Genomic DNA, 56,260 nt, shown 5'->3' on the forward strand with positions numbered 1-56,260 from the left:
TCTCGGGCGTGCTCGAGGAGGAACCGACCGTGGCGCCTCCCACCACCCCGGTGCCGATCGGAATCGCGGCCGGCGACGTGGAGTTCGACCGGCTCTCGTTCGGCTACGCCGCGGACGCGCTGGTGCTGCAGCCCTTCTCGCTGCACGTGCCGGCCGGACAGGTGGTCGCCATGGTCGGCGCCACCGGTGCCGGCAAGTCGACGGTGGCCAAGCTCCTCGCGCGGTTCTACGACCCCACGGACGGCCGGATCCGTCTCGACGGCATCGATCTCCGCGACCTGGCCGACGACGACCTGCGTCGCAACGTCGTCATGGTGACGCAGGAATCGTTCCTGTTCTCCGGATCGATCGCGGACAACATCCGACTCGGCCGACCGTCCGCGACCGACGACGAGGTGCGGGCGGCCGCCGACGCCGTGGGCCTCACCCCGTTCCTGGCCGCACTGCCGCGGGGCATCGACACCGACGTGCGCAAGCGCGGTGGACGTCTGTCCTCCGGACAGCGACAGCTGGTGGCCTTCGCGCGGGTGTTCCTCGCCGCCCCGTCGGTGATCGTGCTCGACGAGGCCACGTCCAGCCTCGACATCCCCGGCGAGCGACTGGTCCAGCGCGCCCTCGAGACGATCCTGCACGGCCGGACCGCACTGATCATCGCGCACCGCCTGTCGACGGTCGCGATCGCGGACCGCGTTCTCGTCATGGCCGACGGACGGATCGTCGAGGACGGCACCCCGGAGGCCCTCGTCGCCGGCGACGGCAGGTTCGCGCACCTGAACACGGCGTGGCAGGAGAGCCTGGTCTGACGCGGGACGGTGGTCTCAGGCCACCGTCTCGTCCGGCTCGGTGACGTCGTCGATCTCGGCCGGTGTCGCGTCCGCCATGAGTTCGGTGAGGACGTCGAGCACCCGCGGATCCGACAGCAGCGCGAGGTGCCCGGTGCCGACGAGCGTGTGCAACTCCGTCATCGGCCCCCGTGCGCTGCGCAGCGTCACCAGTCCGTCTCCCACGGCGTCGGCCCACCAGGCCGTGTCGTCGGCGGCCAGGGTGGCGGCGACCGCGACGTGCCGGATCCCGGGGGCGAGCGCCACGTCCGTGGCCAGTCTCAGGTCGTCCACGCCGCGGCTGCGGACATCGAGCAGGTCCGCCCACACCGCCGTCTGCCGCACCTTCCGCAGAGCACGGGAGAGGTGGTACACGCCCGTCGCGAGCGGTGCGCCCTCGTGCGGGGTGCCCAGGTAGCAGGCCGTGCGCACCAGCGGCAGCCAGGTCGCCCTGCTCGCCTCGACCGCACAGGCACGCCGCACCACGAGCCCGCCCATCGAGTGCCCGACGAGGTCGATCCGCTCGACGGGGACGGGCCAGACCGCGATCAGCTCGTCGAGGAGGCCGGCCAGTGCCGCCCCGTTGTCCTCGATCCCGGCGCCCGTGTTGTACCGCAGACAGACCGCGCTGATGCCGTGCGCGGCCAGCGCCTCGCCGTAACTGCCCCGCCCGTCGTGGCGGTAGTACCAGGCCTGCTCGGTCTCCCCCAGCCCGTGTACGAGCACGGCGACGTGACCCGTGGCCTTCGGATACGCGGTGGTCAGCATCGCGGTGTCGTTCCCGACGATGCGGCGCTCGTGATGCGGCCCGAGTTCCACCGTCAGGTCGTTGCCCTCGGCGGCGAGCCGGTCGCCCAGCAGCCCGTTGACGGCGCCGACCACGACCGATCCCGCCGCGGTGGACGTGACCGCGTGGGACACGCGGTCCTCGGGCAACAGCCGGGACACCGCGGTGACAGCCTCGGCGGCCGCCACACCGCCCCCGCGCACTGCCTCGTAGACCAGGTCGGCGATGCCCTCGTTCAGGATGCGCACGGGTGTCGCGGAACGGCCCAGCACCCCGAACACCACATCGTTGATCGCGCGGTGGGTCCCCTGGACAGGGCGGCTGAGGATGTCGATGGCCGTGGCCACGACGTCGGCAGCGCCCGCTACTTCGTTCCGATCGCGATTCGAGTGCACACGTGTACTCTAACCGTCACGCCACCTTGACGACGAGCTTGCCGAAGTTCTTGCCCTCGAGCAGCCCGAAGAACGCGTCGGGAGCGTTCTCGAGACCCTCGACCACGTCCTCCCGGTAGCGGAACGACCCGTTGTCGATCCACTCGGCGACCTCGCGCAGGAAGTCCTTGTAGAGCTCCGGGACGAACTCGCTCTGGATGAAGCCGCGGATGGTCAGGCTCTTCGTCAGCACGCGCGTGAAGAAGCCGGGCAGCCGATCCGGGCCCTCCGGTGCCTGCGTGTCGTTGTACTGCGCGATGAGACCGCACACCGGCACGCGTGCGTAGAGGTTGAGCCGCGGGAGCACCGCCTTCGCGACGGCGCCGCCCACGTTCTCGAAGTAGACGTCGATGCCGTCCGGAGTCGCGGCCTTCAACTGATCCTCGAAGTCCGGGGCGCGGTGATCGACGGCGGCATCGAAGCCGAGCTCGTCGATCAGGTACGCACACTTCTCGGGACCGCCGGCGATGCCGACGGCGCGCGCACCCTTGATCTTCGCGAACTGGCCGACGGCCGAGCCGACGGGCCCACTGGCCGCTGCGACCACGACGGTCTCCCCCGGCTTCGGCTGCCCGATCTTCGTCATGCCGGAGTACGCGGTGAAGCCCGGCATCCCCAGCACGCCCAGCGCGGTGGACACGGGCGCCTTCTCCGGATCCAGCACTCGCACGGACGACGCGTCGACCACCGCGTGCGACTGCCACCCCGTGTAGCCGAGCACCACGGCGCCGACCGACACGGCGTCGCTTCGAGACTCGATCACCTCGGAGACCGTGGCGCCCACCATCGTGTCGCCCACCTCGACGGGCTCCGCGTACGACTCGGCGTCGCTCATCCGGCCGCGCATGTACGGGTCCAGCGACAGGTACAGGGTCTTCAGCGAGACCTGACCGTCACCGACCTCGGGGAGATCGACCGTCTCGGTCCGGAAGTTCTCGGCAGTGGGTGCGCCGGTGGGACGAGAGGCCAGGACGATGCGAGTGGAGGAGGTCATGCCTCCCGACGCTACTCCAACAGGTTCTTGCGGACCTTGCCCATCCCGTTCCGCGGCAACGAGTCCACCACGCGTACCTCACGCGGCCGCTTGTGCACCGAGAGCTGTTGTGCCACAGAGTCTACGACTGCTCTCGGCTCCACCTCGTCACCCACGACGAACGCCACGATGCGCTGGCCGAGATCGTCGTCGGGCAGTCCCACGACCGCCACCTCACGCACTCCGGGAACACCGAGGATCGCCGTCTCCACCTCGCCCGCGCCGACGCGGTACCCACCGGTCTTGATCAGGTCCGTCGACTCCCGGCCGACGATCCGATGAAAGCCCGCCGGGTCGATCGCCGCGACGTCTCCCGTCCGGAACCACCCGTCGTCCGTCCAGCAGGCCGCGGTGGCCTCCGGCTTGTTCAGGTAACCGTCGAAGAACCGGCCGCGCACCTCCAACGAACCGATGGACTCCCCGTCGCGTGGGACCTCCGACCCGTCCTCACCGCGCAGCCGAGTCTCGATGCCGCGCACCGGAACTCCGACCCAACCGGGTCGTCGCTCACCGTCGGCGCGCGTACTCAGCGTGATGAGGGTCTCGCTCATGCCGTAGCGCTCGATCGGCTCGAGACCCGTGAGAGCGGCGATCTTCTCGAACACCGGCACCGGCAGCGGGGCACTGCCCGAGATCAACAACCGAGCGTGCGACAGCGCCGCGGCGGACTCCGGGTCGGCCGCCACTCGCGACCACACGGTGGGAACCCCGAAGTACATCGTTCCCCGCGCCGCGGCGTACCGCTCCGCGGAGGGCTTGACGGTGTGGATCACTCGACTGCCGAGTCGCAGCGGACCCAGGACTCCCAGCACGAGCCCGTGCACGTGATAGAGCGGGAGTCCGTGCACCAGAGTGTCGTTCGCCGTCCACCCCCACGCCTCGGCGAGCGCGTCGATGCCGGCGCCGAGCGCACCGCGGCTGAGGATCACGCCCTTCGGAGGGCCCGTGGTTCCCGAGGTGTAGAGCACGAGACCGGTCGCGTCGTCCGACGGCTCCGCGTAGCTGTGCCAGGACCGTGCGTGCATGCGGACCGGGACGACGGGCAGACCGCCGTCGTGCTCGGGCGCGACACCCAGCCACCCGCGGGCACCGGAGTCCGCGAGGATGTGGTCGAGTTCGGTCGGCCCGGAGTCCGGGGGCACCGGCACCACGGCCACTCCGGCGATGAGCGCACCGACCACGGCGACGACGGTGCGGGCGGTCGGTTCGGCGAGGACGGCCACCCGGTCGACGCCCATGATGCGCTCGGCCACCGACGTGGCGGCCCCGACCAGATCGCTTCGAGAGAGGACGACGTCACCGACGGTGACCGCGTCGTCGGCGTCGCCGCCATGGGTGATCGCGTACGAGTTCAGAGACCGGAGCAGCACACCGAGCAGTCTCTCACGACGCCCGCAGCTGCTCCGTGACCTCGATGCACGTGCAGCCCCCGGCGACCGCGGAACAGTCGACGACCAGGGTGTGCCGGACGGCGTGCAGCAGAACACAGGCGTCGTCGGTGCACTCGACCGCACCGTGCAGGTGGACGACGAGCGTGCCGTGACAGTGGTCGAGAGCGCCGAGACACTCGACGCATCCGGTCAGCGAATCCTTCATGACTCCATCTGTACCACCGGCCCCCGACACGTCCTCGGCCTCGCGGCGGCGCGTCGTCAGAAGAAGACGGTGAGAACGGTCGCGATGGACGCGGTGCCGATCATGGCGACCACGAGGACGGCGGCGACCATCTTCACACCGGACCGGGACGCGGCGGGAGCGTCCGACCACTCGTCGAACGCCTCGACATCGACGCCCTCCTGCGCGAAGTAGTGCACCTCGCCGGGCGGCTCCCACTCCTCGCCGCTGGCACGCACCCGCGACTCGAGCACGGCCAGCCGCTCGCGAACGCGGGGCGGATAGGCCCGCGACGGCGCGTTGATGGGCAGTCGGCGCGCGAGCACCAGCGGTGTCGGGCACGCGGCGACGAACGAGTCGAGCGCGTGCCGCACCAGCGGGTCGGCGTCGTCTCGATCGGTGAGGAACCAGGCCGCACCGGCACCGGCCGGGTCGTCCATCGCCAGGCACGCGTAGCCGAGGAGGTCGAGCGCGGGTTGCGAGGCGGCGTCCTGATCCAGCAGCGCTGTCAGGCGCTTGCGCGCACTCCATGGTTCCCCGCGGGCCAGATCCTCCTGCGCGCGGTCGAGCGCTCCCACGGCCGGGCTCAGACCGTGAGACGGGCGACGGCAGCGGCGATGCGCTCGTCGGTCGCCGTCAGCGCGATGCGGACGTGGGTGCCGCCGTCGGGACCGTAGAACTCCCCCGGAGCGACGAGGATGCCGCGTTCGGCGAACCAGCGCACGGTGTCCCGGCACGGTTCACCGCGCGTGGCCCACAGGTACAGGCCGGCCTCGGAGTGATCGATGGTGAATCCGGCCGCCACCACGGCGGCGGCGAGCGCGGTCCGACGATCGCGGTAGCGCTCGCGTTGCACGTTCTCGTGCTCGTCGTCGCTCAGCGCCGCGGTCATGGCCGCCTGCACCGGAAGGGGAACCATCATGCCCGCGTGCTTGCGGACCGCGAGCAGTTCCGCGACCAGGGCGGGATCGCCGGCCACGAAGCCGGCGCGGTAGCTCGCGAGGTTCGACGTCTTGGACAGCGAGTGCACGGCCAGCAGGCCGGTGGTGTCCCCGCCGCACACCTCGTCGTCGAGGATCGAGACGGCGCGTCCCTCCCAGGTGAGTCCGAGGTAGCACTCGTCCGACACGACGATCGTGCCGCGTTCGCGGGCCCACTCGACCACCTTGCGCAGGTGGGCTACACCGAGCACCCGGCCACTGGGATTGGACGGCGAGTTGACGAACATCAGGGACGCGCGTTCGGGACCGAGACGCGACACCCCGTCCGCGCGCAGTGTGCGGCATCCCGCGAGCAGGGCCCCGACCTCGTAGGTGGGGTACGCCAGTTCCGGAATGACGACCAGGTCGTCGGCTCCCAGGTTGAGCAGCGTCGGAAGCCACGCGATGACTTCCTTGGTACCGATGACGGGCAGCACCGAACCCTCGTCCAGGCCCCTGATGCCGTACCGGCGTTCCAGAGCCGCGACGGCGGCGACTCGCAGAGCGGGGGTGCCGGCCGTCGTGGGGTAGCCGGGCTCGGCGGACGCCGCCGCCAGGGCGTCACGGATGACGTCGGACACCGGGTCCACCGGCGTACCGACGGACAGGTTGACGATGCCGTGCGGATGCGACCGCGCCAGCGCGGTGACGTCGGCCAGCGTGTCCCACGGAAACTCGGGCAACAGGCTCGCCACGGATCGACGAACAGCGGGCGACCGACGCGAGACGACGGGTGCGTCCGTCACGCTCAGTTCTCACCCATGGGGGGCAGAGCCTTGATGAACGGCGGGTCGTAGTCGGTCTTGCCGACCTTGGCCGCGCCACCGGGTGAGCCCAGTTCGTCGAAGAAGTCGACGTTGGCGCTGACGTAGGCGGACCACTGCTCGGGGACGTCGTCCTCGTAGAAGATCGCCTCGACGGGGCACACCGGCTCGCAGGCACCGCAGTCCACGCACTCGTCGGGCTGGATGTAGAGCATGCGTCCACCCTCGTAGATGCAGTCGACAGGGCATTCCTCGATGCATGCCTTGTCGAGGACATCGACGCACGGTTCAGCAATCGTGTACGGCACTGAGGTTCTCCTTAGCCTTTCCGAACTCTGAGCGTGTCGCGGCCCCGCGGGGACGCGTTCGACGCGGACGTGCTGTTCTGCTCGACCCACCGGCGCCCCAGCTTCGCAGCTCGGGACAGTGCGCCGCGCTCGCCGAAGTACCCGGCGACCGCACCGACCACGGGCAGGTTACCGAGCCATCTGTAAACGGTACGGCTGCGGGGCCGCTTGTCCAATTCGTCGGTGACGGCCTTGAGGATCTTGGTGACCGACCACAAGGTCGACAGCAACGCGAACGGGGACCGGGACAAGCGACCGGACGGCTCGGTGACACGGCTGTCGTCCGTGACGCCGTCGACGTCGGGTTCGGGCGCGTGGATGCTGGCACCCTTCGGCAGCTCGCGGTTGCACAGCACCGATGCCAGCAGGCGGACCTGCTCGTCCTGCTCGGTGATGCCGTACTCGCGGGCGACGGCCACCAGGACGATGGCCTGGTTCGCGAACCCGAGGACGTCGCCGAGCGGGAGTCGGCGAGCGAGTACACCGAAGATGCCGGGGAACGCCACCGCCACGGTGCCGATCCCGCCGACGCGGCCGACCCACCACGAGACACGCTGGTCGACGGTCATCGACTCCCACGCCTTGGTTCCCGGTGTGTCGGCGGCGTCGAACACCGACGCGACGGCGTTCAGCGCCGCGTCGACCTTCGTGCCGTTCGCGTCCGCCTGCTCGCGGAACGTGCGCTTCTTGAGGCCGAGCGGGTCGCGGTCCGCGAGCAGTTCGAGGACCGGCACGATCACTCGCACTGCGGCCTTGAGAACTCCGGCGACGCGCTCGTCGCCCAATCGATCAGCGCTCATGCTGCTTCCGTCCGGTCTGCGTAGGCGGTGGTGCGCTCGACTGCGCGTCGTCCGATTCCCTCGGCGATCGCGTGTAGTTCCTCGACGGTCTTCTCCGATCCGTGCTGCGATCCCGCCATCCGCGAGATCGTCTCCTCCATCAGCGTGCCACCCAGGTCGTTGGCGCCGCCGTTCAGCATCACCCGAGTTCCCGTCACGCCGAGTTTCACCCAGCTCGTCTGGATGTTGTCGATGCGGCCGTGCAGCATGATCCGCGCCAGTGCGTGGACGGCCCGGTTGTCGCGCTGCGTCGGTCCGGGTCGTGACGCCCCCGCCAGGTACAGCGGCGAACTCTGGTGCACGAACGGCAGCGGCACGAACTCGGTGAAACCCCCGGTGCGGTCCTGGATCCGCTTGAGCACGTTCAGATGTCCCACCCAGTGCGAGGGATTGTCGACGTGGCCGTACATCATCGTCGAGCTCGACCGCAGTCCCACCTCGTGCGCCGTGGTGACGACGTCGATCCACGTCTGGGCGGGCAGCTTGCCCTTGGTGAGCACCCAGCGGACCTCGTCGTCGAGGATCTCCGCCGCCGTCCCGGGGATGGTGTCCAGCCCGGCCTCCCGCAGTTCGGTCAGCCAGTCGCGCACCGACTGGCCACCGCGCGAGGCACCGTTGACGATCTCCATGGGCGAGAAGGCGTGCACGTGCATCGACGGCACCCGCGCCTTCACCGCGCGCACCAGGTCGGCGTATCCGGTCACGGGCAGCTCCGGATCGATGCCGCCCTGCATGCAGACCTCGGTGGCGCCGAGGACGTGCGCCTCCCAGGCCCGGTCGGCGACCTCGCTGGTCGACAGCGAGAACGCGTCGGCGTCGCCCTTGCGTTGGGCGAAGGCGCAGAACCGGCACCCGGTGTAGCAGATGTTGGTGAAGTTGATGTTCCGGTTCACGACGTACGTGACGTCGTCACCGACGACGTCACGGCGCAGCTGATCGGCGAACGCGGTCACCGCGTCGAGCGCCGCACCCTCGGCGGTGGCCAGCGCCAGGTACTCCTCGTCGGTGCAGTTGCCGGGGTCCTTCTCCGCGGCGCGGAGGGCGGCGACCACGTCACGGTCGACGCTGTCCAGCGTCGCCAGGTGCGCCACCTGCTCACGGATGGACTCCCAGTCGCCGAACGCACTGCCCATGTCGCTGCGCGTCTCGGTGTTGCGACCCTCGGTGTCGATGCCGGTGTTGAGGTCGACGCGGCCGGTGGACTCCCACACCTCGTCGGGTTCCTGCCACGGCAGACCGGACGGGATCGTCTCGGGCACCGCCAGCCCGGTCGCGTCGTCGGCGAGCGCACGCACGTGCGCCGAGATCCGCGGGTCGATCCACGGTGAGCCCGCCAGGACGTACCGCGGCTGCACCGCCGTGCGTTCGGTCAGCGTGAAGCCGGCGTCCGCGGACAGCTGCGCGAGAGTGTCGAGGTTCGGCCACGGCCGCTCGGGATTGACGTGATCGGGGGTGAGCGGCGAGACACCGCCCCAGTCGTCGACGCCCGCGGCGAGCAACGCCGCGCACTCCTGCGCGGACACCAGATTCGGCGGCGCCTGGATGCGCATGGCCGGGCCGAGAAGGATGCGGGACACGGCGATAGTGGCGAGGAACTCCTCCAGGCCGGCATCGGGTGCGGACCGCATCGCGGTGTCGTCCTTGGCCAGGAAGTTCTGCACGATCACTTCCTGCACGTGACCGAATGCCTTGTGCGACTTCCGGATCGCCATGATCGACTCGGCGCGGTCACGGATCGTCTCGCCGATGCCCACGAGGATGCCGGTGGTGAACGGAACGGTGAGACGACCTGCGTCGGTGAGCACGCGCAGACGCACCTCGGGGTCCTTGTCGGGGCTGCCGTAGTGGGCCTGCCCCTTCTCCTCGAACAGTCGACGCGAGGTGGTCTCGAGCATCATGCCCATCGACGGTGCGACCGGCTTGAGGCGCGACATCTCCTCCCAGCTCATCACTCCGGGATTGAGGTGCGGGAGCAGACCCGTCTCCTCGAGCACGCGGATCGACATCGCCCGCAGGTAGTCCAGCGTCGAGTCGTAGCCGCGCGCGTCCAACCACTCCTGCGCCTCGGGCCAGCGGGCCTCGGGGCGGTCGCCGAGCGTGAACAACGCTTCCTTGCATCCCAGTTCGGCACCGCGCCGCGCGATGTCGAGCACCTCGTCGGCCTCGAGGAACATCCCGTGCCCCTCGGCGCGCAGCTTGCCGGGGACCGTCACGAACGTGCAGTAGTGGCACGTGTCCCGGCACAGCCGGGTGAGGGGAATGAACACCTTGCGCGAGTAGGTCACCGTGCCGGGGCGGTTCTCGGCGAGCAGTCCCGCGTCCCGCACCCGCGCCGCGGACGCGCACAGATCGGTCAGGTCGTCGCCGCGGGCGTGCAGCAGCGTGGTCGCCTCGTCGACACTGATCACCACACCGTCGCGGGCACGGCGCAGCGCACGCCGCAGCGCCGATGCGGTCGGTGCCGGGCTGTCGGGAGGCGTCACTCGGGTGTCGGCGCGCGCGGGAGTACTCGGATCGGGCAACATCGTCACCGTTCGATCATGCGCCCTCCGGCCGGAGGCGTGCCACAGCAGGGGTGATGCGACGTGTCCGACAACAGTCCCGGTGTGGTCCTCACCGATCCCGCGCATCGCCCCGATCCGCGGGCGAAGATTCTGTGGGCCGTGGCAGCCGCCCTGCTGTGGCTCCCGGTGGTCGTCGCCGTGATCGTGTGGGCCGTGGTGCTCGCGGTGAACGTCGAGCGCCCGTCCTGGACGCCCGTGGTGGCCGCTGCCGTCGCCGTGGTGGTCCTCGCGGGAGCGCACGTGACCATCGCGCCGCAGTGGCGCTATCGGGTGCACCGCTGGGAACTGAGCGACACCGCCGTCCACACGCGCACTGGCTGGGTGACTCAGGAACGGCGCATCGCTCCCCTGTCCCGAGTGCAGACCGTCGACACCGAGCGCGGGCCGCTCGACCGGGCACTCGGACTGGCCACCGTGACGGTGACGACCGCGTCCTCCGCGGGAGCTCTGGAGATCGCGGGGCTCGACCTCGCGACCGCCGATCGCACCGTCGCCGCCATCACCGCGGCGGCCGCACGCTCACGAGGCGACGCCACGTGACGCAGGACGCCGGCCTGCGCGTCGACGAGTTGCCGTGGCTGCGACTCGACAAGCGCATGCTCCTGATCCACCCGGTCACCGAGCTGGTCCGCCTGCTGCCGGTGCTCCTGGTCTCCCTCGTCCTCGGATCGCAGAGCGGCACGCACGTCTGGGGCCTGATCGTCGTGGTCCTCCTCGTGGGCGCGGCGATCCTGCGCTGGTTCACCACCGGGTACCGCATCGGCTCGGACGACGTCCAGCTGCGCCGCGGGCTCTTCCAGAAGAAGGTGCTCTCCATTCCGCGTGGTCGAATCCGCAGTGTGGACGTGCGAGCCGGGCCGCTGCACCGACTGCTGGGACTGTCGATCCTCACCGTGGGCACCGGTCAGCAGAAGTCGGACAAGGCCGACTCGTTCGAGCTGAACGCCCTCGCCTCGAACCTGGTCCCCGCCCTGCGTGAGGAGTTGCTGGCGGGCACCGGCCGGACGGTGGGAGTGGATCCGGTCGCAGTGACCCAACCCGCCGTGACGCCCGAACGTGAGATCGCCCACTTCCGCACCGGCTGGGTTCGATTCGCCCCCTTCACGGCCACGGGCATCGTCGTCGTCGGTGCGGGATTCGGGCTCGTGTTCCAGTCCGGGTTCGCCGGTGACATCGCCTCTTCGCCGGCCCTCGACGACACCTATCAGGCCGTTCTGCGCCTCGGCATCGTGGTCGCGGTGGTCGTCGCCGCGGCCCTGCTGCTCGTCGTGTCGAGCATCGTCTCCGTGGTGCGCTACCTGGTCGTCTACGGCAACCTCTCCGTGACCGACGACGGCACCAGGCTCCGCGTCGGCCACGGACTGCTGTCGACGCGGCACACGACGCTGGACCGCGACCGCCTCCGCGGCGCGACGCTGCGTCGACCGCTGGTCCTGCGGTGGGCGCGCGGAGCACGCCTGGATGCCGTCATGACCGGGGTGTCCGCTTCGGAGAAGCAGTCGTCGCTGCTCCTGCCGCCCGCTCCCCTGCCGGCCGCCCGCCACACGATGGACGACGTGCTGGCGGGTCTGCCGGAGAGCGCGCCGGCCACGGTGACACTGCAGAAGCACGGACCGGCGGCTTTGCGGCGCAGGCTCACCCGCGCCGTCGGGCCGGTCCTGCTGGTCGCTGTCGCACTCCTCGTGGTCCGGTCGACCGGCCGGGACGTCCCGATCGCCGCGTGGATCGGCGTCGCGCTCCTCGTAGTGGCCGCCGTCGCCCTGGCGCTCGATCGGTACGCCGCCCTGGGCCACCGTGCCCACCCGGGAGTTCTGATCACCGAGCACGGCAGCCTCGACCGGCGACGCGTCGTCCTCGACACCGACGGCGTGGTCGCCTGGGGTGTCCGGCAGACCTTCTTCCAGCGACGGGCCGGTGTCGCGACCATCGTCGCCGCCACCGCGGCCGGCACGGGCCGCTACACGGTCCTCGACGTACCCGCCGACCACGCGTGGTCGATCGTCGAGAGCGCTCAGCCCGGTGCCGGCGACGTGTGGGTCGAGCGCCCGTGACACCCGCCTCCGGTACACCCCGGAGCATCCCCGAACTCGATGTGGCGGTGTCGGAGTGCCGCGCGTGTCCGCGCCTGGTGGAGTGGCGTGAGCTGGTGGCGCGCGAGAAGCGTGCCGCGTTCCGTGACGAGACCTACTGGGGCCGACCGGTTCCGGGTTTCGGCCCCGTGGACGCTCGGCTGCTGATCGTCGGCCTGGCGCCGGCGGCTCACGGCGCGAATCGCACCGGGCGGATGTTCACGGGCGACCGCAGCGGCGACGTTCTCTACGCGGCCATGCACGCCGTCGGCCTCGCCACGCAGCCCACGGCGACCCACATCGCCGACGGCCTCGAGTTGATCGGCACGCGCATCACGTCGCCGGTGCACTGCGCTCCCCCGGCCAACAAGCCGACACCGGAGGAGCGCGACCGGTGCCGTCACTGGTTGGAGACGGAACTGCACATCCTGGCGCCGACCGTTCGGGCAGTGATGGTCCTGGGCGGATTCGGCTGGCAGGCACTGCTTCCGGTCCTCGACGGCGCGGGGTGGACGATCCCCCGACCGCGCCCGAAGTTCGGCCACGGTGCGCACGTCGTGCTGACGTCACCCGAGAAGGAGTTGCCGGACCTGCATCTGTTCGGGTGCTTCCACGTCAGCCAGCAGAACACCTTCACCGGACGGCTCACGCCGGTCATGGTGGAGCAGGTGCTCGCCGCGGCGGCCGACGCCGCCGGAATCGACAGGAGTCAGCCGCGTCCGAGTTCGGCGAACTGACCCATGCGCAACGCGAACAGTTGCACCACAGCGGGAAGCAACCCGCCTGCCACGAGGACCAGGGTGCGCCAGTCGGCCACGACGAGCACGTCTCCACCCGGTCCCCCCAGCATGGCCAGCACGAGACCCACGAAGAATCCCGCGACCGGGAGAGCGGCGCGGGAGACGTTGTGCGTCACCGAGAACGCGACCCGCACGAGGATCACGTTGACGATGCCGGCGAGGACACCACTGACGGGGAACGGAGTGCTTCCGAGATACAGCGGGAGGAACAGCACTGCGGTCACGGCGCACAGGAACCCGTCGAGCACCAGTGCGCCGACGATCGACGCCTTGATGCCGGACACCACGCCCTCCCCGGCGTGGCCCGTCATCGCGCCGATCCTGTCGGCGCCGTGAACGTCAGCGAGGAGGGAACCCGATCGACGTGAGGTAGTTGCTCACGAACGTCGCGAAGCCGCCCACGGAGTTCAGGTAGATCTCGCGCTGCAGATCGGCTGTGGGTCGCAGGGAATCCACGAACGCCACGATGGCGTACTGAAGATCGAAATTCATGGGAAGAGCTCCTTCGAGTCGAACTCACCGGGTACGTCCGACCCCGTCCGGTGATGCCGCTCACAGCATAACCCGGCACCGAGCCCGGTTCGGACCCGCACACCGTCCCCGGGCAGACACTGGGGGCCGTCACACGATCCCCGCGAACAGGTCGGTCTCGCGCCCCGACGAGTCGACCGGTCCGAGATCGCCGCGGACGAGGATGTACTGCTCGTCCTCGAGGACTGGCTGCGCGATGTCGTTCGACAGGGCGTAGACCCGACCGGACTCCGCGACGGTGACCTGAGTTCGGTGCGCGCGCAACGCGAGTCGTTTGAGATCGAGCACCGGGCGGACGTCGACGGACGTGGTGATCGTGTCGTCGGGCACGCTCGGCAGCTCGCCCTCGACAGGCATGCGCCACTGCTGGGGGACGTCGCCGAGGTCGCTCAGGCCTGCGGTCAACTGATGCAGACCGGTGACCGTCCAGTACATCTTGTCCACCGACCAGGCCGGCCCCGTCTCGGCGAACCGGGCAGGGTCCTCCGCCGCCTCGACGGCCAGTCCAGCCAGCCGGTGCACCTGCATGTGGTCCGGGTGGCCGTAGCCGCCCTCGGGGTCGTAGGCCACGAGGACCTGCGGGCGAACGTCACGGATGACCTCGACCATCGCGCCGACGGCCTCGTCCGGGTCGGCGTTGACGAAGGCACGCGGGTGGCGTGCCGCGGGGGTTCCGGCCATGCCCGAGTCGCGCCAGCGCCCGGCACCGCCGAGAAACCGCGGCGGCCGGCATCCGAGCGCCTCGAGCGCCACGGTCAGCTCGTGGATGCGGTACCCGCCCAACTGATCCGCGCGATCCGCGACCAGTCCGGCCCACGTCTCCCCGATCACCTCACCCTCCTCGCCGAGCGAGCAGGTCAGGACCGTCACGTCCACGCCCGCCCGCACGGCGCGGGCGATGGTGCCGCCGGTGGTGATGGTCTCGTCGTCGGGGTGCGCATGGACGACCAGCATCCGGGGCCGCTCCGTCACGGCGTCACCCGCATCCAGTCGTCCGCGTCCCCGAAGACACCGAGTTCGACGGGCCCCGCGAGCGTCGCGCCGCTCACGCCGGGACCCACGGCGACGACGGAACTGTCTTGCGCGATGGGAAGCACGGTGTGCAGGTTCCACAGCTGCGGCTGCGCCGCGATGACGGCCTCGGTCGGGTTCACGTCGCCTCTCAGGCTCTGGTCCATCACCGGCTCGAGCGACGGATCGCAGACTCCGGACAGGTTGCTCGCCGCCACCGGGTCGGCGTCGGAATCGGGTGCCGTCGTCGTCGACGTCGCGAGATCGGTTGCTGCACATCCGTAGCGCGACGACCAGGCGGTGGCCACATCGGTACCCACGTGGCTCCACCCGACGACGGCGTCGACCGTGCCCTCGAGCAGCGCGGTGCCGTACAACTCCTCCGGATCGGTGGGAGCGACGCTGGCGTCGACGCCCGCGTCGCGGAGTTGATCGGCGGCCGTGTTGGCCACCGCGACCGCGACCGCGTCGTTCTCGGGAGCGCCGATCACGACGGTCAGCGCGCGCGTGCTACCCGGCACCGGCGTCGTCGTCGCGGTGGGTTGGCCCGAGGTGGGAGCCAGGGCCGGCGGCAGCGGCACCGGCACGAATCCCGCGTCGGCGAGCAGCTGCAGTGCCTCGTCCCGCGGGAGAGTCTGCGGAGCCGTGGGGACGTAGCCGGGCTGGGACGGCGAGAGAACCTGCGCGCGAACGGTGTTCGCGGCCGTGCCGGTACCCGACGCGACGGTGGACAGCAGGTCCACGTCCAGCAGACCCATGACGCCGCGGCGCACGTCGGCGTCCGCGAGTTCCGGCACCCGGCCGTTCAACGTCAGTTCGAGGGTCCGCGAACGGAACCGGGTGTCCGTACGGACGTTGGGGATGGCGCCCAGTTGCGCCAGTGTCGCCGAACCGCCACGCACCTCGGCGATCTGGGCGTCACCGGAGCGCATCGAGTCGGCGAGCTGGGCGTCGCTGCCCCCGCGTCGGAGGAGGATCTGATCGGGCGTGGAGGGTGACCCCCAGTAGCGGTCGTTGCGCTCGAGCAGGATCTCGTCGCGGCCACGATCGATCGACTCGATGCGGAAGTGTCCGCCGGAGACGGACACGTTGTCGCGCAGTCCGCGCTCGAAGCCGCCCAGCGAGTCCTTGAGCAGATGGGAGGGCAGCAGATTCTCGAAGAGCTCGCGCCACGCGGGGTACGGCGTCGCCATCGTGACGGTGACGGTCTTGCCGCCGTCCGAGGACGCGATGTCGTCGATCGCCTCGTAGCCTGCGGGATCCACCACGCCGGGCGCGTCGATCATCTGTTGCCACAGGTAGCGGAAGTCCTCGGCCGCGATGGGCGCACCGTCCGACCACTGCGACTCGTTGCGCAGCCGGTAGGTGATGGTGAACGGGGCCTGCGACGTCACCTCGGCCGACAGCACCAGCGACGCGTCGGGCAGCCACTCGACTCCTGTCCCCACCGACGCGGGGCGGAAGGGGCTGGGGAACACCAGTGTGGACACCGCGGTGTTCGCGGGCGACTGGTCGGCCAGCAGGTGCGGGTTGAATCCCGTACCGACGTCGTCGATGGCCACCACGACCGGATTACCCGTGGCCGCCGGCGCTGCGGGAGGCGTCGTCGTGGCCGTCTCGGTGCTCTGGATCGGCGGCGGCGGATCGGCCGTGCACGCGGACAGCGCGAGCAGGGCAGCGGCCAGCGCCGCACCCACCCGCGCCACCGACATGATTACAGAGCAGCCTTGTCACGCGACTTGCTGCGCGAACGCTCACGCGCACGCTCGTTCGAGTCGAGGTGCACCTTGCGCACGCGGACGACCTCCGGCGTGACCTCGACGCACTCGTCGCCGGCACAGAACTCCATCGCCATCTCGAGGTCGAGCTTCTTCGGCTTGGCGAGGGTCTCCATCACGTCGGCGGAGGACTGACGCATGTTGGTCAGCTTCTTCTCGCGGGTGACGTTGATGTCGAGGTCCTCCTGGCGGGGGTTGATGCCCACGACCATGCCCTCGTAGGTGTCCGCACCGGGCTCGACGAAGAACGTGCCGCGGTCGGCCAGCTGGATCATGGCGAACGGGGTGACGCTGCCCTGACGGTCCGAGACGAGCGAGCCGGTGTGGCGCGCGCGGATCTCGCCGGCCCACGGTGCGTAACCGTGGAAGACGGCGTTGGCGATGCCGGTGCCGCGCGTGTCGGTGAGGAAGTCCGTGCGGAAGCCGATGAGACCGCGCGAGGGGACGATGAACTCCATACGAACCCAGCCTGCGCCGTGGTTCGTCATCTGGACCATCTTTCCCTTACGGGCGGCGAGCAGCTGCGTGACGCCGCCGAGGTACTCCTCGGGAGTGTCGATGGTGAGCTCCTCGAAGGGCTCGTGCAGCTTGCCGTCGACCTGGCGGGTGACCACCTGCGGCTTGCCGACGGTGAGCTCGAAGCCTTCGCGGCGCATCTGCTCGACCAGAATGGCGAGCGCGAGCTCGCCACGACCCTGGACCTCCCACGCATCGGGGCGACCGATGTCGAGGACCTTGAGCGAGACGTTGCCGATGAGCTCCTGGTCCAGACGCGACTTGACCATGCGGGCGGTCAGCTTGTGGCCGCTCACGCGTCCCACCAGGGGGCTCGTGTTGGTACCGATGGTCACCGAGATGGCCGGCTGATCGACGGTGATGCGCGGCAGGGCGACCGGGTTCTCGAGGTCGGCCAGCGTGTCACCGATCATGATGTCCGGGAAGCCGGCGACGGCGACGATGTCACCGGCGACACCCTTCTGACCGGGAACGCGCTCGACACCGATGGTGGTGAGCAACTCGGTGATCTTGGCCTTCTGGACGACGGGCTCGCCGTCGACCTCGCGCATCCAGCTCACGGTCTGACCCTTGTTGAGCTCACCGTTGTGGATGCGGACCAGGGCGAGACGGCCCAGGAAGGCGGAGGCGTCGAGGTTGGTGACGTGAGCCTGCAGCGGCGCCTCGACGTTGCCCTTCGGTGCCGGGATGTAGCTGAGCAGGATCTCGAACAGCTCGTCGAGGTTCTCCGCGTCGGGAGCGTGTCCGTTCTCCGGCTGCTTCGTCGACGCCTTGCCCTCACGGCCGGAGGCGTACAGGACGGGGAGGTCGAGGGCCAGCTCGGCAGCCTCGGAGGCCTCGTCGTCGAGGTCCGACGCCAGGTCGAGGAGCAGGTCGTGGCTCTCGGAGACGACCTCCTCGATGCGCGCGTCGGGACGGTCGGTCTTGTTGACCACGAGAATGACGGGCAGCGACGCGGCGAGCGCCTTGCGGAGCACGAAGCGCGTCTGCGGCAGCGGGCCCTCGGAGGCGTCGACGAGCAGCACGACACCGTCGACCATGGACAGTCCGCGCTCGACCTCGCCACCGAAGTCGGCGTGGCCGGGGGTGTCGATCACGTTGATGACGGTGGTGCTGCCGTCGGCGTTGCGCTTGTGCACGGCCGTGTTCTTGGCCAGGATCGTGATGCCCTTCTCCTTCTCCAGGTCACCCGAGTCCATCACGCGGTCGATGGCCTCGGCGCGTTCCTCGAAGGCACCGGACTGGCGCAGCATCGCGTCGACGAGCGTGGTCTTGCCGTGGTCGACGTGCGCGACGATGGCGACGTTGCGGAAGGTGGTGGGTACGGTCTGACTGGCGGTGGGGCTGGTCACGCGTGAAATCTCCTGGGTCGAATGCGGGGTGAAGAGCGAGCGGCTTCCTCTCCCAGAGAGCGCGCTGCGTCGCCGACGAGAAGCGCGACCGGATCAGTTTACTCGGTCGGCTCGGGTGACGGCGGTCACGCAGGCCGGGACGGTCGGCACGGGCTCCACCTCAGGGTACCCTCACCCGATGTCCTCGGCATCGAAGGTCGCTCGCGGCAAGGCCAAGAAGAAGTGCTGCCGCAGCAAGACTCGCTGTCTGACGTGTCCGGTGGTGATCATGCGGATGAAGAAACTGGAACAAGCAGGTGTCACGGGCAAGGACCTGAAGAAGGGCCTGAAGAAGGCCCGCGCGGCCTGACTACAGCAGCGCCGCGAGATCCGGCAGCCACGCGGCGTCCGCCGGCACCAGATCGACTCCGTGCAGATCCGCCGCGTCGACCCAGCGGAGGGCTTCGTGCTCGAGCGCCGTCGCCGTCCCGGAGAACCGTGTGACCGCGTAGGCGCGCAGTGTCAGCGTCGCCGAGAGTGCGACGTCGACACCGACGGGCTCGCCGACGGTCACCTCGATACCCAGTTCCTCGCGCAGTTCCCGGACCAGTGCGTCCTCGGGGGTCTCGCCGGGGTCGACCTTGCCGCCGGGCAGTTCCCAGAGTCCCGCCAGTTCCGGCGGGAAGGCGCGACGCGCGAGCAGCAGGCGCCCGTTCTCGACGAGGGCGCCCGCGACCACCAGCGCGGGCTCGGGAACTGGCACCATCGCAGTATGGCCGACTTGCTGAACGACACGGAGATCGACGACGCACTCACCCGCCTGACCGACTGGCAGCGAGACGGGGACACCCTGGTCCGCACCGTCGAGTCGGCGAGCTTCCTCGAGGCGATCGACCTCGTCCGGCGCGTCGCGGAGGAGGCAGAATCGGCGGACCATCATCCGGACATCGACATCCGATGGCGGTCGGTGACCTACCGGCTGTCGACGCACTCCGCGGGTGGACTCACCGGGAAGGACGTCCTGCTCGCGGCCGCGATCGACCGCCTGGCGAGGTGACGCGGCGGCCCACCACCGCGATCCAGACGAACAGTGCCAGGGTGCCGACGGCGTAGACCGATCCCGCCAGAGCGAGTGGCCACGGGCGCGAGATGTCCCAGATGGACGGTTGTTCGAAGCTGAGGATCCACGGCACGCCGATCAGGGTGACCACGAGCCAGTACCCCGCGAGCACGCGCGCTCCCGGCGCGCCCGACAACGGACCGTGCATCAGCCAGATCGACATGGGCACCACCCAGACCCAGTGGTGGGACCAGGAGATCGGCGAGATCATCAGGCCCACGAACGAGACGACGACGAGCGTCCCCAGGCGATCGTCGCGTGCCAGCGTCCGCCAGGCCAGGAATGCCGCGGCCAGCACCACGGCCGCCGCGACCAGCCACACCGGCCCCTGGCCGACGTCCTGCCCGGCCACGCGTGACAGCGCTCCGCGCAGGGACTGGTTCCACACCGAGCCGACGGGACCGATCCGGTCCGCGTCGCCCAGCAGGGTGGTGAAGTACGTCGTCGCGGCGGACCCCACGAGCAGGAAGCTGATCGCGACCGTCGCCGCGAAGGCGACGGCGGAGAACGCGGCGGCCGCCCACCGACGCTGCGCCAGGAAGTAGAGGCCGGTGATGGCGGGGGTGAGCTTGACGCCTGCCGCGACGCCGACCAGGGCACCCGACAGCCACCAGCGGGCGCTGCGGGCCGCGAGCATCGCCAGCAGAACCAGGAACACGTTGACCTGGCCGTAGTCCAGGGTGGTGCGCATCGACTCGGTCCACAGGCCCACCGTCGTCCAGAGCAACGCCGCCCGGTGTCCGGACCAGGGGCCCGACCCGACCATGCCCTGTGCGAGCCGGACCACCGCGTACAGCGCGGCGATCGTGGCGATCATCCAGGCAGCGCCCACCACCGGGAAGGGCAGGAAATGCAGCGGATAGAACACGAGCGCGGCGAACGGTGGGTACGTGAAGGGCAGGGGGAAGTCGGGAGTCTCCTCCGAGTAGGTGAAGTCGTAGAGGTCGCCGCTGAACAGGCGGGCCGAACCGTCGACGTACACGTGGAGATCGACCCAGTTGCTGCCGTTGGGGGTGGCGACGGTCCACACCACACGCAGGATCAGCGAGATCACGAACAGGGCCGGTGCTGCTGCCAACAACGTGCGCCCGGCCGATCGCCGTACTTCACTCACGAGTGTTCTTCCGATCGACGGGGGTCGAAGCCAGAGCGCAGCCTATCCGCACCGTGCGACGTGACTCTTCTGCACCACGGGGCCGCCGCGTTGTCACGCGACACGGCTCACAGCAGTAACGATCGCATCACTGTTCACTCTGACAACACCAGACACTCTATTAACAGACTACCGTTCGAATCGGAGCGAGCGACACGGGTCGATCGACCGGTGAGCTGCTGTACAACCGTCACTCCGTGTACATAGAGTGACCCCGCGCCCGACTGCCTCGCACGGCGGTGACGGGCAGATAGTGCATCGTGGGTCGCCTCGGAACGGTTCGAGGCGGCCGGAGGAGAAACGGGGACATCATGCGGGACATCGGGACAACGGGAACGCGCGTCGCAGCGCGACGTGTTCTGAGCGGAGTGGCCGTCGCCGCCGCCTGCGCCTTCGTCGCACCCGCTGCGGCAGGCGCAGCACCCGCCCCAGTCCTGCCGCTGCCCGCCGAGGTTCCGGTGATGCCGGGCTACGAGGCACTGGCCGCCCTGGCCCCCACCCTGCTCGACGCCGCGGAGCGCGACGCAGCGTCGCCGCAGAGCGATCTGCTGGTGCGCGCGAAGGCGCTGCTGGCCACGGCCCCGCTGTCGGACCAGGCGAAGCGCATCCTCACCAGCATCATCACGTTCCTCGACGGCAGCGGTGGTGGCGGCCCCGAGATCCCCCAGAACGGCCCGGTCATCTCGCAGTTCTTCTACCCCACCGTCGGCAAGGGCTGCATCTCGGCCACGGCCGACTCCGTCGCGAGCGCGCTCGCGGTACCCGGCCCGGCACAGTTGCCGCCTCCCGGACCCGCAGCCGGTCAGGCCGGCTTCGTCTTCACGGCACTCGGCACCGCACCGCTCGCCGACGTGCAGGCAGCGCCGCTGACGGCGAACTGGGTCAACGTCGACACGGGTCGCACCGGAGCGACCGTGCTCACGGGTGCCGCGGGGATCAACCCCGACGGCCCGGCCACGCTCTCGGCACTCGCGGACACCGGGACCGGTCGCGTCCTGGCCGCCGTCTCCGGGTCGATCAGCACCGAGGCCGGCATCACGTGCAGCTTCCTGCCGACCATCGGTGCCTTCGTCGTCTGACGATCGGGACGAGAACGGTGTTCAGGAACCGAACGCGGTCGAGATCTGGGTGTAGATCGCTCCGGCGATCGCGTACAGGTAGTCGATGAACTCCATGGTGGTGCCTCTCCGTAGGTGTGACTGCTGTGACAGGTGTGTCGTGCGAGGTCGCCGCCGCGTTACGCGGACAGGCTCCACTGCCCGTAGTCCTCGCGCAGCACGGTGTTGACGTCCACACCCACTCCGTCGATCGCTCGCTTGTCGATCTCGATCTGATGCAGGTGGGCAGCCGGGTTCACGTAGCCCTTCGGCGTCCCCCAGTTGTGCTGCCAGTACCAGGCACCGAGTCCCGCTGCCGCCGCGAGGTCGATGGTCGGCGAGTTGGCGTACACGCCCGTGTTCTCGGCCCCGACCACCGACTGCCAGCCGAGCAGGTACGGCGCGATCATCGCGGCGAACTCGACCGCGGTCGGGTTGTCGTCGATCGACGCGTAGATGGGCCGGTCCGCCGGTCCGCCTGCCTCCGTGTGCAATTCGAGGCCGCGCGTCGCGTGCTTCACGCCGGCGGCGAATCCGCCACGCCAGTCGGCCGTCGCCCCCTTGCCGAACTGGTAGCACGACACCACTTGGAGACCGGCCGCGGTGAGCTCGTCCGCCTCGGCGGCGGTCATCGGCTTGCCCGTCATCCAGGCGGCACCGGGTCGACGGTCCGAGACGTAGCGGATGGCGCCCAGATGGCCGGCGGCGGCGATGGCGGAGGCAGACGGCACTCCCCCGGCGTAGTCGACGATCGTGCCCAACGCTGCGGGTGCTGCGGGCGCGGCAGAGGCGACGCCACGAGCGGCGACACCGGTGACCCCGACCGCGACGGAACCGGCGGCGGCATAGCGGAACAATTGACGACGCGACACGTGCACTGGGGTCTACCTCTCGATTCGCCCGGCGCGCCTTCCTCGACATGACGGCCCGGGCTGGTAACTTCTCACGATTTCCGGCGCTATTGCACCACAGACCTCAGGGACCCCGCTAGTCCCGTGAGTCCCCTCGTCCCCAGCGATCAGTACCACTGCGTCCAGAACCGCGTGAGCACGCCGCCGCTCTGGGCCCACCCCGCGGGGACGCCGGACAGCTCGTACAGGGAGTACACCGCGTCGAAGAAGACGCGGTTGACCTGCGGCACGAACAGCAGGGCCACCACGATGAGAACCCCGTAGGGCCCGATCTGCGCGAACGACCGCCGCGCCCCGGGCGACAGGTAGGGCTCGATCGCGCCGAACCCGTCCAGACCGGTCATCGGGATCAGGTTGAGGACCACCGCGACCACCTGAAGGAACGCCAGGAAACTCGTGCCGAACCAGAATGCCGCGTGCTCGCTGCCCGGTGCCCACACCGCGACGATCGTCAGAAGGATCACCGCGAGAACGAGATTGGCGAACGGGCCGGCCAGGGACACCGTCGTCCGCTGCCGCCTGGTCATACCGCTGGTGTTCAGCCACACGGCGCCGCCCGGCAGACCGATCCCGCCCAGCGCGACGAAGATCAGCGGCAGCACGATCGACAGTCCGGGCACCGTGTACTTCAGGGGGTTCAGCGTGAGATAGCCGCGCGCGGCGGTGTCGTGATCACCGAAGCGCCAGGCCGTCACCGCGTGGGCGAACTCGTGGAGACACAGGGACACCACCCATCCACCGATGACGAGGACGAAGACACCGGCATACGACAGGACGTCGCCCGGCCTGGTCGAGTTCCAGGCCAGAACACCGCCGATCACGGCGACGGCGACGACCGCGAGGAAGACGGGGCTGGGTCGTACCGACGTGGACAGTGCCATGTCAGCAGCGTAGGCGGGTCACCTGAGCGCTTCCCGCACTCGATAGACGGCCTCCCGCAGGCAGTCGGTGTACGCGTCGGCGTCCATGACGTCGTCGCTCGTCACGATCGAGAGGGTCACCACGTCGCCGATGCCGTGCACTCCGTGCGTGACGCCGACCGTCGGCGAGAGGGCCGGGAACCCGGCGCTCAGCACGACGGGCCGACCGCTCAGCGTGAGGTCGGCGACGCCTCGGTTCACACTGGAGACCACCGTGTGACCCGCCACCGTCGTCGGCGCCACCGACAGGTCGGCGCGGTCGACGTCGCGCCGGACGATCACCGCGGGAACGGTCTCCGTCGCACGATCGCCGACCCCGAACGCGGGGTGTTCCAGCCGTCTTCGCCGATCTTGCAGGGAGTCGTCGATCGCCCGCGCCCGCGCGCGGAGATCCTGCACGGACGGGTGCAGATCCACCCCCGCGTTGTGAAAAGCATTGGCAGCAGAGGTGGTTCGACTCTCCCCCGGTATGGCGATCATGACCTCGGCCCCGAGGTCGTCCGGAACCGGCTCGCCCAGGGACGCGAGATGCCGACTCATCGCGTCCGACACCACGACGAGCGCGGCCACGGTGACACTGACGGTGTCGGTGCGGAGGTCCGACGCCGGGCACACCACGCACCGGATGCGGGTGGTCCCGCCTGCCGGGCGGGACAGCAGCGTCGGTGCTCGGGGAAGCGGCGGGCCGGGGATGACGCCGGCCACAGTGTCGGCCGTGCGCCGACGATCGGCCACCACCGCCTCACGTGCCCGACGCACCATGCCGATCACCCGCGCGGGAAGCTCGACGGCACCACGCGCGACCGCGAGGGGCGCCGGCACCACCACCGTGCGCACCGCCGCTGACAGCTCGTCCGACAGCAACGCGCGAGCCAGCGCCGACACCCGCCCGCCGTCCCCGAGAGCGTGCGCGATCTGCAGGACGAGCACCGTCGCCGACCCCGTCGTGCCGGGCACCCCGTCGACGCACTGGTACAGATGCACGCGCCACGGCTCGCGGCGCGGCTCGACCTGATCCCCGAAGGTCTCCGCCACCCGGTCGAGGCAGTCCTGCCACGTCCCGCCGGCGTGGACGCGGACCCGGTCGCGGGTCACCTCCGTGGGCACCCAGTAGGGGTAGTCGGCCGTCCACCGCGTCTCGCGCAGACGGACCGACAGCCCGCCCACCGCACGCGCCCGACGCACGAGTGCCGTGGCGACGGCGTCCGGGTCGTCGAGCACACCGTCGAACGCGTAGAGCAGGAACTGGTCGCTCGGCAGGCGCCGCGACAGCCAGTACATGCGGGCGTCGGTGGCCGTGAGCCGACCGGTCACGTCAACGGTCCTGCTGCTCCGCCTGCAACTTCAGCGCGGCGAGTCCCTTCTCGAAGTCCCTGCCGATGAACCTGTCCATCGGCACGATCCTGCCGACGAGACGCGCGACGAGGTTCTGCTGTCCCGTCATTCGCCACGTCACCTCGGTGCCGCTTCCTGCCGGCGACAGCAGGAAGACAGTCACGTTCGTGGCCTTGAACGGTTTCGTGAACAGCAGATCGAGCACGACACGATCGTCCGTCGAATCCACGATGGTCATCGACCCGGCACCGGCCTTGCGATTACCCGACCAGGCGTAGGACGCCCCGACCCCGGACTCCGAGCCGCTGTAGGTGCGGGACAGATCGGGGTCGCTGCCCTCCCACGGCGACCAGGACGTCCACCGGTGCAGATCGTCGAGGAAACCGTGCACGGTCGACGCCGGAGCGTCGACGAGGACGGAACGTTCGATCACGAACTCGTGGACCCTGTCGGTGGTCATGGGGTGATGGTAGGGCGCAGCAGTCAGTCGCGCCTGCACAGGCAGAAGAGGTGACCGACGGGATCCTGCAACACGCGGAAACCCGGGTGTTCGCCGTCGTCGTCCAGCACGCGGGCACCCTGCTCCACAGCGAAGGCCTGCGCCGCTTCCATGTCGTCGACCACGAGATCGAGGTGGATGCGGATGCCCTCCCGGGGCCAGTACAGCGGGACGAAGTCGGGCGCCTTCTGGAAGGCCAGACGCGAGCCGCCGGTGCCCTCGATCACGGTCCAGTCGGGATCGTCCTGCACCACCTTCCACCCCAGCAGAGCGGTGTAGAAACGCCCGAGCGCCACCGGATCGGGACAGTCGAGAACCGTGTAGTCCATGTCGATCGTGGGTCGTGTCATGTCCGAATTCTAGCCAGGCGTGCCGATGCCCGAGAGACTTCCCGCTTGTCGGTACCCGGTCAGGACAACCCATTCCGCACCCTCGCGCCACGGTGCCACCGACCAGGTGGAGAAGCGCTGCACGGCCGTGAAGCCGGCGTCCCGGACGTCTCGTTCGGCCCGGTCGGCGGTGTACTCGCGGTCCGTCGCGAACCCCAGGATCACCACCCCGCCCGGGACCACCGCGTCGTGCCAGCGCCGGAGCACCGTCGACTCGGTGCCCGGGGCGAGGAAGACCATGACGTTGCCGGCGGCCACGATCGCGTCGAACGACTGCGGCTCCAGATCCATGGTCGCCAGGTCGCCCTCCACCACCGTGATGCCGTGCTGTCGACGCGCCTCCTCGACCAGGACCGAGTCGAGATCCACGGCGGTCACCGTGTGTCCGCGCCGCGCGAGTTCCGCGCCCAGTCGTCCGGTTCCGCATCCTGCGTCGAGGACACGCGCGGCCCGGGGCAGCACGGCGTCGACGAAGCGGGCCTCCCCGTGCATGTCCGCGCCCGACGCCTCCAGTTCCCGGAAGCGCGCGACGTAGGCGTGCGAGTCCTCGGCGCTGCGCTCGGCCGACCACCGGGTAGCGGTCACCGGTCGAGGTAGAAGCGCGCGGTCTCGGTCGCCACGTCGGACACCGCGGACGCCAGCCCGGGCTCGAGATCCAGGGCATCGGCGAGTTCGCTGCCGCGCAGCCCCTGCGAGCGCAGCAGGTCCCAGGCCTTCTCCACCAGACGTACCGACGTCGCGTGATCGAGTTCCGGCCGGTTCGAGCGCAGGGCCGTCGCCGCCCAGTCCGCGTCGAACGTGCCGTTGGGCGGACCGAACACCCGCTCCCCCGTGGAGTAGGGCTTCGGGTCGGTGCCACCGGCGTGTGTCATGCCCGTGACGCTATCCCCTGCCGGTAGCGGGCGCCGCGATGCTCGTCTTGTTCCCCGCCGACCAGGCGTAGGGCAGGTCATCGCCGTTGAGCAGGTGAGCACCCACCGAGCGCAATTTGTAGAGCACCGGGTTGTGCACGGAGATGGTGCGCGCGTTGCGCCAGTGCCGATCGAGGGCGAGGGTCTCCGACACGATCGATGCTCCGCCGACCTCGAACAAGTGGGTCGTCGCGTCCAGCACGAGGTCGACGACCACGGCCTGGGCGTGCGACGTGCTCAGCTCGGCCCGGTCGAGCGATGCGTCGTCGCCCACCTCGACGGCGCTCTCGACGTCCGCGGCCGCCGACAGGACCAGGGCGCGGGAGGACCAGGCGGCAGCTTCGAGCCGCCCGATGAGCTGCTGCACCACCGGATCGTGTCGCGGCAGGTCGGCGGCGGCGTGGGTGTAGCTGCGGGTGCGGGCGCGGACCCACGCGGTGATGTCGTCGGCGGCGCGGCGCGCGATGCCGGCCAGGACCGCGAGCTGGACCAGCTGCAGGTACGACGTCGCGTACGTGCGTCCGGGTGCGCCGTACCCCGGTCCGAGCAGGCGCGACTCGTCGACGGCGACGTCGGTGAACGTGGTGGTGCCGCTGACGGTGAGCCGCTGCCCGAAGCCGTCCCAGTCGTCACGCTGCACGACGCCGGGAGCGTCCGCGTCGACGAGCACGGACACCCGCTCGCCGTCGAGGTCGGCAGCGACCAGGATGTGGTCGGAGTAGAGACTGCCCGTGCTGTAGAACTTCTCGCCGTTCAGACGCAGACCGTCAGGGCCGCGCGTGACCGTCGTGCGGTAGTGGTCCACCGCCCCGACACCCGGCTCGGTGATCGCGTTGCCGACGAGAGTGCCGTCGGCGATCGCCCGCAGCCACGCGTCGCGGTCGGGTCCGGGTTCTGCCGCCACCTGGTCCTCGACGAAGCTCCAGTGCACGCGCAGCGCCTGCGGCAGATTCGACTCGGCGGCCGCGAGATCGACCAGCAGCGAGAATAACTGCGTCACCGAGGCGCCCGAGCCACCGTGCTCGACCGGCACGCGCAGTGCGCCGAAGCCGGCCTCGCGCAGCAGCGCGATCTCGTCGTGGGCGAGCCGTCTGTCCTTCTCGCGGGCCACCGCGCCCTCGGCGATGCGGTCGAAGACGGGCTGGAAGCGGGCGCGGAGGGCCTCGTCGGTCGCCGGGCCGTCGGTCACTCGGTCGTGTGTCGTCGTCACGGGAGACGAGACTGCTCGTCGGCGCCGTCGGCCGACACCGTTGGACTCGAGGAGATTCTTGCCACGCCCGCTGCCCGAGGCAGTACGGTGACCCGAACGGGGGGAACCATGGCGCTGTCGCGCAGCATGAATCGACTGATCGCGGGGCGGATCACACCAGAGATTGCGGCGGATCCGCACGCCGCCATCCTGCCGACCCCCATCGCCGACGACTCCTTCTTCGACACGCCTGATCACGACCTGTCACCGGGTGTCCTCGTGCGCCACCGCGATGCGACGGGATGGTTCCCGCGACCACGAACCCGCCTGCGCCAGTTCATGGTCGGCTCCACCGACGCTCTCGGTCGTCCGGTGCCCGTCACCGCCACGCTGATGGAACCGAGGAGGCCGTGGCGCGGGTCGGGTCCCCGGCCCGTGGTCGTGCACAACGTCGCGATCGACTCGCTCGGCACCCGGTCGACACCGTCGTATCGCATCGTCCACGGCGTCGGCCAGGACTTCCCCACGGTGGTTCCGCTCTGGCTTCAGCGCGGGTACGCGGTGCTGATTCCGGACCATCAGGGACCGCGTATGGCCTACGCCGAGGGGACCATGGCAGGGCACGCCGTGCTCGACAGCATCCGCGGACTCGTCGCGCTCGACTCGTCCTACGCGACGAGCCCGACCGCCCTCTACGGCTACAGCGGCGGTGCCATCGCGACGGCCTGGGCCGCGCAACTGCACCCCTCCTACGCGCCCGAGCTCGTCCTGCGCGGCGCCGTGGCCGGAGGATCACCGGTCGACGTCGGCTTGCTGCGCGGGACCATGAACGGCACTCTCGGAGCCGGCCTCTTCGGGGCGGCGATCATCGGCATGGCTCGCGAACACCCAGCCCTGGTCGAGCAGTTCAGCCCCACCGGCATCGTTCTCGCGTCGATGATCAAGGACCTGTCCGTCGTCCCGCTGGCCTTGTCCGGGCTGGCGCGGTTGCGACTGGAACGGCTGTCCGTGGACCCGGGCGTGTTCGAGTCCGCCACCGCGCGCGCCGTCATCGAGGCGAACACTCCGGGGGCGGACGCGCCCGTCGTACCCGTGGCGTTCTATCACGGTGCTGCGGTGCCCAGGTTCGCCGATCGGTGGATCCCCGAGCAGGGCGTCCTGAACCTGGTCGACGCGTGGCGCGGACGCGGCGCGGACGTGGAGTACCGGCCCGTGTTCGGCGACCACTTCGTGGGCGCGCTGTCCGGTCTGCCGTTCGCGATGCGGTGGATCGACGCGAGGTTCCGGGACGGCTAGCCGTCCACCACCCACCAGGCGGCGTACGGCGGGAGCCAGACGGTGTCGTCGTCGACCGACCCGACGCCCGTCAGCACCTCCCGCGGAGCGACGATTCCCGAGCGGCCGAGGACGGACACCGCCACCGGGCGGTGTGTGTCGCTCACGTTGAACAGGGCGACGAGTGTGCCGCTCGGGTGCCGACGGCGGACACCCAGCACTCCGTCGTCCAGATCGCCCAGAACGTCGACCGGCGCCTCGGCATGCAGCATGGGCAGATCCGACCGCACGCGGGCGATGTGCGCGATGCCGTCGAACACCCGCTGCGCGTCGGAGCCCTGCTCGTGGCGTCGCGCCCTGTCGGCGTCGGTCACGCGCGGTCGGTGCACCCACCGGTTGTCGTCCTCGTGGCCGGGTTCCGCCGCCCAGTCGGGATCACCCGGCGAGCCGATCTCGTCCCCGCTCCACACCACGGGGATCCCGCCCCAGACCGCGACGAGGGCGTGGGCGAGGAACAGCCGGGCGAACGCGCCGTCCGGATCCCGTCGCTCCGCACCGAGGCCCGAGAGCGCCGCCGCCGTCCCGCTGATCCGACGGTCGCCGGTGTCCGGATTGTGTTGGAACACCAGACCTTCCGCCCACGACTGCGGGAACTCTCCGGAATACCAGTCGGCGAGGAAGTGTCGGTGGCCGGCGCCGGACAGACCCATCGCGGCCGCGTCGCCGTCGTCGATCGCCCATCCGATGTCGTCGTGGCACCGCACGTACGTCACCCACGTCCCGCCCGGCGGAGTCGGTGGCAGTGTCGACAGGGCGTGGCGCGCCAGCTCGGTGCTGCCCGAGGCCAGCATCGACCACACCTGGACCATGAGGCTGTTGTGGTAAGCGATGTCGGACACCCGACCGGTGTGCGATCCGGTTCCCAAGTAGGGCAACAGATCTCGTGGTCCGACGATCGCCTCGGCCTTGAACAACAGCGCAGGCGAGGCCATGCGCGCCGTCGCCCGCAGGATCTGCGTGATCGCGTGCACCTCGGGCTGATTCTGACAGTTGGTTCCCAGCCGCTTCCACAGGAAGGCGATGGCGTCGAGACGGACCACCTCGATGCCCAGGTTCGCGAGAGCGGCGACGATGTCGACGAACTCGACCAGCACCGCGGGATTGGCCCAGTTCAGATCCCACTGCCACTCGTTGAAGGTCGTCCAGACCCAGCCGTCGACGCCGTCGTCCCACGTGAAGTTCCCCGGTGCGAAGTCGGGGAACACCTCGGGCAGCGTGCGCTCGTAGGCGTCGGGCGTCGACCTGTCGGGATGGATGTGGAAGTAGTCGCGGTGGACTGCGTCGCCCTGACGCGCCAGTTCTGCCCACTCGTGTTCGCGAGCAACGTGATTGAGGACCAGGTCGATCACGGGACTGATCCCGCGCTCGCGCAGGGTGGCGGCGAGCGCGCGGAGATCGTCGACCGTCCCCAGGTCATTCCGCACCGTGCGGTAGTCCATGACCGCGTACCCGCCGTCGTTGTCGCCCGGACGCGGCGTGAGCAGCGGCATCAGGTGCAGGTAGGTGACACCGAGATCCGTCAGGTGGTCCAGCCGATCCGCCAGACCGGACAGAGTGCCACCGAAACGGTCGACGTAACAGGCGTACCCGAACATGGTGGGCTGCTGGAACCAGTCCGGCTCCAGCAGTCGCCGCTCGTCGAGCCGGTGCAGCTCGTCGGGCCGGTCCGCGAACGCGTATGCCGCGCGCTCGACGAGGGTGCGCGCCACCGCATCGGGCTCCGCGTACAGGGCGGTGACGGCCTCGTGGAGATCGGGCCACCAGCGCTCGACACGGAGAGTGAAGGTGTCGCGCCGGTGCGGCGGGAGCGGGGCGAGTGCCGCACCGATGATGTCGTGGATCGCGTCGGGTACGGCGGTGCGCGGCATGGTCGGGATTCTTCCACGCCCGGCAGTGGGTAGCCTCGAACTGCAGCTCACACGATCAACGAGAGGACGACCGATGGTGAACTTCGGCGAGATCAAGCGCAAGCTCGACCAGAACGAGGAGAAGGTCGAACAGGCACTGGACAAAGCGGGCGACGCGGCCAAGAAGAAGTTCGCCGGGCACGACTCCCAGATCGACGGCGCGCTGGACAAGGCCAAGGACGCCATCGGCGAGAAGAACAGCGACCGCACCGACGGTCCTCCCGCCTAGTGGTCGCGGTGGGGAACTTTCTGACAGGAGTGCTGGACGAGGCGCTCGACCGGACGGTAGTGCCCGGCTACTCCCGTATCGGGTCGGCCGTCCGTCGTCGATTCTGGGCGGCCGATCCGGCCCCGTTCCCCGCCCCCATCGACGTGATCGTCACCGGCGGCAGCTCGGGTCTCGGCGCAGCTGCCGCCCGACAACTGGCCGTCCTCGGTGCGCGGGTGCACCTGGTCGGGCGTTCGGCGCGGCGGCTCGACGCCTCCGCGACCGAGATCCGCCACACCGTGCCCGGCGCCGAGCTCGTCGCGCACGAGTGCGACATGAGCGACCTCGATGCCGTGGCTGCGCTGGTCACCACCCTGACCGCTCAGCTGACGTCGATCCACGCGGTGGTGCACTGCGCCGGCGTCATGCCGCCCGAGCGCACCGAGACGGCACAGAAGCACGAGATGGCCTTCGCGACCCACGTGCTCGGGCCCGTCGCGCTCACGGTCGGGCTACGCGAGCTGTTCGACGCGGGGTCCCGCGTGGTGTTCGTCTCCAGCGGCGGCATGTATCCGGTGCCGCTGCAGACCACCGACGTCGAGTTCGCTCACGGCGACTACTCGGGCCTCACCGCCTACGCCCGCACCAAGCGCATGCAGGTGGTGATCACCGAGCAACTGGCGGAGCGCCTCACCGGGCCCGACGATCCCGTCGTGCACAGCATGCACCCGGGGTGGGCGGCCACACCCGGTGTCACGGACTCCATTCCGATGTTCGGCTCGGTGATGAAACCCATCCTGCGCACCGCCGACGACGGAGCCGACACCATCGTGTGGCTCGCGGCCGCCGATCAGCCACTCGCGTCCACGGGGATGTTCTGGCACGACAGACGACCGCGCCCCACGCACTACCCGTCCTGGCGGCGGGACTCGCCGGAGGCACGGGACGCACTGTGGGGCGCGGTCGTGGAGGCCACGGGTATCGACCTCGGCTGACGTCTCCGTCAGAGGAGATCGGTCAGGTTCGACACGATCGAGGACCAGACCCACGGTTGATTCCAGATCCAGAGCGAAAGCATGGCGGTAGTCCTCACTGCAGGGAACATCTGTCCCCGACAGTCAAGACGCGTCGTTGCAGGCGTGCACCTCGGACGGCGGATGTCGGTGACGAGTCACTGTCACGCTCGGTGCATCACGACATTCACGACGTTTCCGTCAGGAGCGCGCACGAGGAATCGTCGGACTCCCCACTCCTCCGTGGTGAGCGGATGCACGATCTCGTGACCGCGACGGACGGCCTCCTCGTACGCCGCATCGACGTCGTCGACGTGAACCGACATCGCCGACTCCACCGGACTCGTCGCATCTCGCGTCACCAGTTGTACGTGCGCACCGGTCTCCGGTGACGTGAAGCGGGCGACCCAACCGAGATCGAACTCCTCGACCGCGAGTCCCAGGAAATCGGTGTAGAACGACTTCGCCTCGGCGATGTCCTCGACCGGCAGGTTGGTGGTGATGCGCTCGACTCGCATGGTGCGCATTCTGCCCCTCCCGGCCTGTTCGTGTCGGTGCCCGCTGCTACTTTCGCACACATGTTCGAACAGGGGTGGGCGACGCGCGATCCGGAGGCCATGGGCCTACCCGGACACCTCGCCGATGTCACGGTCGACGGCGTCCTCGGCGCACTCACCCACGCCACCGCCGGCGCCGCGTACCTCGAATGGACCCGCTACCGGGCCGCGGCGGAACTGCACACCCGACTGGTCGCACCACTGGACACCGCCGACCGCCGCCGCTTCGACGCCACCACTCACTGCGCCGCCCGCATCGCCGCAGTCCTGTCGATCACCCAGAGCGCAGGCGAGGGCATACTCACCCGTGCCGTGGCCCTGCGAGATCGTCTGCCCGATGTTGCAGCCTGCCTCCGCGACGGCCTCGTGACCCCGAAGTACATCCACACCATCATCGCCCGCACCGACCTCGTCGACGGCACCGACCATGCCCACCTGGTCGATGCCGAGATCGCGGCGGCACTACGGCGACGCGGCTCCTGGTCCGCCGGCCGGATGCGCGACATGGTCGACCGCATCGTCTATCGCCACGACCCCGACGCCGTCCGCGAGCGTCGTACTCGCGCGAAGGACGACCGCGGGTTCTGGATCGACCCCGCACCCGACGGCATGGCGTATCAGTGCGCCACCATGCCCGCCGAGAACGCCGTCCTCGTCGCCGCTGCTGTCGACGACCTCGCCGGACGCGTCTGCCCGAAAGACCCGCGCAGTGCCGGCGCCCGGCGCAGTGACGCCCTCTTCGCCCTCGCCACGCGCACCCCCTACGAATGCCAGTGCGACGACGACGACTGCAGTGCCCCCGGTTGGACCGGAGAGGACGGTCTCCTGACCACCGTCATCGTGCACGTCGTCGCCGACGCCGCCACCGTGAACGGGGACACCGCCTCCGCGCAGCAGGGCAACCCGGGTTTCCTCGCGGGCCACGGCGTCATCTCCGCCGACCACGTCGCCGACCTCGCTGCGCGCCCCGACGCCGTCCTCCGACCCGTCGCCACTTCGAACCCCGCCTCGCAACCCGCGGATCCCTACCGCCCGTCCAGTGCCCTCGACACGTTCGTGCGCATCCGCGATCAGTACTGCACCTGGCCCGGCTGCAGCAACGCCGTCTGGACCGGCGACCTCGACCACATCACCGAGTACGACCACGACGATCCCGCGGCCGGTGGACAGACGACCGACGTCAACCTCGGCGCCAAGTGCCGCTTTCACCACAATCTGAAGACGTTCGGCGACTTCGTCGACGACCAGTACCTCGACGAGGACACCGGACGCGTCGTCTCCACCATTGCCACACCCGAGGGACGCGTGATTCCGGGCCCGGCGCACAACGGGTACGACCTGCACCCCGGACTCGCCGACATCACCTTCGAGCAGCCGGCGCAGGACCCACCGGATCCCCCGCGCACATCACCGACCAGGCGAAGAACCCGCCTGGCAGACAAGCATGCCCGGCGGCGGTCCGAACGCTCCCGAAACCGACGCAGACGAGAGTTCGCCGACAACGACGACCCACCACCGTTCTGACAGGACGTCAGTCCAGGCAGAACTCGTTGCCCTCGACGTCCTGCATCACCATGCAGGACTCTTCTCCGTCGCCCGCGGGCAGGAGCCGCACTCGCGTGGCTCCGAGGTCGACGAGGCGTGCGCATTCCGCTTCCAGAGCCCCGAGGCGCTCGTCACCGACCATGCCGACGCCCACACGGACGTCGAGGTGGACGCGGTTCTTGACGGTCTTCGCCTCGGGTACGCGTTGGAAGTACAGGCGTGGACCCACCCCGTTCGGGTCCACGCATGCGAAGGCCGACCCCTGTCTCTCGGCGGGGAGCGAACGGTCGAACTCCGCCCAGTCGGCGAAGCCCGCGGGCGCCGGCGGCACCACGTATCCGAGAACCTCGCACCAGAATCGGGCGACTCGCTCGGGGTCCGCGCAATCGAAGGTGACCTGCACCTGTCTCACCTGAGCCATGGATCCACGCTAGGCGACAGTGGCGGCCGTCGGAAGGGAAATATTCGGGCGCCGTCAGCGTTCTCCGGTGCATGAAGAACATCGGGTTCCTGTCGTTCGGGCACTGGTCACCGTCGCCGCACTCGCAGACGCGCTCCGCATCGGACGTGCTGTTGCAGTCGATCGACCTCGCGGTCGCCGCCGAGGAACTCGGTGCAGACGGCGCGTACTTCCGCGTTCACCACTTCGCGAACCAGCTCGCGTCGCCGTTCCCTCTGCTCGCGGCCGTCGGTGCCAAGACCAATCGCATCGAGATCGGCACCGGCGTCATCGACATGCGCTACGAGAACCCGTTCTACATGGCCGAGGACGCCGGGTCCGCCGACCTGATCTCCGGCGGGCGGCTGCAGCTCGGTGTGAGCCGGGGATCGCCCGAGCAGGTCATCGACGGCTTCCGCTACTTCGGCTACGCCCCGGCCGAGGGCACCGACAGCGGAGACATGGCCCGTGAGCACACGCGCATCTTCCTGGACCTGTTGGAGGGCAAGGGCTTCGCGGAGCCGAACCCCTCCCCCATGTTTCCCAACCCGCCCGGCCTGTTGCGCCTCGAGCCGCACTCCGACGGGTTGCGTGAGCGCATCTGGTGGGGTGCAGGTACTCGTGCGACCGCCGAGTGGACGGCGCAGCAGGGCATGAACCTCATGAGCTCGACTCTGCTCAGCGAGGACACCGGCGTGCCGTTCCACGAACTGCAGGCCGAACAGATCGAGCGCTTCCGCAAGACGTGGTCCGACGTCGGCCACTCATTCGAACCGCGAGTGTCCGTGAGCCGCAGCATCTTCCCGATCGTCGACGACGTGGATCGTGCGTATTTCGGCCGCGAGGGCGGCAGCGGCGATCAGGTCGGCTACATCGACGGCGGCATCGCTCGTTTCGGCAAGACCTACGCCGGCTCACCAGACAAGCTCATCGCGGAGCTGGCGAAGGACGAAGCCGTCGCCGCGGCCGACACACTGCTCCTGACCGTGCCCAACCAGCTCGGCGTCGAGTACTGCGCACACCTCATCGAGTCGGTGCTGACGCACGTGGCACCTGAGCTGGGCTGGCGCTGAGCCGCAATCACACGTTGAAGCGGAACTCCACCACGTCGCCGTCGGCCATGACGTATTCCTTGCCCTCGATGCGGACCTTGCCGGCCGACTTGGCGGCGGCCATGGATCCGGCGGCGACGAGGTCGTCGTACGACACGACCTCGGCCTTGATGAAGCCCTTCTCGAAGTCGGTGTGGATGACGCCCGCTGCCTGCGGTGCGGTGTCGCCCTGGTGAATGGTCCACGCGCGGGACTCCTTCGGCCCCGCCGTGAGGTAGGTCTGCAGTCCGAGGGTGTGGAAGCCGGCGCGCGCCAGAGCGTGCAGGCCGGGCTCCGACTGGCCGATGCTCTCGAGCAGTTCCATCGCCGACTCGTCGTCGAGTTCGACGAGCTCCGACTCGATCTTGGCGTCGAGGAAGACGGCGTCGGCGGGAGCGACAGCGGCCTTCAACTCGGCAACCTTCGCGTCGTCGGTGAGCACCGACTCGTCTGCGTTGAAGACGTAGAGGAACGGCTTGGTGGTGAGCAGATTGAGCTCACGCAGTGACGACGCGTCGAACGTGTCCTTCACCGAGTACAGCGTCGTGCCGCTGTCGAGAATCGTCTGCGCTTCCTTGGCCGCGGCGACCATCGGCGCGCGATCCTTCTGCGTGCGAACTTCCTTCTCGAGACGCGGGATCGCCTTCTCGAGGGTCTGCATGTCCGCGATGATCAGCTCGGTCTCGATGACCTCGATGTCGGCGGCCGGATCGACCTTGCCGTCGACGTGCACCACGTCGTCGTCGGCGAACACGCGCACGACCTGGCAGATGGCGTCGGCCTCACGAATGTTCGCGAGGAACTTGTTGCCCAGGCCGGCGCCCTCGGACGCGCCCTTCACGATGCCGGCGATGTCGACGAACGTGACAGGCGCCGGAAGGATCTTCTCGGAACCGAAGATCTTGGCCAGCTCGTTCAGCCGCGGATCCGGCAACGGTACGACGCCCTCGTTCGGCTCGATGGTGGCGAACGGATAGTTCGCCGCCAGCACGTCGTTGTTGGTCAGCGCGTTGAAGAGGGTGGACTTGCCGACGTTGGGCAGTCCGACGATTCCGAGGGTGAGGCTCACAGGGAGGAGAGTCTACGTGCCGCCCCCGACCGCCCTGTCAGTACGTGTAGTCGGTGCCCGATCCCGCCGAGATCGCGAAGGCGATGAGCAGCACGTAGAAGAGGATGAACAGCGCGAAGAGCCCCACGAAGATGTAGAGCGAGTACTTGCCCAGCTGCTTCGTGCGTTCCGACGCGTAGTGCGCACCCTGATAGTCGCCCAGCGACCACCGCGGGAACACCGAGCTCGAGTGGTTGAACGCCGAGAACGCCAGCGGCCAGAAGAAGATCAGCGCGGCGGCGGCCCAGCCGGCGTTGGTCGGCGGCAGCGGCGGCGGGCCGTACTGCTGCTGGGGATAACTGGGGGGCTGCTGCTGCGGGAAGGCTCCGCTGGTCGGGAACGCTCCGGTGTCCGTCGGCCCCTTCGTCAGGTCGGGCTCGTACGACGAACCGGTGTACGGCTGCTGCGGGTACTCGGGGTGGTCTGACACACGAGCATCGTAGGCAGTCGTGGCGCGCGAGTGGGGTCTCGTTGTCATGTCGTGACGTTCGGCGACGGTCCCGGACCGCTCGGCGCAACGATCCGCACACGCCAGGCTCACAACCGCACGAAATGTCGGTCGGTCTGCTTACAGTGACTGCGATCACACGATGATCGCCGCCCCTCCACCGCATGCCAGGAGCCCGCAGATGACTGCCGTGTCCGACAGGGGGAACTCGCACGTCGAGTTCCTCAAGACCGACGACGACCTTCCCCCCGTGGGCGTCGTCGACCGCTCACCGATGACGGTGCCCAAACGCATCGTCTTCGTCATCATCGGTCTGCTGGGCGCCGTCGCCTGGACCGTCATCGCCGTGATCCGCGGCGAGCAGGTCAACGCGGTGTGGTTCGTCGTCGCGGCGGTCTGCACCTACATCTTCGCGTTCCGGTTCTACGCACGCCTCATCGAGAACCGCATCGTCCATCCGCGGGACGATCGGGCCACACCCGCCGAGATCCTGGAGAACGGCAAGGACTACATGCCGACGGACCGTCGGGTGCTGTTCGGCCACCACTTCGCCGCGATCGCGGGCGCCGGTCCCCTCGTCGGTCCCGTCCTCGCCGCGCAGATGGGATATCTGCCCGGCACGATGTGGATCATCATCGGCGTCGTCTTCGCCGGCGCGGTCCAGGACTTCCTGGTGCTCTGGATCTCGACCCGCCGTCGTGGCCGCAGTCTCGGTCAGATGGCCCGCGAGGAGCTCGGCGTGGTCGGCGGTATCGCCGCCCTCATCGGCGTCTTCGTCATCATGATCATCATCATCGCGGTGCTCGCACTCGTCGTCGTGAACGCACTCGCGGAGAGCCCGTGGGGCGTCTTCTCCATCGCACTGACCATCCCCATCGCCCTCTTCATGGGTGTCTACCTGCGGTACCTGCGCCCGGGCAAGGTCTCCGAGGTCTCGCTTATCGGCGTCGTCCTGCTGCTGCTCGCCATCATCTCCGGCGGCTGGGTCGCCGAGACCGAGTGGGGCGCCGACTGGTTCACGCTGTCCAAGGTCACCGTCGCGTGGTTGCTCATCGCCTACGGTCTCGCCGCGTCGATCCTCCCCGTGTGGCTGCTGCTCGCCCCGCGTGACTACCTGTCGACGTTCATGAAGATCGGCACCATCGTGCTGCTCGCCGTCGGCATCCTCATCGCTCGACCCGTCCTGCAGATGCCGGACATGACGTCGTTCGCCAGCGAGGGCAACGGCCCCGCGTTCTCCGGATCGCTCTTCCCGTTCCTCTTCATCACCATCGCCTGCGGCGCGCTCTCCGGTTTCCACGCTCTGATCTCCTCGGGCACCACGCCGAAGCTTCTCGAGAAGGAGAAGCAGATGCGGATGATCGGCTACGGCGGCATGCTCACCGAGTCCTTCGTCGCCATCATGGCTCTGGTCACCGCCTGCATCCTCGATCAGCACATCTACTTCGCGCTCAACGCACCGACCGCACTCACCGGCGGAACACCCGAGACCGCCGCGGCGTACGTCAACGGGCTCGGACTGTCAGGCGGGGACGTCAGCGCGGCCGAGCTGTCGCAGGCCGCGACGGACGTCGGTGAGGAGTCGATCATCTCGCGCACCGGCGGCGCCCCCACGCTCGCGTTCGGCATGTCCGAGGTGCTGCACCAGGTCTTCGGCGGCGAGAGCCTGAAGTCGTTCTGGTATCACTTCGCGATCATGTTCGAGGCGCTGTTCATTCTCACCACCGTCGACGCAGGCACGCGTGTCGCGCGCTTCATGCTGTCGGACTCGCTCGGCAATCTCGGTGGCGGCGCGAAGAAGTTCCGCGATCCGTCGTGGCGCGTCGGTGCCTGGATCTGCTCGGTCATCGTCGTCGCGGCCTGGGGCGCCATCCTGCTCATGGGTGTCACCGATCCGCTGGGCGGCATCAACACGCTCTTCCCGCTGTTCGGCATCGCGAACCAGTTGCTGGCCGCCATCGCGCTCACGGTCGTCCTGACCGTCGTGGTGAAGAAGGGTCTGCTGAAGTGGGCCTGGATCCCCGCGCTGCCGCTGGCCTTCGACCTCGTGGTCACCATGACGGCGTCGTACCAGAAGATCTTCTCCGACGTTCCGGCCATCGGCTACTGGGCGCAGCACAGCGACTTCAAGGAAGCGAAGTCGCAGGGCCTCACCGAGTTCCGGTCCGCCGCCACACCGGAGGCCATCGACGCCGTCATCCGCAACACCTTCATCCAGGGCACGCTGTCCATCGTCTTCGCGGTGCTCGTCCTCATCGTCGCGCTCGCCGGATTCGCCGTCTGCTTCAAGGCGATCCGCGCCGGTGGACTGCCCAGCAGCGAGGAGGAGGACGTACCGTCGAAGCTGTTCGCGCCCAGCGGTTTCCTCCCCACCGAGGCGGAGAAGTCGGTGCAGGCGGAGTGGGACGTCCTCATCGCCGACGGCACGGTCCGTCGGCCGGGAACGGGCCACTGACATGAACGCCGTCCTGAAGTCCGTTCGCGCCGCGACGTGGTGGATCACCTCCGTCATGGGTGATCACGACTACGAGCGTTTCGTCGAGCACCGGAACCGGGTCCATCCCGGGCATCCGGTGCCGTCCGAGCGCGAGTACTGGAAGGCACGTCATGCGGAGGCGGACGCGAATCCGGGCGCACGCTGCTGCTGAGATCATGACGGGGTGACGTCGCCGCGCTGGACCCTCGACACCTCCGAGCTGCCGTACTCCGCTCCGTACGACACGGGGTGGATGCGGTGGTTCCTGGCGGGTCACGCGGTTCCGGGCATGGAGACCTTCACGGACGGCGTCTACCGCCGGGCTCTGCGCCTCGATCACGGCCCCGCCGTCGTCACGTGCCGGTTCGTCCCGGGTGACGGCGGCGCGGGAGTCGTCCGGGTGGAGACGCGAGCCCGGGACGAGTCGGACGTCCCCACCGCGCTGTCCCGAGTGCGGCGGGTACTGGCCCTGGACGTCGACGCGGCTCCCGTCGACGCTGCGCTCGCGGCAGATCCTGCGCTCGCCGCGTCGGTGGCCGCGGCCCCGGGGATCCGCGTTCCCGGGGCGTTCGATGCCGCGGAGGTGCTTCTTCGCACGATGATCGGTCAGCAGATCTCGCTCGGTGCCGCGGCCACGCACACCGCCCGGCTCGTCGCGGCCCTCGGGGATCCGGTGGGCGACGACGAGGGCGAAGCCGACCACGGCATCACTCGCCTGTTCCCCACTCCCGAGGCCGTGGCCACACGCGGCACCGAGATCCTCACCGGTCCGGCGCGGCGGGTCGCCGCGATCGCGTCGACGGCCGACGCTCTGGCATCGGGCGCCGTGGACGTGCGCCACGACGGCGACGCGGCCACCCAGGAGCGTGCACTGCTGGCACTGCGCGGTGTCGGCCCGTGGACCGCCCGCTACGTGTCGATGCGGTTGCTGGGCGACCCCGACGTGCTGCTCGACACCGACCTGGTGGTCCGGCAGGGCGCGGCCCTCCTCGACATCGATCTGTCGGACACCGCCCACTGGTCACCGTGGCGGTCCTACGCCTCCATGCACCTGTGGCGTACTGCCCTTCTCGCCCGCGGGCTCACCATCGGGTAGTCCCTCCGTCGCCATGCGTGTGGAATCGGCTTCCCGGGTACAGTCACAGCGCGTTCGACTCTGCGTTCGCCGCATCATCGTCAGACGAGAGGACACACGTGAGCGAGAACGCGCCCACCACTTCCGCAGGTTCCGCGTCGGGCCGTGATCGCAGCGACCTGTTCGGCGCCGGCGGACTCTGGCTGGCCAAGTGGTCCGCCGTGCTCCTCGTCGTCTCGGCAGCGCTGTGGATCGCCGGCTGGCTGGTCGGCCAGCTGTGGGTGATCATGCTCCCGGTTCTGCTGGCACTGGTGGTCGCGACGGTGCTCTGGCCGCCCACCAGGCTGCTGCGCCGCATCGGCTTCCCGCCCGCGCTCGCCGCACTGACCACACTCCTCGGCTTCCTCGCGGTTCTCGCCGGTGTGGTCGCGTTCATCGTCCCCTCCGTCATCAGCCAGGCTCCCGATCTCGCGGACAGTGCCACCCTCGGCGTCTCGCAGGTCCAGGAGTGGCTCGAGGGCCCGCCCATCAATCTGGACGACGAGCAGATCGACAGCGCCGTCGAAGCCATCGTCACGCAGCTGCAGGACAGCGGCACGGCGATCGCCTCGGGCGTCTTCGCCGGCGTCGCCACCGCCGGGTCGATCCTGGTCACGCTCGGTCTGGTGCTCGTCCTGAGCTTCTTCTTCATCAAGGACGGCCCGCGCTTCCTCCCCTGGCTGCACGGACTGGCCGGACGCAAGGCCGGTGGTCATCTCGCCGAGGTACTCCGACGGGTGTGGGACACCCTGGGTGGCTTCATCCGTACCCAGGCCATCGTCAGCGCGATCGACGCGATCTTCATCGGCATCGGCCTGGTGATCCTCGGCGTGCCGCTGACCCCGGTGCTGATGACGCTCACCTTCCTCGGTGGCTTCATCCCCATCGTGGGTGCCTTCGTCGCCGGTGCCCTCGCCGTCCTGGTCGCGCTGGTGGCCAACGGGTTCACCACCGCGGTCATCGTCCTGGCGATCATCCTGGCCGTGCAGCAGATCGAAGGCAATGTCCTGCAGCCGATCCTGCAGAGCAAGTCGATGAACCTGCATGCCGCGATCGTGCTGCTGGCCGTCACCGCCGGCGGTTCCATCTTCGGCATCATCGGGGCGTTCCTCGCGGTCCCGGTCGCTGCGGCCACCGCGGTGCTGCTGCGCTACATCAACGAGCAGATCGAACTTCGGTCCGACGAGGATCCCGGCGCGAACGACATCGCCGAACGCATCCACGACGATCTCGGCACACCCGGTGACGACGCGCCCGTCGTCGTCCACGACGAGAAGACCCGATACGCGCCGGCGCCCTCGGACCAGTCCGACGACGTGGCACCGACTCCGATCGACGTCGACACGCACGAGGACGACGAGAAGAAGGACGACTGAGCGGTCACACTCCCGCGTGCACTCGTACCGTGGATCCGTGACGTTCGCGGATCACCTCGAGGCGTGAGGGGACCCGGTCACGGATCTCGTCGACGTGACTGACGATGCCCACCGTGCGCCCACCGGACCGGAGTTCGTCGAGGACTCCCATGACGGCGTCCAGTGATCCCGAGTCGAGGCTTCCGAACCCCTCGTCGATGAACATCGTGTCCAGGGTGATGCCGCCCGCCTCGGCCGCGACGACGTCGGCGAGACCCAACGCGAGCGCGAGCGACGCGCAGAACGCCTCGCCGCCCGACAGGGTGCCCGCCGACCGGACCACCCCGGTGTAGTCGTCGCGTACGTCGAGACCCAGCCCGCCGCGGGTGCCTCGGGGGCCCACGTCGTCGGAGTGCACGAACTCGAACCGGCCCTGCGACATCAACCGGAAGCGCACGGATGCCGCAGTGGCGACGTCCTCGAGCCTCGCGGCCAGCACGTAGGACCGCAGCGACATCCGGCGCGCGTTGGCGCCCTTGCCGGCCACCACCTCCGCCAGCTGCTCGAGTTCCGCGTGCTCGAGGTGGGCAGGTCCCAGACGGTCCGCAGCGGCCCACAGTTGGGCGACGAGGTCCTCGAGCATGCGTAGCCGACTGTCGGCGTCTCCGGCCGAGGCGATGGCCTCGTCCAGCAACCCCCGCAGTCGGATCTCCTCCGCATCGACGGCAGCGGTGTCGACGGTCTCCCCCACCATCGCCTCCGCCACGTCCGGCTCCGCGAGCACGGCCGCAGCCGCGGAGCGCTGCTTCTCGGCGTCGAGAACGGCGTTCTCCAGCACCGCGCACCGGGCCCTGTCACGGACCGCCGCCAGAGCGTCGGTGACCTCGGTGAATCCGTGCTCGCGCGCGCACTCCACCAGGTCGGTCTCGAGCCGCATCACCGCCTGATCGGCCGAGTCGGCGTCGCGGCGAGCGTCGCGCCACGCCACCGCGGCTGCGATGGCCGCGTCGAGTGCGGCACGCCGTTCCGCCACGGTGGACGTCGTCCCCACGGCGGCCGTGATGCGCGCGGTGGCCTCCGCGATCCGAGTCTCCAGCGCCTCCGTACGCCCGCGAGTGACGCCCAGTTCGGTCGTGATCGCATCGGCCCGCACCCGCAGACCTGCGGTCTCCTCGTCCAGCGCCGCCAGCGAGGTGTCGATCGCCGCGAGACGATCCGCGGCACGCCGCGCCTCCGCCAGTGCCGTCGTGGCCGCGTCCAGTTCGGCCGCGAGTTCCGCTGCGGTGCGATCCGCGCACCGGGTCGCGAGCTCGTCCACACGCTGTCGGCAGCGCTGCACCGCGGCGTCCGCCGTGGTGCGTTCCGCCTCGGCTGCACCGACCCGCTGTCCCGCGCGGTTCTCGTCGTCCCGGGACACCCGCCCCGCGGTCGGAGATGCGGGCGCCGGATGTTCCGTCGCGCCGCAGACTCCGCACGGGGCGCCGTCCTCGAGTCCCGCCGCGAGCTCCGCGGACATCCCCTCGAGACGGCGTTCCCGCAGGTCCAACCATTCCGTGCGCAGATCGTCGTAGCGGGTCCGGGCACGCTCGGCCGTCGTCACGGCCGCCGCGAGGCGCTCGGACTCGCGAGCCCACTCGACGTGTGCGCGTGCCGCGTCCTCGGCACCGTGATGCCGCGCCTCCAGGCCGGCGAGACCGGCACGAGCCGCGACGGCTACTCGATGCTCGGCGTCCAGTGCCGCGCGCTCCTCGGGCACCGCGTCGAGACGTACCCGTACCGCCCGCAGGTCCGTCTCCAGACCGCGCACCCGGGCGACGGCGCGTTCCCGATCGGCCACCGCCGTCCTTCGATCGGACTCGTCGCCGGCGACACTGTCCAGCACCGCGCACTCGCCGCTCCACCGGTGCACCGCGGCATCGAGCACCTCCGCATCGGCAGGACGGGGCGGCCACGACAACGTCCCGACCAGCACGGCGGCCTCGGTCTCGGCAGCCGCCCGCTCCCGGCGCCGCATCGTCGCGGCGGCGGCGGCCGCGCGCTGACGGTGCTGGTCGAGGGTGACGGCGCGATCGCGCACCGGCAGCGCCCGACGCGCACGGTCCAGCTCAGCGATCTGCTGCGCGCGCTCGGCGTCGCCGTCCGCCAGCACCGTGAGTCGCGCTGCTGCCGCGGCCCCCCGCTCGCGTGCCTCCCGGCGGCGGTGCGCGATCCGAGCGGTCTCACGAGACGCGGCGTGTTCGGCGCGCGCTGTCCGCAGATGCTCTGTGCGCCCACGGGCCAGCTCTCGGGCACCGCCCAGAAGATCGGTCCCCCACTCCACCACGTCGGTGCCCGTGAAGAGGTCCACGGCGGCGGCGGTGGCCACCTGGGCAGCCAGTCTGTCGACGGACTCCGATCGCCCGGCGAGACGCTCCGCGCTGGCGCGACGCTGATCCTGGAACCACGTCTCGATGTCGCGGAACCGATCGGTGTCGAACAACTGCTCGAGCAGCGCACCCCGTTCTTCGTTGCGCGCCCGCAGGAACCGCGCGAAGTCCCCCTGCGGCAACAGGACGACCTGGAAGAACTGGTCCACCCGCATACCGAGCAGGCGCTCGACCTCGAGCGCGATCTCGTCGATGCGCGTCAGGTTCTCGCCCCGGCCGTCGTGCCACGTCAGCGTCGCCTTGGCGTTCTGTTTCGTGGTTCCCACCCCGCGCCGCTTGGGGCGCAGGAACTCCGGCTGCCGGACGATGGTGAGGCGGCGGCCACCCAACGTCGCGTCGAGTTCGACGCGCGGAACCACACCCGGCGCAGCGTGATCCGACAACAGGCGTCGACTCTCTCGGCGCGAGCCGGGGAGAACGCCGTAGAGAGCGAAGGCGATGGCGTCGAGAACGGACGTCTTTCCCGCTCCGGTGGGGCCGTGCAGGAGGAAGAGGCCGTCGGCCCCGAGATCGTCGAAGTCGACGTCGACCGTGCCGCCGAACGGCCCGAACGCGGTGACCGACAACGCATGCAGTCTCACGCCGAGCGCACCCACTCGTGCTCGACAGGCGATGCGGACGTCGAATCCCGTTGACCCGTGACGTTCTCGACCGCACGATCGAGCAGCTCGACCTCGGACGACGAGGGCGCGCTGCGCACGTCCGCGAGGAAGCTGCTGAGCACCTCACGGTCCGACCTACCCTGCACCTTCTCGCGGTAGCTCCCGGAATCGACACCGGCCGGGCGCTTCCACTCGAGGTGCACCGCGTGCGGGAAACGCTCCTGCAGACGGCGCATCGCGTCGACGGGCCGCACCGCATCGGTGAGCACAGCGGAGACGTAATGCTCTGTCGCGGAATCGAACCGGTTCTCCGTGCAGAGCTCCTCGAGCGTTCCCTCCAGGACGGACAGGCCCCGCACCACCGGCAGATCGACGCGCGTGACGACGCGGCCACCCGAGCCGTCGATGTCGACGAGCCACGCAGCCTTGCGATGCGAACGCTCGCCGAACGAGTACGGCAGCGGCGATCCCGAGTACCGGATGTGGTCGTCGATGGTCTGCGGAGAGTGCAGGTGGCCCAGCGCGACGTAGTCGATACCGCCGAAGATCGAAGCCGGCACGGTCTCGACGCCACCGACGGAGATCGAACGCTCGGAACCCGTACCCTCGCCGCCGATCACGAAGGCATGGGCCAGCACCACCGAGCGGACCGACGAGTGCCGCGTCGCCAGATCGGCCGCGATGCGGCCCATCGCCGCCTGCAGCACCGCGGCGTGCGAACGAGCGCCGGGTACCCCGAGCTCGGCGCGGGTGGCGTCCGGCTCGAGGTACGGAATGCCGTAGAACGCCACGTCACCGTACTCGTCCGCCAGCACGACCGGTCGGTCGACGGCGTCGACGGTGGTGAACAGATGCAGACCGCCGGCAGCGGAGAACGCCGACCCGGCACCGAGCCGAGCGGGCGAGTCGTGATTGCCCGACGTGGCGACGATGACGGCCCCCGCGTCGCGGATGGCCTCGAATGCCTTGTTGCACAGCCGGACCGCGTCCGCATTGGGCACCGCACGGTCGTAGATGTCCCCGGGGACCACGACGACGTCCACACTCTGTTCTCGGACGACGGTGGCGAGAGCCTCCAGAGCACGACGCTGATCGGCCAGCAGGTCGACACCGTGAAAGGTGCGCCCGATGTGCCAGTCCGAGGTGTGCAGGATTCTCATGTCGCCGACGCTAACGGAGACCTACGACAAAGACGCTCGGGCCGAGGGTGTGTCGGTACCCCGGTTCATAGTGAGCCTCATGACCGCCCTCACTGCCGTGACCACTCTCGTCACCCTTCTCGTCGGCCTGGGGTTGGGCTGGTGGTTGCGGGCCGCACGCGGCGACGTCGAACTCGCCCGTGCGGGTGAGCGGCTCGCGGTTTCCGCGGACAACGAGGAGACGCTGCGGCGGTCGTTGTCGCTGCTCAACGAGGACTCCGCGCGGCGCCACTCCGGCGCCATCGGTCAACAGGTCTCCCACCTGGTCGACCCGCTGCGGGAGGCGGTCGACGCACTCGAGGAACACGTACGGCTCGTCGAGCGCGACCGTGTTCACGCATACGCGGGACTGACCGAGCAGGTCGCCGGGATGCACCGCGCCTCGCGGCAGTTGGCGTCGCAGACGGACCAGCTCGTCACCGCGCTGCGGGCACCACAGATTCGTGGCCGGTGGGGCGAGATCCAGCTCGAGCGGGTCGTGGAGCTGGCCGGCATGACGCGCCACTGCGACTTCGACACCCAGGTCGCCGCACCCGGCGTGCGCCCCGATCTGGTGGTCAAGCTCGCCGGCGGCAAGCGCATCGTCGTCGACGCCAAGGTTCCGCTGGTCGCCTTCCTCGACGCGAGCGCCGAGCAGGATCCCGAGACCATCGATCGGCATCTCGAACGCCACGCCAAGCACCTGCGCACACACGTCGACCAGCTCGCCGACAAGAAGTACTGGCACGCGTTCGACCCGTCGCCGGAATTCGTCGTCCTCTTCGTTCCGGGCGATCCGTTCCTCGACGCTGCGCTGACGCGCGACCGCGGCCTGCTCGAACACGCCTTCTCCCGCAACGTGGTGCTCGCCACCCCGACCACTCTCATCGCCCTGCTGCGGACCGTCGCCTACACGTGGAAACAGGACGCACTGGCCGAGGACGCCGCTCGCGTGCGTGTGCTGGGCCGTGAGCTGTACGAGCGCCTCGGCACGGTCGGAGCCCACGTCGATCGCTTGGGATCACAGCTGGGCAAGGCCGTGGACTCGTTCAACGCAGCGGCGGGATCGTTGGACGCCCGGGTCTTCGTCACAGCACGCAAGCTCCACGAGATGTCCCTCTTCGACGGCGAACCGCCGCAGGTCACGAGTGTGGACCAGCGGCCACGAACCATGACCGCGACTGCGATGGAGGGCACCTCGTCGACGTGTCGCGGGCATGCCGACGACGCAAGTCGTTGAATCAACGCTAACCTCGCTGTGTGTCTTCCCCCCAACGCGCACGCTCGGGAGTGCCTCTCGACCAGCGCTCCGCTGTGCCGTCGGTACCCGGAATCCCCGCATGGGGCGCCGTCGCGGTGGCAGTGGGCGCAGCCGTCCTGGGCTTTCTCGTCGATGCCATGCGTGGCGACGAGCTGGGATCGACGTTCGCCGTCCTGTACGTGCTCGGTGCACTCATCGCCGTCGTCGCGGTCCGCCATCGTGGACTCTTCACCGCCATGGTGCAGCCGCCGCTCATCATGTTCCTCGGCGTCCCCATCGCGTACCAGATCCTCACCGACGGAGCGGGCACCTCGATCAAGGACATCGTCCTGACCGTCGCCGTGCCGCTCGTCGATCGCTTCCCGCTCATGGCGCTGACCACGCTGTTGGTCCTCGGCGTCGGTGGCGCCCGGCTCGCGCTCGATCGTCGCCCCACTCCGGTCCGGAAGCCGGCGCGCGCAGCGCGACCGGCCGCGGCAGCGCGTGACGCCGCACCCCGACGGTCGCGCTCCGAACGTCCCGCCACTCGCGAGACGGCGGGACGGGCGGAGGAACGCCGCAGGACCCGCCAGGAACCGCGGACGGACGCACCCGACGCTCGACACGACCGCACCCGGCGTGCACGGCCCGCCGCACCGCAACCGCGCGAGGAGTCACGCGCTGCTCGGCCCGCCCCGCGCGCCTACGAGGGCCAGGTCACGGCTTCCGACAACGGTCGCCCACGGGAAACTCGCCCCCGGTACGAACCCACGCCGTACGAACCCACGCCGTACGAACCCCGGCGCACCGGTGCGGAGAATCTGTCGCCGTACCCCGCACCACGGGTGCGCTACCGCGACCGGGACTGATCTCCCGGCCGCGGTCGGCTCAGACCCGGCTGGTGGTCCGCAGCTCGCGAGGAAGCGCGAAGACCAGCGTCTCGTTGGCCGTCGTCACCGACTTCACGTCGCCGAAGCCATGTGTCTCGAGCAGGTCCAGCACTCCACGCACCAGCACCTCCGGCACGGATGCGCCGGACGTGATGCCCACCGTGCGGACGCCCTCGAGCCAGGCGAGATCGATGTCCTTGGCGTAGTCGACCAGGTAGCTCGCGCGCGCGCCCGCGGCGAGCGCGACCTCGACCAGACGGACGGAGTTCGACGAGTTCGTCGACCCGACCACGATCACGAGATCGCATTCGGGCGCCATCGCCTTGACGGCGACCTGACGGTTCTGGGTGGCGTAGCAGATGTCGTCGCTGGGCGGATCCTGCAGGTTGGGGAACTTCTCCCGCAGTCGCGCGACAGTCGTCATGGTCTCGTCGACACTCAACGTGGTCTGCGACAACCAGATGACGCGGTTCTCGTCCCGGACGGTGACGGCGTCGACGGAATCCGGCCCGTCCACGACCTGCACGTGGTCCGGGGCCTCGCCCGCGGTGCCCTCGACCTCCTCGTGACCCTCGTGGCCGATGAGCAGGATGTCGAAGTCGTCGCGAGCGAACCGCTTGGCCTCCTGGTGCACCTTCGTCACCAGTGGGCACGTCGCGTCGATGGTGCGCAGGTTCTTGGCGGCCGCGGACTCGTGGACCGCCGGTGAGACACCGTGCGCGGAGAACACGAGCAGTGCCCCGTCCGGCACCTCGTCGGTCTCGTCCACGAAGATGACGCCCTGATCGGACAGCGTATCCACCACGTGGCGGTTGTGCACGATCTCCTTGCGCACGTAGATCGGGGCGCCGTGCTTCTCGAGCGCCTTCTCGACCGTCTCCACCGCTCGGTCCACACCGGCGCAGTACCCGCGCGGCTCGGCGAGCAGAACGCGCAGCGGGCCGTCGTAGACCTCACCGGTGACCGCCGGCCGGGCGATACCCAGCTCGAGCGGGATGGCGGAGGAGGTGGTGGAGGACGAGGACACCGGAAGAGCCGAAGACATACCACGAGGATACGGGTAGTCGGGTGGGCGTCGCTTCCCGCGCACGTCGACTGGGAAAAATGCGCGACGTGGGGCACTCTGTGAGACATGATCCGTCCACCCTTCGCCGCCCGCGTCGCGCTCGGAATCGCCGTGACCGTCGTCGAGGAGGCTCGGCGTCTCCCCACCACCGCCATCTCCCTGCCGATGACCGCCGTGAGCGAGGTCCTCCAGACCGCGATGCGTCTGCAACAGACCGTCACCGAGCTGGCCATCAAGGGCGACCAGGTGTTCTCCCTGATCGGCTCCCGCCCGGTCGAGACCGCGGAGTGGGCGACCTTCGACGACGACGCGGACGTCGCACCCGCGCGGTACACGCAGGTGCCGCTGTCCACCGAGCCCGAGCCGGTCGGTGACCCGGCCGGAGAGATCGACGTGCCGGAGCCCGGTGCGCCCGCAGGGCGGTTCGCCCTGTACTCGACCCCGCCGTCGGAGATCGAGACGACCGAACCCGTTCCGGCCCCGGCTCTCGCGACCGCGCCGACCGCGACTCCCGAGATCGTGGAGTACCTCGACTACGACGCCCTGACGCTGGCTCAGTTGCGTGCCCGTCTGCGGTCGCTGTCGGTCGAGGACCTCACGTCACTTCTCGAGTACGAGACGTCGGCCGCGGATCGCGCGCCGTACCGGACCATGCTCGAGAACCGCATCACCACCGCCCGAGCGAAGTGATTCTCGGACCACGATGACCACGGCCGCCACCAGCACCGCCGAGAACCCGCTCCCCGTCCGCACGGTCGCGACGAAGGTCGCCGGGTGGATCGATCGCCTCGGCAGCGTGTGGGTCGAGGGCCAGATCACGCAGATCTCGGTGCGTGCGGGAACGCGCACGGCGTTCCTGACGCTCCGCGACCCGTCCGCCGACATGTCGCTGTCGGTGACGTGCTCACCGATGCTCATCCAGAACTCTCCCGTGCCGTTGACCGAGGGCGCTCGCGTCATCCTCTACGGCAAGCTCAGTTTCTTCACCGGTCGCGGCACACTGTCGTTGCGCGCCACGGAGATTCGAGCGGTGGGAGTCGGCGAGCTGCTCGCCCGCATCGAGCGCCTGCGCGGTCTTCTCGCGGCCGAGGGACTCTTCGATCCGCGACTCAAGCGGCCGCTCCCCTTCCTGCCCCGCGTCGTCGGGCTCGTCACCGCACGCGCCAGTGCTGCCGAACGCGACGTGCTCAGCGTCGCGGAACGGCGGTGGCCGGCGGTGCGCTTCGAGGTACGCAACACTCCCGTGCAGGGCCCGTCGGCGGTGCCCGGCATCCTGCGCGCGCTGGCCGAGCTGGACGAGGACCCCACGGTCGACGTGGTGATACTCGCCCGTGGCGGCGGCAGTGTCGAGGATCTGCTGCCGTTCTCCGACGAGGCGCTCTGCCGCGCGATCTCCCGTGCGACGACGCCCATAGTGAGCGCCATCGGACACGAACCGGACAGTCCACTCAGCGATCACGTGGCGGATCTTCGTGCGGCCACCCCCACCGATGCCGCCAAGCTCGTCGTGCCCGACGCCGTGGCCGAACGGGAACTGGTCGCCGAGCTGCGGAGCCGCAGCGCCGCAGCGCTCCGCAGTTGGGTGCAGCGCGAGGCGCGCGCACTCGACGCCCTGCGGCACCGGCCCGTGCTGGCCGATCCCCTCTCCGCGGTCGCCCGCCGCGAGGAGGAGATCGCCGAGATGCGCCGCGTCGTCCGCCGTGACGTGGAGCGCGCGGTGTCGCGAGAGGCGACGACGGTGGAGCACATGCGCGCGCGTCTGACCACGCTCGGACCGGCGGCGACTTTGGCGAGGGGCTACTCGGTGGTGCAGCGCATGGTCCCCGGATCCGACCCCGAGGTGCTCCGGTCGGTCGACGACGCCGCGCCGGGTACGCAGCTCCGGGTCCGCGTCGCGGACGGCGTGGTCACGGCCGTCACGATGGGTCGCAGTTCCGCCACCTGACTCGTCCGCTGTCGGACTCTCGAGGCAGCATGGGGACTCATGAACGAGACACCGATCGCCGAGCTGGGCTACGAGGACGCGCGCGACGAGTTGGTCGACGTGGTCAAGCTGCTCGAGCAGGGCGGCCTGGATCTCGATGCCTCACTGGCGCTGTGGGAGCGCGGCGAAGCGCTGGCGACGCACTGCGAGCAGCACCTGGCCGGCGCGCGCACGCGTATCGAGAAGGCGCTGGCCCGCGACGAGGAGTGAGCGAGCGCGTCAGCGCTTGTCGAGTACCGGAGCCGTCGCCGTGGCGGATGCCAGCGCGACGAACTCCTCCTGCGACCCGGAACCGGTGAGCATCGCGCGGGTGTCGCCGAGATCGGCCACCCAGTACGGTTCCGTGTCGTCGTTGCCGTAGACCACCCAGTTCAGCCCGGCGATGGCCTCCGCGCCGCCGGCGGACACCCGTGATCCCTCGGTCTTCGAGCGGACCAGCTCGTCCTCGGAGGCGTCGCTCTGGGTGAGCGAGAGGAAATTGCCGTTCTCGGTGACGAAGCCGACGGTGCTGGACTGGAACTCCGAGCCCGAGACAGGGCCACGGTTCGCCGAGTTCGGGATCCACTGATCGGGCACGTCGGGACTGCGCACCGGGAAGGTCAGCGCATTCGCGTCCGCCTGCAGGGACGCCCCCAGATCGATGCGAGGAACCTCACCCGCCTCGGGGCCGCCCACACGCAACGAACACTGACCGGCGATGGCCGCGATCACCAGGCATGCGAGAAGAAGCGGGATCAGGGACCAGGCCATGTCCTTGTTGTTCTGCAGGTACCTGGGTTTCTTGTCGGCCACCTCTCCAGTATCGCACCGAGCGCGCGGGGGCTCGCCATCCGCGCAGCTCCGCGCTTCCCCCGGCAGGCCGGGGCCGTGCGACTAGTGCGACAATCACGCCGAGTCTTTTTCGCCCGAGTCGATGTTCATTCCGTGCGGACGACGCCCGTCAGTCGGGCTGCGAACCGCGCCATGTGCAAGGAGGCACAGCCCCATGACGGCCAACACCGACGTTCCCACGCAGATGGCGCCGGATCGAAACCTCGCGCTCGAACTCGTCCGCGTCACCGAGGCCGGGGCGCTCGCGTCCGGGCGTTGGGTCGGCCGCGGCGACAAGGAGGGTGGCGACGGCGCTGCCGTGGACGCCATGCGCCAGCTGGTGAGCTCGGTGTCGATGCGCGGCGTCGTGGTCATCGGAGAGGGCGAGAAGGACGAGGCGCCCATGCTCTACAACGGCGAGCAGGTGGGCAACGGCAACGGTCCCGACGTCGACTTCGCCGTCGATCCCGTCGACGGCACGACGCTGATGGCCAAGGGCATGCCCAACGCGATCTCCGTGCTCGCGGTGGCCGAGCGCGGTGCGATGTTCGATCCGTCGGCCGTGTTCTACATGGAGAAGATCGCCGTCGGCCCCGACTACGCCGATGCCATCGACATCACCGCTCCGGTCGCCGAGAACATCGCCCGGATCGCGAAGATCAAGAAGGGGTCGTCCTCGGACGTCACCGTGTGTGTGCTCGACCGTCCCCGCCACACCGAGCTGATGCAGCAGATCCGCGACACCGGTGCCCGCATCCGGTTGATCTCGGACGGTGACGTCGCCGGCGCCATCGCGGCCGCCCGCCCGGACTCGGGCACCGACATCTTGATCGGCACCGGCGGCACGCCCGAGGGCATCATCGCCGCGGCGGCCATGCGCTGCATGGGGGGAGCACTGCAGGGCCGGCTCGCCCCGACGGACGACGACGAGCGCCAGAAGGCCGTCGACGCAGGCCACGATCTCGATCGCATCCTGAACACCAATGATCTGGTCGCCGGGGAGAACGTCTTCTTCACCGCGACCGGCGTCACCGACGGCGATCTGCTGCGCGGAGTGCGCTACTCCGGCGGCGGTGCCCACACGCAGTCCATCGTCATGCGCTCCAAGTCGGGCACCGTGCGGATGATCGACGCGTACCACCAGCTGAACAAACTGCGGGAGTATTCGTCCGTGGACTTCGACGGTGACACCTCCGGCGCCGTCCCGTCCTTCTGACGCGCACTCCGACTTCCCGACCCATCTACCGAGGCACGAGGTACATGACAGACAACGACCAGCAGTTCCGCATCGAGCACGACACCATGGGAGAGGTTCGCGTACCCGTCGACGCGCTGTGGCGTGCGCAGACACAGCGCGCCGTCGAGAACTTCCCCATCTCGGGCCGCCCCCTCGAGCGCACCCAGATCCGCGCGATGGGGCTGCTCAAGGCCGCATGTGCACAGGTCAACAAGGACCTGGGTCTGCTCGATGCGGACAAGGCCGACGCCATCATCGCGGCGGCCGGCGAGATCGCGGACGGCAAGCACGACGATCAGTTCCCCATCGACGTGTTCCAGACCGGCTCGGGCACCAGCTCCAACATGAACGCGAACGAGGTCATCGCGAGCATCGCGAAGAACGCGGGCGTCGAGGTGCACCCCAACGACCACGTCAACATGTCGCAGTCGTCCAACGACACGTTCCCCACCGCGACGCACGTCGCCGCGACCGAGGCCGCGGTCACCAGCCTGATCCCGGCCCTCGAGTACCTGCACACCGCTCTGGCGGCCAAGGCGACCGAGTGGAAGACCGTCGTGAAGTCGGGCCGCACCCACCTCATGGACGCGGTGCCCGTCACGCTCGGCCAGGAGTTCGGCGGCTACGCACGTCAGATCGAGGCCGGCATCGAGCGCGTGCAGTCCACGCTCCCCCGCCTCGGCGAACTCCCCATCGGCGGCACCGCCGTCGGCACGGGTCTCAACGCCCCCGACGGCTTCGGCCCGAAGGTCGTGACCGAGCTGGTGAAGTCGACCGGTGTCGACGCCCTCACCGCGGCGAAGAACTCGTTCGAGGCCCAGGCGGCTCGTGACGGTCTGGTCGAGGCGTCGGGCGCGCTGCGCACCATCGCCGTCTCGTTGACCAAGATCGCCAACGACATCCGCTGGATGGGGTCGGGCCCGCTCACCGGTCTCGGCGAGATCCGGCTCCCCGACCTGCAGCCCGGCAGCTCGATCATGCCCGGCAAGGTCAACCCGGTTCTCCCCGAGGCGGCCACCCAGGTGGCGGCGCAGATCGTCGGCAACGACGCGGCGATCGCCTGGGGCGGCGCAGCCGGAGCCTTCGAACTCAACGTCTACATCCCCATGATGGCGCGCAACCTGCTCGAGTCGTTCACGTTGCTCGCCAACGTCTCCCGCCTGTTCGCCGACAAGTGTGTCGACGGCCTCGTCGCCAACGAGGAGCACCTCAAGCAGCTCGCCGAGTCGTCGCCGTCCATCGTGACACCTCTCAACAGTGCGATCGGCTACGAGGAAGCTGCGGCCGTCGCCAAGCAGGCCTTGAAGGACAAGAAGACCATTCGCGAGGTCGTCCTCGAGCGTGGACTCGTCCCCGAGAAGTTGTCGGAAGAAGAACTCGACAAGCGCCTCGACGTCCTGGCGATGGCCAAGGTCCAGGACTGACCCAGCACTCCCCGCCCCGCATCACGGCGAAACGCTGTGGTGCGGGGCGATCAGGAGGAGTGTGACGTGTCATGACACGAACTGCAGTGGCACTCCTCGGCGGCGCCGCCGCGATCGGCGCGGCGCTGGCCGCCCCCACGCTGGCGTCCGCCGGACCCGTTCCCGACGGCGTCTACGTCGGCACCACGCCCGAGGGCGCTCCCGTCCCGCTGTGGGACGGCAAGACCATCACCGGCGACACGACGGTCAACCGACTTCTCGGCGTGAACGCGATCCCGGGCGACGTCTACCGCGCCCCGAGCATCGCGACCGGGGCCGACGTGGTCCACGTCGACTACTCGCGCCTGTCCCCCGCCTTCGGAGCCGTCTTCCACGACGAGATGACGCGCGACGCCGTGAACCCGAACCGTTGGAACGGCACCGTGTACTTCGTCGGTGCCGGTCAGCCGGTGGTGGTGGGCGGGTTCGCGATCACGCGCTGATCAGGACGCGGCAGTGGCGAGTGCGCTCTCGAGCTCTGCGCGGGCCGCGAGGCCGTCCTCGCCGAGGCCGTCGAGGGTGAACACGTTCCACGCCTCGAGCAGGGGCTTGATCACCTCTTCGGTCTCGATGGTGCGGTCGTAGAGCCCGATGCCGGCGAGCAGTTCGGCGCTGCCGCCGCGGCCGGGGAGATCGACGGTGGGGACCGAGAAGGACGCGACGGTGTCGGCGATGGCGCGGACGGCGCCGTCGGCATCGACGCGGATCGCGGCGGAGACCAGGTCGGTGAAGAGCGTGGTCTGCAGCTCGTCGTCCTCGGCGATGCGGTCGAGGATGCTCGACAGGAGAGCGTCCAGCGACGACGCGGAGGCGCGACGGTGGCGCACGGCCGCTGCGCGCTCGTCGAGGGCGAACTTGGCGAGGATGTGCAGCACGTGCAGAGACGGTGCGGAGTAGCCGGTGGTCATGTGCTCGATGCGCACACGCTCGAGATCCACCGGGTCGACCGCGCGAGTCGTCATGAGGTAGTTGCGCAGCACGATGGCGTGCCGGTTCTCCTCCGCGGTCCACCGGCCGATCAGCTT

At 69.6% G+C, this 56,260-nt stretch carries 58 protein-coding genes (2 of these 58 running past the window's edge); 24 read left to right on the forward strand and 34 right to left on the reverse strand.

Features of this window, described 5'->3' with window-relative positions; all coding sequences use genetic code 11:
- Positions 1-803, forward strand: partial view of an ABC transporter ATP-binding protein gene (locus HQ312_RS06745; protein WP_222638166.1) — the 3' portion only. It extends 1,009 nt beyond the left edge of the window; 803 of the gene's 1,812 nt are visible here — the last part of the coding sequence; its start codon lies off the left edge, out of view; it ends in the stop codon at positions 801-803.
- A 15-nt stretch (positions 804-818) separates the two neighbouring features.
- On the opposite strand, the gene HQ312_RS06750 is transcribed toward HQ312_RS06745, so the two are convergent.
- The 9 genes from HQ312_RS06750 to HQ312_RS06790 are packed head-to-tail and all read right to left on the reverse strand — an operon-like array spanning position 819 to position 10,144.
- Positions 819-2,003, reverse strand: a complete 1,185-nt coding sequence (locus tag HQ312_RS06750) for an alpha/beta fold hydrolase (RefSeq protein ID WP_222638167.1) — start codon at positions 2,001-2,003, stop codon at positions 819-821.
- 16 nt (positions 2,004-2,019) lie between these two features.
- Positions 2,020-3,036, reverse strand: coding sequence for an NADP-dependent oxidoreductase (locus HQ312_RS06755; RefSeq protein WP_222638168.1), 1,017 nt, complete (start codon positions 3,034-3,036; stop codon positions 2,020-2,022).
- Between the two features lie 11 nt (positions 3,037-3,047).
- Positions 3,048-4,445, reverse strand: a complete 1,398-nt coding sequence (locus tag HQ312_RS06760; RefSeq protein ID WP_222638169.1) for an acyl-CoA synthetase — start codon at positions 4,443-4,445, stop codon at positions 3,048-3,050.
- Positions 4,446-4,458: 13 nt separating this feature from the next.
- Positions 4,459-4,671, reverse strand: coding sequence for a hypothetical protein (locus HQ312_RS06765; protein WP_056447430.1), 213 nt, complete (start codon positions 4,669-4,671; stop codon positions 4,459-4,461).
- A 56-nt stretch (positions 4,672-4,727) separates the two neighbouring features.
- The gene (locus HQ312_RS06770; RefSeq protein ID WP_056447428.1) at positions 4,728-5,267 is read right to left on the reverse strand and encodes a DUF6584 family protein; all 540 of its coding nucleotides are present in this window, start codon (positions 5,265-5,267) and stop codon (positions 4,728-4,730) included.
- Between the two features lie 8 nt (positions 5,268-5,275).
- Positions 5,276-6,364, reverse strand: coding sequence for a succinyldiaminopimelate transaminase (dapC, locus tag HQ312_RS06775; protein WP_222638330.1), 1,089 nt, complete (start codon positions 6,362-6,364; stop codon positions 5,276-5,278).
- A gap of 53 nt (positions 6,365-6,417) precedes the next feature.
- Positions 6,418-6,741 carry a ferredoxin gene (fdxA, locus tag HQ312_RS06780; protein WP_027503879.1) on the reverse strand — a complete coding sequence of 108 codons (324 nt, stop codon included), beginning with the start codon at positions 6,739-6,741 and terminating at the stop codon, positions 6,418-6,420.
- An 11-nt stretch (positions 6,742-6,752) separates the two neighbouring features.
- Positions 6,753-7,580: a hypothetical protein gene (locus HQ312_RS06785; RefSeq protein ID WP_222638170.1), complete on the reverse strand. Its 828-nt coding sequence runs from the start codon at positions 7,578-7,580 to the stop codon at positions 6,753-6,755.
- Positions 7,577-10,144 (reverse strand): bifunctional FO biosynthesis protein CofGH, encoded by a 2,568-nt coding sequence (locus HQ312_RS06790; RefSeq protein WP_222638331.1) that lies wholly within the window; start codon positions 10,142-10,144, stop codon positions 7,577-7,579. The genes HQ312_RS06785 and HQ312_RS06790 overlap by 4 nt, the downstream gene beginning before the upstream one ends.
- A gap of 60 nt (positions 10,145-10,204) precedes the next feature.
- Here HQ312_RS06790 and HQ312_RS06795 point away from each other — a divergent pair, with 60 nt between their 5' ends.
- The 3 genes from HQ312_RS06795 to HQ312_RS06805 are packed head-to-tail and all read left to right on the forward strand — an operon-like array spanning position 10,205 to position 12,989.
- Positions 10,205-10,723: a PH domain-containing protein gene (locus tag HQ312_RS06795; protein ID WP_027503881.1), complete on the forward strand. Its 519-nt coding sequence runs from the start codon at positions 10,205-10,207 to the stop codon at positions 10,721-10,723.
- Positions 10,720-12,234, forward strand: a complete 1,515-nt coding sequence (locus tag HQ312_RS06800) for a PH domain-containing protein (RefSeq protein WP_308123829.1) — start codon at positions 10,720-10,722, stop codon at positions 12,232-12,234. The genes HQ312_RS06795 and HQ312_RS06800 overlap by 4 nt, the downstream gene beginning before the upstream one ends.
- The gene (locus tag HQ312_RS06805; protein WP_222638171.1) at positions 12,231-12,989 is read left to right on the forward strand and encodes a uracil-DNA glycosylase; all 759 of its coding nucleotides are present in this window, start codon (positions 12,231-12,233) and stop codon (positions 12,987-12,989) included. The genes HQ312_RS06800 and HQ312_RS06805 overlap by 4 nt, the downstream gene beginning before the upstream one ends.
- Here HQ312_RS06805 and HQ312_RS06810 read toward each other — a convergent pair.
- The 5 genes from HQ312_RS06810 to typA all read right to left on the reverse strand — a co-directional run bounded on the left by HQ312_RS06810 (position 12,962) and on the right by typA (position 18,240).
- The gene (locus tag HQ312_RS06810) at positions 12,962-13,363 is read right to left on the reverse strand and encodes a hypothetical protein (RefSeq protein ID WP_027503883.1); all 402 of its coding nucleotides are present in this window, start codon (positions 13,361-13,363) and stop codon (positions 12,962-12,964) included. The two genes, HQ312_RS06805 and HQ312_RS06810, sit on opposite strands and share 28 nt — an antisense overlap.
- Positions 13,364-13,391: 28 nt before the next feature.
- A complete protein-coding gene (locus HQ312_RS06815; RefSeq protein WP_162246780.1) occupies positions 13,392-13,544 on the reverse strand; it encodes a glycoside hydrolase family 6 protein in 153 nt (50 codons plus the stop codon).
- Positions 13,545-13,673: 129 nt separating this feature from the next.
- Positions 13,674-14,555, reverse strand: a complete 882-nt coding sequence (gene mshB / locus HQ312_RS06820) for an N-acetyl-1-D-myo-inositol-2-amino-2-deoxy-alpha-D-glucopyranoside deacetylase (RefSeq protein WP_308123830.1) — start codon at positions 14,553-14,555, stop codon at positions 13,674-13,676.
- The gene (locus tag HQ312_RS06825) at positions 14,552-16,306 is read right to left on the reverse strand and encodes an ABC transporter family substrate-binding protein (RefSeq protein ID WP_222638172.1); all 1,755 of its coding nucleotides are present in this window, start codon (positions 16,304-16,306) and stop codon (positions 14,552-14,554) included. Before HQ312_RS06825 ends, mshB begins: the two co-directional genes overlap by 4 nt.
- Before the next feature lie 2 nt (positions 16,307-16,308).
- Positions 16,309-18,240: a translational GTPase TypA gene (gene typA / locus HQ312_RS06830; protein WP_037183854.1), complete on the reverse strand. Its 1,932-nt coding sequence runs from the start codon at positions 18,238-18,240 to the stop codon at positions 16,309-16,311.
- Positions 18,241-18,418: 178 nt separating this feature from the next.
- Here typA and HQ312_RS06835 point away from each other — a divergent pair, with 178 nt between their 5' ends.
- Positions 18,419-18,589, forward strand: coding sequence for a hypothetical protein (locus tag HQ312_RS06835; RefSeq protein ID WP_204866762.1), 171 nt, complete (start codon positions 18,419-18,421; stop codon positions 18,587-18,589).
- Here HQ312_RS06835 and HQ312_RS06840 read toward each other — a convergent pair whose 3' ends face one another.
- Positions 18,590-18,982, reverse strand: a complete 393-nt coding sequence (locus HQ312_RS06840; protein ID WP_308123831.1) for a (deoxy)nucleoside triphosphate pyrophosphohydrolase — start codon at positions 18,980-18,982, stop codon at positions 18,590-18,592.
- A 9-nt stretch (positions 18,983-18,991) separates the two neighbouring features.
- Between HQ312_RS06840 and HQ312_RS06845 the strand changes: the two genes are divergently transcribed.
- The gene (locus HQ312_RS06845) at positions 18,992-19,276 is read left to right on the forward strand and encodes a 4a-hydroxytetrahydrobiopterin dehydratase (RefSeq protein ID WP_222638174.1); all 285 of its coding nucleotides are present in this window, start codon (positions 18,992-18,994) and stop codon (positions 19,274-19,276) included.
- Here HQ312_RS06845 and HQ312_RS06850 read toward each other — a convergent pair.
- Positions 19,224-20,453, reverse strand: coding sequence for a mannosyltransferase (locus HQ312_RS06850; protein WP_222638175.1), 1,230 nt, complete (start codon positions 20,451-20,453; stop codon positions 19,224-19,226). The two genes, HQ312_RS06845 and HQ312_RS06850, sit on opposite strands and share 53 nt — an antisense overlap.
- A gap of 350 nt (positions 20,454-20,803) precedes the next feature.
- Here HQ312_RS06850 and HQ312_RS06855 point away from each other — a divergent pair, with 350 nt between their 5' ends.
- On the forward strand, positions 20,804-21,571 hold the full coding sequence (locus HQ312_RS06855) for a hypothetical protein (protein ID WP_222638176.1): 768 nt from the start codon (positions 20,804-20,806) through the stop codon (positions 21,569-21,571).
- 158 nt (positions 21,572-21,729) lie between these two features.
- Here the strand turns inward: HQ312_RS06855 and HQ312_RS06860 are convergent, their stop codons facing one another.
- From HQ312_RS06860 to HQ312_RS06895, 8 genes are all read right to left on the reverse strand, one after another.
- Complete coding sequence (locus HQ312_RS06860) at positions 21,730-22,467, reverse strand: DUF1906 domain-containing protein (RefSeq protein ID WP_222627421.1); 738 nt, start codon at positions 22,465-22,467, stop codon at positions 21,730-21,732.
- Positions 22,468-22,607: 140 nt separating this feature from the next.
- Positions 22,608-23,381, reverse strand: coding sequence for a site-2 protease family protein (locus HQ312_RS06865; protein WP_222638177.1), 774 nt, complete (start codon positions 23,379-23,381; stop codon positions 22,608-22,610).
- An 18-nt stretch (positions 23,382-23,399) separates the two neighbouring features.
- On the reverse strand, positions 23,400-24,734 hold the full coding sequence (locus HQ312_RS22165) for a wax ester/triacylglycerol synthase domain-containing protein (protein WP_222638178.1): 1,335 nt from the start codon (positions 24,732-24,734) through the stop codon (positions 23,400-23,402).
- A gap of 1 nt (position 24,735) precedes the next feature.
- Complete coding sequence (locus HQ312_RS06875; protein WP_222638179.1) at positions 24,736-25,215, reverse strand: SRPBCC family protein; 480 nt, start codon at positions 25,213-25,215, stop codon at positions 24,736-24,738.
- Positions 25,216-25,238: 23 nt separating this feature from the next.
- Positions 25,239-25,604, reverse strand: a complete 366-nt coding sequence (locus HQ312_RS06880) for a VOC family protein (RefSeq protein ID WP_027503894.1) — start codon at positions 25,602-25,604, stop codon at positions 25,239-25,241.
- A 9-nt stretch (positions 25,605-25,613) separates the two neighbouring features.
- A complete protein-coding gene (locus HQ312_RS06885; protein WP_027503895.1) occupies positions 25,614-26,228 on the reverse strand; it encodes a bifunctional 2-polyprenyl-6-hydroxyphenol methylase/3-demethylubiquinol 3-O-methyltransferase UbiG in 615 nt (204 codons plus the stop codon).
- Positions 26,225-26,515, reverse strand: a complete 291-nt coding sequence (locus tag HQ312_RS06890; RefSeq protein ID WP_027503896.1) for a hypothetical protein — start codon at positions 26,513-26,515, stop codon at positions 26,225-26,227. The genes HQ312_RS06885 and HQ312_RS06890 overlap by 4 nt, the downstream gene beginning before the upstream one ends.
- Before the next feature lie 10 nt (positions 26,516-26,525).
- On the reverse strand, positions 26,526-27,764 hold the full coding sequence (locus HQ312_RS06895; protein WP_308123833.1) for an acyl-CoA dehydrogenase family protein: 1,239 nt from the start codon (positions 27,762-27,764) through the stop codon (positions 26,526-26,528).
- Between the two features lie 108 nt (positions 27,765-27,872).
- Between HQ312_RS06895 and HQ312_RS06900 the strand changes: the two genes are divergently transcribed.
- On the forward strand, positions 27,873-29,039 hold the full coding sequence (locus HQ312_RS06900) for a lipase family protein (RefSeq protein WP_222638335.1): 1,167 nt from the start codon (positions 27,873-27,875) through the stop codon (positions 29,037-29,039).
- On the opposite strand, the gene HQ312_RS06905 is transcribed toward HQ312_RS06900, so the two are convergent.
- Positions 29,036-30,946: an alpha-amylase family protein gene (locus HQ312_RS06905; protein ID WP_222638180.1), complete on the reverse strand. Its 1,911-nt coding sequence runs from the start codon at positions 30,944-30,946 to the stop codon at positions 29,036-29,038. The genes HQ312_RS06900 and HQ312_RS06905 overlap by 4 nt on opposite strands.
- A gap of 73 nt (positions 30,947-31,019) precedes the next feature.
- Here HQ312_RS06905 and HQ312_RS06910 point away from each other — a divergent pair, with 73 nt between their 5' ends.
- Together HQ312_RS06910 and HQ312_RS06915 are read left to right on the forward strand one after the other, a co-directional pair.
- Positions 31,020-31,214 carry an antitoxin gene (locus HQ312_RS06910; RefSeq protein ID WP_037183861.1) on the forward strand — a complete coding sequence of 65 codons (195 nt, stop codon included), beginning with the start codon at positions 31,020-31,022 and terminating at the stop codon, positions 31,212-31,214.
- Positions 31,215-31,222: 8 nt separating this feature from the next.
- A complete protein-coding gene (locus tag HQ312_RS06915) occupies positions 31,223-32,188 on the forward strand; it encodes an SDR family NAD(P)-dependent oxidoreductase (protein WP_285188402.1) in 966 nt (321 codons plus the stop codon).
- Positions 32,189-32,370: 182 nt separating this feature from the next.
- Here the strand turns inward: HQ312_RS06915 and HQ312_RS06920 are convergent, their stop codons facing one another.
- Positions 32,371-32,724: a VOC family protein gene (locus HQ312_RS06920; RefSeq protein ID WP_222638182.1), complete on the reverse strand. Its 354-nt coding sequence runs from the start codon at positions 32,722-32,724 to the stop codon at positions 32,371-32,373.
- A 60-nt stretch (positions 32,725-32,784) separates the two neighbouring features.
- Between HQ312_RS06920 and HQ312_RS06925 the strand changes: the two genes are divergently transcribed.
- Positions 32,785-34,287: a DUF222 domain-containing protein gene (locus tag HQ312_RS06925; protein WP_222638183.1), complete on the forward strand. Its 1,503-nt coding sequence runs from the start codon at positions 32,785-32,787 to the stop codon at positions 34,285-34,287.
- 7 nt (positions 34,288-34,294) lie between these two features.
- Here HQ312_RS06925 and HQ312_RS06930 read toward each other — a convergent pair whose 3' ends face one another.
- Positions 34,295-34,729, reverse strand: coding sequence for a VOC family protein (locus HQ312_RS06930; protein ID WP_222638184.1), 435 nt, complete (start codon positions 34,727-34,729; stop codon positions 34,295-34,297).
- 71 nt (positions 34,730-34,800) lie between these two features.
- On the opposite strand from HQ312_RS06930, the gene HQ312_RS06935 reads away from it, so the two are divergent.
- Positions 34,801-35,820: an LLM class flavin-dependent oxidoreductase gene (locus HQ312_RS06935; protein WP_222638185.1), complete on the forward strand. Its 1,020-nt coding sequence runs from the start codon at positions 34,801-34,803 to the stop codon at positions 35,818-35,820.
- 7 nt (positions 35,821-35,827) lie between these two features.
- On the opposite strand, the gene ychF is transcribed toward HQ312_RS06935, so the two are convergent.
- Both ychF and HQ312_RS06945 read right to left on the reverse strand, forming a co-directional pair.
- The gene (gene ychF, locus HQ312_RS06940) at positions 35,828-36,907 is read right to left on the reverse strand and encodes a redox-regulated ATPase YchF (protein WP_056447386.1); all 1,080 of its coding nucleotides are present in this window, start codon (positions 36,905-36,907) and stop codon (positions 35,828-35,830) included.
- Between the two features lie 37 nt (positions 36,908-36,944).
- A complete protein-coding gene (locus tag HQ312_RS06945) occupies positions 36,945-37,376 on the reverse strand; it encodes a CD225/dispanin family protein (RefSeq protein ID WP_285188397.1) in 432 nt (143 codons plus the stop codon).
- A gap of 199 nt (positions 37,377-37,575) precedes the next feature.
- On the opposite strand from HQ312_RS06945, the gene HQ312_RS06950 reads away from it, so the two are divergent.
- The 4 genes from HQ312_RS06950 (at position 37,576) to HQ312_RS06965 (ending at position 42,360) form a co-directional block, all read left to right on the forward strand.
- Positions 37,576-39,849: a carbon starvation CstA family protein gene (locus HQ312_RS06950; RefSeq protein WP_222638186.1), complete on the forward strand. Its 2,274-nt coding sequence runs from the start codon at positions 37,576-37,578 to the stop codon at positions 39,847-39,849.
- A 1-nt stretch (position 39,850) separates the two neighbouring features.
- Positions 39,851-40,042 carry a YbdD/YjiX family protein gene (locus tag HQ312_RS06955; RefSeq protein ID WP_051612930.1) on the forward strand — a complete coding sequence of 64 codons (192 nt, stop codon included), beginning with the start codon at positions 39,851-39,853 and terminating at the stop codon, positions 40,040-40,042.
- A 12-nt stretch (positions 40,043-40,054) separates the two neighbouring features.
- A complete protein-coding gene (locus HQ312_RS06960) occupies positions 40,055-40,966 on the forward strand; it encodes a DNA-3-methyladenine glycosylase (RefSeq protein WP_056447382.1) in 912 nt (303 codons plus the stop codon).
- A 98-nt stretch (positions 40,967-41,064) separates the two neighbouring features.
- Positions 41,065-42,360 carry an AI-2E family transporter gene (locus tag HQ312_RS06965; protein WP_082544615.1) on the forward strand — a complete coding sequence of 432 codons (1,296 nt, stop codon included), beginning with the start codon at positions 41,065-41,067 and terminating at the stop codon, positions 42,358-42,360.
- 4 nt (positions 42,361-42,364) lie between these two features.
- Here the strand turns inward: HQ312_RS06965 and HQ312_RS06970 are convergent, their stop codons facing one another.
- Together HQ312_RS06970 and HQ312_RS06975 are read right to left on the reverse strand one after the other, a co-directional pair.
- Positions 42,365-45,346 (reverse strand): AAA family ATPase, encoded by a 2,982-nt coding sequence (locus HQ312_RS06970; protein ID WP_222638187.1) that lies wholly within the window; start codon positions 45,344-45,346, stop codon positions 42,365-42,367.
- Positions 45,343-46,527 (reverse strand): exonuclease SbcCD subunit D, encoded by a 1,185-nt coding sequence (locus tag HQ312_RS06975; protein WP_222638188.1) that lies wholly within the window; start codon positions 46,525-46,527, stop codon positions 45,343-45,345. The genes HQ312_RS06970 and HQ312_RS06975 overlap by 4 nt, the downstream gene beginning before the upstream one ends.
- A gap of 79 nt (positions 46,528-46,606) precedes the next feature.
- Here HQ312_RS06975 and HQ312_RS06980 point away from each other — a divergent pair, with 79 nt between their 5' ends.
- Both HQ312_RS06980 and HQ312_RS06985 read left to right on the forward strand, forming a co-directional pair.
- Positions 46,607-47,785, forward strand: a complete 1,179-nt coding sequence (locus HQ312_RS06980; RefSeq protein WP_027503918.1) for a DNA recombination protein RmuC — start codon at positions 46,607-46,609, stop codon at positions 47,783-47,785.
- Between the two features lie 20 nt (positions 47,786-47,805).
- Positions 47,806-48,654, forward strand: coding sequence for a DUF6542 domain-containing protein (locus HQ312_RS06985; RefSeq protein ID WP_222638189.1), 849 nt, complete (start codon positions 47,806-47,808; stop codon positions 48,652-48,654).
- Positions 48,655-48,673: 19 nt separating this feature from the next.
- On the opposite strand, the gene HQ312_RS06990 is transcribed toward HQ312_RS06985, so the two are convergent.
- Entirely contained in the window at positions 48,674-49,720 is a 1,047-nt protein-coding gene (locus HQ312_RS06990) for a 4-hydroxy-3-methylbut-2-enyl diphosphate reductase (protein WP_222638190.1), read from the reverse strand.
- An 87-nt stretch (positions 49,721-49,807) separates the two neighbouring features.
- Between HQ312_RS06990 and HQ312_RS06995 the strand changes: the two genes are divergently transcribed.
- The 3 genes from HQ312_RS06995 to HQ312_RS07005 are packed head-to-tail and all read left to right on the forward strand — an operon-like array spanning position 49,808 to position 51,935.
- Positions 49,808-50,431 (forward strand): lipid droplet-associated protein, encoded by a 624-nt coding sequence (locus HQ312_RS06995; RefSeq protein WP_222638191.1) that lies wholly within the window; start codon positions 49,808-49,810, stop codon positions 50,429-50,431.
- Positions 50,432-50,444: 13 nt separating this feature from the next.
- Positions 50,445-51,686 carry an exodeoxyribonuclease VII large subunit gene (gene xseA / locus HQ312_RS07000; RefSeq protein WP_056447374.1) on the forward strand — a complete coding sequence of 414 codons (1,242 nt, stop codon included), beginning with the start codon at positions 50,445-50,447 and terminating at the stop codon, positions 51,684-51,686.
- Positions 51,687-51,725: 39 nt separating this feature from the next.
- The gene (locus HQ312_RS07005) at positions 51,726-51,935 is read left to right on the forward strand and encodes an exodeoxyribonuclease VII small subunit (protein ID WP_027503922.1); all 210 of its coding nucleotides are present in this window, start codon (positions 51,726-51,728) and stop codon (positions 51,933-51,935) included.
- 9 nt (positions 51,936-51,944) lie between these two features.
- Here HQ312_RS07005 and HQ312_RS07010 read toward each other — a convergent pair whose 3' ends face one another.
- On the reverse strand, positions 51,945-52,517 hold the full coding sequence (locus tag HQ312_RS07010; RefSeq protein WP_027503923.1) for a DUF4245 domain-containing protein: 573 nt from the start codon (positions 52,515-52,517) through the stop codon (positions 51,945-51,947).
- 193 nt (positions 52,518-52,710) lie between these two features.
- Here HQ312_RS07010 and glpX point away from each other — a divergent pair, with 193 nt between their 5' ends.
- The 3 genes from glpX to HQ312_RS07025 all read left to right on the forward strand — a co-directional run bounded on the left by glpX (position 52,711) and on the right by HQ312_RS07025 (position 55,678).
- Positions 52,711-53,751: a class II fructose-bisphosphatase gene (gene glpX / locus HQ312_RS07015; RefSeq protein ID WP_222638192.1), complete on the forward strand. Its 1,041-nt coding sequence runs from the start codon at positions 52,711-52,713 to the stop codon at positions 53,749-53,751.
- 44 nt (positions 53,752-53,795) lie between these two features.
- A complete protein-coding gene (locus tag HQ312_RS07020; protein WP_027503925.1) occupies positions 53,796-55,196 on the forward strand; it encodes a class II fumarate hydratase in 1,401 nt (466 codons plus the stop codon).
- 71 nt (positions 55,197-55,267) lie between these two features.
- Complete coding sequence (locus tag HQ312_RS07025; protein WP_222638193.1) at positions 55,268-55,678, forward strand: hypothetical protein; 411 nt, start codon at positions 55,268-55,270, stop codon at positions 55,676-55,678.
- On the opposite strand, the gene HQ312_RS07030 is transcribed toward HQ312_RS07025, so the two are convergent.
- A protein-coding gene (locus tag HQ312_RS07030) for an acyl-ACP desaturase (protein WP_222638194.1) crosses the window boundary here: on the reverse strand, positions 55,679-56,260 show its 3' portion. Its footprint extends 285 nt past the window's final position; only the last 582 of its 867 coding nucleotides appear in the window; its start codon lies off the right edge, out of view — the gene reads right to left on this strand; the stop codon is at positions 55,679-55,681.

It is taken from the genome of Rhodococcus sp. BP-316, assembly GCF_019836105.1.
GTDB lineage: Bacteria > Actinomycetota > Actinomycetes > Mycobacteriales > Mycobacteriaceae > Rhodococcoides.

Bases quoted from the DNA above. Each gene is read 5' to 3' on its own strand.
- HQ312_RS06910 (WP_037183861.1), top strand. From the start codon at position 31,020: ATGGTGAACTTCGGCGAGATCAAGCGCAAGCTCGACCAGAACGAGGAG.
- HQ312_RS06865 (WP_222638177.1), bottom strand. From the start codon at position 23,381: ATGGCACTGTCCACGTCGGTACGACCCAGCCCCGTCTTCCTCGCGGTC.
- HQ312_RS06975 (WP_222638188.1), bottom strand. From the start codon at position 46,527: ATGAGAATCCTGCACACCTCGGACTGGCACATCGGGCGCACCTTTCAC.
- HQ312_RS06925 (WP_222638183.1), top strand. From the start codon at position 32,785: ATGTTCGAACAGGGGTGGGCGACGCGCGATCCGGAGGCCATGGGCCTA.
- HQ312_RS06900 (WP_222638335.1), top strand. From the start codon at position 27,873: ATGGCGCTGTCGCGCAGCATGAATCGACTGATCGCGGGGCGGATCACA.
- HQ312_RS06815 (WP_162246780.1), bottom strand. From the start codon at position 13,544: ATGAATTTCGATCTTCAGTACGCCATCGTGGCGTTCGTGGATTCCCTG.
- HQ312_RS06890 (WP_027503896.1), bottom strand. From the start codon at position 26,515: ATGACACACGCCGGTGGCACCGACCCGAAGCCCTACTCCACGGGGGAG.
- HQ312_RS06835 (WP_204866762.1), top strand. From the start codon at position 18,419: ATGTCCTCGGCATCGAAGGTCGCTCGCGGCAAGGCCAAGAAGAAGTGC.
- HQ312_RS06930 (WP_222638184.1), bottom strand. From the start codon at position 34,729: ATGGCTCAGGTGAGACAGGTGCAGGTCACCTTCGATTGCGCGGACCCC.
- HQ312_RS06935 (WP_222638185.1), top strand. From the start codon at position 34,801: ATGAAGAACATCGGGTTCCTGTCGTTCGGGCACTGGTCACCGTCGCCG.
- HQ312_RS06950 (WP_222638186.1), top strand. From the start codon at position 37,576: ATGACTGCCGTGTCCGACAGGGGGAACTCGCACGTCGAGTTCCTCAAG.
- xseA (WP_056447374.1), top strand. From the start codon at position 50,445: ATGACCACGGCCGCCACCAGCACCGCCGAGAACCCGCTCCCCGTCCGC.
- HQ312_RS06995 (WP_222638191.1), top strand. From the start codon at position 49,808: ATGATCCGTCCACCCTTCGCCGCCCGCGTCGCGCTCGGAATCGCCGTG.
- HQ312_RS06875 (WP_222638179.1), bottom strand. From the start codon at position 25,215: ATGACCACCGACAGGGTCCACGAGTTCGTGATCGAACGTTCCGTCCTC.
- HQ312_RS06810 (WP_027503883.1), bottom strand. From the start codon at position 13,363: ATGACGGGCCACGCCGGGGAGGGCGTGGTGTCCGGCATCAAGGCGTCG.
- HQ312_RS06845 (WP_222638174.1), top strand. From the start codon at position 18,992: ATGGCCGACTTGCTGAACGACACGGAGATCGACGACGCACTCACCCGC.
- HQ312_RS06920 (WP_222638182.1), bottom strand. From the start codon at position 32,724: ATGCGAGTCGAGCGCATCACCACCAACCTGCCGGTCGAGGACATCGCC.
- HQ312_RS06980 (WP_027503918.1), top strand. From the start codon at position 46,607: ATGACCGCCCTCACTGCCGTGACCACTCTCGTCACCCTTCTCGTCGGC.
- HQ312_RS06825 (WP_222638172.1), bottom strand. From the start codon at position 16,306: ATGTCGGTGGCGCGGGTGGGTGCGGCGCTGGCCGCTGCCCTGCTCGCG.
- HQ312_RS06880 (WP_027503894.1), bottom strand. From the start codon at position 25,604: ATGACACGACCCACGATCGACATGGACTACACGGTTCTCGACTGTCCC.
- HQ312_RS06765 (WP_056447430.1), bottom strand. From the start codon at position 4,671: ATGAAGGATTCGCTGACCGGATGCGTCGAGTGTCTCGGCGCTCTCGAC.
- HQ312_RS06755 (WP_222638168.1), bottom strand. From the start codon at position 3,036: ATGACCTCCTCCACTCGCATCGTCCTGGCCTCTCGTCCCACCGGCGCA.
- glpX (WP_222638192.1), top strand. From the start codon at position 52,711: ATGACGGCCAACACCGACGTTCCCACGCAGATGGCGCCGGATCGAAAC.
- HQ312_RS06790 (WP_222638331.1), bottom strand. From the start codon at position 10,144: ATGTTGCCCGATCCGAGTACTCCCGCGCGCGCCGACACCCGAGTGACG.
- HQ312_RS06955 (WP_051612930.1), top strand. From the start codon at position 39,851: ATGAACGCCGTCCTGAAGTCCGTTCGCGCCGCGACGTGGTGGATCACC.
- HQ312_RS06990 (WP_222638190.1), bottom strand. From the start codon at position 49,720: ATGTCTTCGGCTCTTCCGGTGTCCTCGTCCTCCACCACCTCCTCCGCC.
- HQ312_RS06905 (WP_222638180.1), bottom strand. From the start codon at position 30,946: ATGCCGCGCACCGCCGTACCCGACGCGATCCACGACATCATCGGTGCG.
- HQ312_RS07025 (WP_222638193.1), top strand. From the start codon at position 55,268: ATGACACGAACTGCAGTGGCACTCCTCGGCGGCGCCGCCGCGATCGGC.
- HQ312_RS07005 (WP_027503922.1), top strand. From the start codon at position 51,726: ATGAACGAGACACCGATCGCCGAGCTGGGCTACGAGGACGCGCGCGAC.
- HQ312_RS06785 (WP_222638170.1), bottom strand. From the start codon at position 7,580: ATGAGCGCTGATCGATTGGGCGACGAGCGCGTCGCCGGAGTTCTCAAG.
- HQ312_RS07020 (WP_027503925.1), top strand. From the start codon at position 53,796: ATGACAGACAACGACCAGCAGTTCCGCATCGAGCACGACACCATGGGA.
- HQ312_RS06855 (WP_222638176.1), top strand. From the start codon at position 20,804: ATGCGGGACATCGGGACAACGGGAACGCGCGTCGCAGCGCGACGTGTT.